We start from the raw sequence: 56197 nt of genomic DNA on the forward strand, positions 1-56197 counted from the left end.
CGACAAATAAAATGCCATGCAAATACCTGTCACATATTTACTTTATTCCAAATTTTAATCCAAAAACAAAAAAAATAGCATCTCAATACCATATATCCTTCGAATTAATTATGCATACAGGGCGAAGTGACTGGCACAAGCGCTACGTGGCGGAGCAACTCAGCAGATATTTTACGTTACGGTGACGGTAATTTTTAATTTCCGTCACCGTAACGCATAATGAGCTCAGACAAGCAGAGGAGGGCACACGATGAACACGGAGCCGTTGCAAGAAAAGTCTGACGTCACCACCAAGAAACGCGGCCGGCCAACCACAGGCCTAGCGATGTCCGGTGCTGAACGGCAGCGCAAGTATCGGGCAAATACCGTCACCGTAACGTTAAATGATAAAGAGTGGGCACACCTGACCAATATGCTGGAGCAGGCGCTAAAGGCCGATCCGGCGCGTTATGGCGAACCCGATTTCGAGCTGGCCAGGAAAATTTACAAAGCCGCCATCAAAGGCAACCCGCCGCCGGACTGCTTTCACAAGCCAGAGGCCAAGCGATAGAACAACGCGCAGTGCCGCACAATGGCGATATTTACCCGGGTAATATAGACAGAAATTTTACCCGGGTGTAAATTGGCCACATCTTAACTCTGGTGACTGATATATGGAATCAGCTACCACATTGCCGTCCTATACCGCGTTTGATGGGTATCGACATATCGCATCCGGCCTGCTCGCATCAGTCGCACTAGCTGTAAAGCGCGTGATGGAGAATGGCTCCACGGAGCCCATTTTGATCTTCGACAACGCGACGGGCCGCACAACCGATGTCGATCTCCGTGGCACAGACGATGAAATTATTTCACGCATCACACAGACAGCGACAGACTCCAACTGTATTCACGGATCTAGCAGAGAGTCAGAACATGGCGTGCTTCGCCGCAGGGGTCGTCCAAAACTGGGAGTCGTGGCGCGTGAGATCACGCTGTTGCCACGGCATTGGGATTGGCTCTCGGCGCAGCCAGAAGGAGCGTCAGTGGCATTGCGGAAGCTCGTCGAGGACGCCAGACGTGCGAATAATCCACGGGACAATCGCCGCGCTGCGCACGAACGAGCGTATCACTTCATCTCTGCGATCGCTGGGGATCTCCCCGGATTTGAAGAATCTACGCGTGCGCTATTTGCCGATGACCACATACGATTTAACGAAATTACCGCAAATTGGCCTGAAGATGTGCGCGTCCACGCAGTAGCACTTGGCTGGCGCAGCACACCATTGAGTTAGCTTCAGTTCCCAACTTGATCCGGGTCAGGACGATGAAAACCATACAAGCAAACGGCATTAAGCTGGCTTACGAAAGCTTTGGCGACGAAGCCAACCCCACGATCCTCCTCATTGCCGGATTGGGAACACAGATGATTCGATGGACGGGGCCATTCTGCGAAGAACTAGCCGCGCGAGGCTACCGCGTGATTCGTTTCGACAACCGTGACACCGGTTGTTCGACCCATTTCAGCCAATATCCTCCACTGGATTTCAGCGCGTTGGCAGCTACGCTAATGGCAGGACAGCGACCGGACGTTCCTTATACTCTCGACGATATGGCTGCAGATGCAATCAGTCTGCTTGATTCTCTCTCCATTGATCGGGCACATGTCGTTGGTCGGTCCATGGGTGGCATGATCGCGCAGATTATGGCAAGCGACTATTCTGACCGAGTGTTATCCATGACCTCGATCATGTCGAGCTCGGGTAATCCTGCGCTTCCGCAAGCCGAGCCTGACATTATAGCGATGTTGACACGTCCCGCACCCAATCCTTTCACCGACGAATCGGAATTTTTAGCGCACACCTTCACCTTTGCACAACGCATCGCCGGATCTAGATACCCGTTGGATAAAGAAGCTTACTGTCTTCTTGCTCTTGAAGAAGCCCGGCGCGCATACAACCCCAGTGGAACCGGGCGACAGATCGCGGCAATGGCCGTCACAGGGGATCGACGTTCACGACTGGCTACTATTAGGATGCCTGCGCTCATCGTGCACGGAACAGAAGATCCGCTCATTCTTCCAGCTTGCGGAGAGGACACCGCCACTTCGATCCCGAATGCAGACCTCATGCTGCTTGACGGGATGGGGCACGACTTGCCACCCGCGCTCTATCAGTTGATTGTTGGGGCGATAGACCAAAAGGCCCGGCAAGCCACAACAATTGAAGTGCCCTGAAGATTAAAAGAGTCAAGCGTACGGCAGAGAAGGCGTTGTTGCACAAATCTGGCAAAGGTCTAGCCAAACTAATCTATGAGCCAACTTAACTTAAGAGTACGGGGTAGGCTCAATGAACCAATGTTCGCATAATGTATATTATGTCAAATCTTAGAAACATGCGGCGCAGGGTCCACGGCCTGCTCCAGGCCCTCAAACACCTGTCCTTTTGTACAGGTTAATTAAAACAACACTCTGGCTTGTTGGATGTTCCGACAACAACATTCAGCACAAGAAATGAAACGCAGCAATCCGTGGTGTGAGTTTGAATGCAGCCCTGACGAGCTTGTCAGGGCTGTTTGTTTTGGTGACATCGAACAGATGGCCAACGAGCTGGGCATTCCCGCACAAGAGTTGGCCTACTATCGCAGCGGCAGAAAGCCCGTGCCCAAGGTCGTTTACCTGTACCTCACGTTGAGATCCTCTATCAGGCTTGGCGATCAATTCGGCCCGTTCCGAGGCTTCAGGCTAGACGACCGTGGAGACGCTCTTGTGTGCCCAGCCACAGGAGAACGCATCAACTATGAAGAAGTCGCCTTCATGAGCCAGTACCGCAATGCGCGACGCCTCGCAGCCCAGCAAGCAGACCTCATCGAACGCTTGATGACTCAGCGCGATTTCTACCGCGACAACTGCCACCGACAAGCCCGCTTCGGCATGCTGTTGAACAGGCTCCTGGGCGACGATTAAAGGCGGGTTCCCTTCGGTGATGAAGTCTCAAAATGAGACAAAAGACGGGTATTACTGAGTCACCCGTCTTGATGGGCGGCTTACGCCGCCCGCGCTACGCGCCCTGCTCCGCTGGAGCGCTCAGCGTCGCTCGACACTCGCGCCGCACCGCGCTCCGCTCGCAGGCTTGCCCCATGGCATTCAACGCCAAAAAAGACAAAAGCCCCTCGCCGGGAGGCAGTCCCCGGGGATGCTCGGGCAAGCCCTCAATCCCCGGGCACAGCCCGGAGGGTTTTAACGTGGTGATGGCGTCAAGGGCGCAGATCCTCGCCCGGTCCACGGCTCCGCCGCGGCTGCGGCCTCCGGTCTATCCCTTGACCCCAGGCAACGATCTAACGCGCACGTTGGCGCGAGATAGGGCTATTCGATTAGCATTGACCTTCTACAGAGAAAAGGGGGACGGCATGAAGCGGCTTAGTTTGGTATTACTAATGGTCTGGACAATCGCCGAGGCCGATGTGATTGAGTGCAAGTCTGCGGACGGTAAAAGCCATCTGACGAACGAAGCAGCCTGCCCACCAGGAACTACCCTCAAACGCACAATGGCAAAAGAACTGAAACCTGCGCAAGACGATCTCCTATCAACATTAGAAGCGCCTAGGTTGCGCGAAACCAGGCCAAAAAGAAGCTGCTCTGTATTGCTCAGCCTAAGAAGCTACTACCGAGGCGAGCTCAAGAAAAACAAAACAGAAACCGTGTCTAAGTTGATAGAGGTTGAAACAGAACTAGCCCTTAATGGATGTAAGACCGTGTTCTAAGTAGACCAATACGAAGTAAAGCCCGGGAAATACACCCGGGCTTTTTTGTGGAATGTTATTTTTCGTTACGGTAACGATTTATGGCGTTTAGGCATCGGATATCTTCGCACCAGGTAGCGCGCAAAACGCCAGAAAATTGGGCGTGTCAGTAGAGAGAGCCAAGTCACCAATGTGCGGAAGCCAGGCTCGAGCATTGCCCAAAATAGCAGGGCTAGGAATGCTGAGACAAAGCCAATGGTCATGACTATGAGTATGAAATCCTGAACGTAGACGTGCATAAGTTGTTGCATAGCGCTGACTCCTTACTTGACGGCCCTAGATCCATTGATGGGTTCAAAAAAGCGTTCGTTGCCTATCCCTACGACGGTAGGTTGCGGGCTGGTCTGTGATCGTTGCGGTGGCTGGGGTAGCTGTTGATTAACTAATTGGGTGTTCTCATGCAGCTGCCGTTCATCGACATACGGATCGAACTGGGAGCGAGCTACACGCTCTCTGCACATGAAGTCTGGCAGATCCACCTGTGTGCCCTGCTGGCTGTAGCAGGCGCACCGCTTCGCGCTGGATATACACGCAACAATCCTTGGAAATGTCTTAGGCGTCGCCAAGTCATCAAAGCGAGGCTCAGACTCCGGCGCCCCTGTCATGCGCGGCACCCTCGCTGCAGCATACTCAACGGGTGTCAGTGCACGTTTTGATTGAGCTGGGGCGCTCTGGGCTTGTGTGGTGGCAGGCTGGCTAGCTGACACTTTTGTACCAAGCGAGTCAGCATCTTTTTTGCCCAAAGTGCCGACCAACTTGATTGAGAAGTAAATGGATACGACGGCAAGCACCAAGAAAAACAAGAACGCCCATATTTTTTTTGGAATCTGGATTTTATGGGTATGAGCCTCAGCCGAAACATACCACTTAAAAACTTCTTTCGGATAAATGAACTTGGACTTGTCCAAGCAATCGGCTTTAACCGCCCTGCTGTTTGGACTTTGTTGGCAACCATCCCACTTGAGCACTTGGGCCGCATGGGCACCAAAAATGCGTAATAGGTGAATGTGCTTGCCAATCAGGTCCTTTAAGTGTGTGTCAAAAAGCTTGGTGCCCTGGGTGATCAAATACACATCAAGCCCCAGGTGGCGATGGGTTTCAAATTCGCTGATGTACTTTGGCACCTGGGCACCATTCGGGCGTTTAGGAAAAACCTTCTGAAACTCATCAATCACGACGATGGCCATACTTGGCAGCTCGTACCACTTGTGCGGATCTTCAAGCTCAACCCACCCTAAATGCTCCTTGCCATAGTCGGTAAGTTTAATTCCGTAATAATAAACCTGACGATCTTCACGCTTCGCAATTTCAGCCAGGGTTTTGAGAGTGTACAAGGTTTTGCCGGAGCCTGGGACAGCAGTAATTAGCGTGATCACGACTTAAACCCCTTCCATTTGCTGCGCACCACATTGCCCGCTTTATCCATTCCGTCCAATGTTGCACGAATGGTTAAAGCAGAAATCATAATGGATATAGCAGTACCAAAGCCGGACATTGACATTATTGAAGCAATGGCAACTGGCACGGATGCAGCGCTGCTAGTGATAGAATTCTTTAACAGTGCAAACAAGGAAGATACGCCGGAATAAGTAATCATGCCAAAGCCAACTGCTCCAATAATTCTGGATATAACAGACTCTAGCAGAGTGGCCACAATGGCCCACACTAAACCAAGGAGCATTTGCATTATTTAATCCTCCCCGAAAAAATAATAAAGCCAGAAATCACGAACGCAATAGCAATGACTATGGGGCGCACAAATTGAGCAATAGTGCACCACGGGGAATATGTGAGTTTTAAGCGACCTGCGGCACCACCAATAGAATAATCAACGAAATAATCCGGCGGGCAGGATGAAGTGCCAAACACAAAGTCACGCGTATCCAACATTGAGCCTAAATCACCACCAATATCACCAGACAAGCCGGATTTATCCGGGTTAAACGATGGAGGCGCAGAATCACACAAAAAGGAAAGCATGCCGGTGTAATTGCATTTGTCACCCGGTTTATCACCCTCCCCTGGTTTCCCTCCTGGGGAAGATGCATCGCCCTTGCCACCACCAGTATTGCCGCCGGTATTGCCTCCATTGTTACCGCCTCCTCCAGGCGTGCCGCCAGTTCCACCAGTGCCGCCCGTTCCGCCGGTAGAGCCACCAGGACCGGATGTAGGATCAACGCACACCGTTTTGCCTCCCACGCCAACGGCATTCCATCCAGAAGGACACGTTGCGCCATCAGTTGGGACATGAGACGGATTGCATTCGAGCTGGTTATTCTTAATTCGACCAACATAGCCAGCAGCACAATTTCCATTGGCATCTTTCCCTGTTGAAAGATCAACCGGTGGTTTTTCAGATGGTTGGATCGGTCCTCCAGCAAAACAACCAGTCACCCCATTTACAGTACCAAACGACTCGCCAGGAGCGCATTGATTAGGACTAGGCGCACCTTCTGTGTTATCAGGATCGCCATTAGGTAAACGAGCGCAGGCTTGGCCGTTATATGAAAACTTGCCAGTGAGCGGAAAATTACTTGTAATTCGGCAGCCAGTTCCTTCCACCATCAAGCAACCAGGTGCTTGAGTGTTTACGTTGTCACACATTCTGGAACGGCCAGCGATCTTATCCGCGAACCTGGAAACGTCTACTGATTTTCCAGACAAGGAGGCACAGTAATTTGAAAGCTGCACACCGGTACAAACAGGCTCTGCGGGAGGCCCTGAGTTTGAGCATGTTGTTTTGTCTTGCGATAAGACATAGCCAGATGGGCAATAAGGATTTCCAGGCATTGTGCACGTTGATTTATCGGCAGACAGCCTATAGCCAGCAGGGCAAGAATAATCTGTATCGTATGAAAGCGAAGTCGTCCAAGTACCGAAATCTGTCGCAGACTCACGCAATAAGCCACGACCAGCGGGAGAGCAAGAATAACCCTTTGTACCGGCTGCATTATTGCGAGCAGTGCGCGCAGCACACGCAGCCTTTTCATTCGGATAGCTTGAATTCATCCAAGAATCAAAAACCTCGCCAATCGAATCAATTGATTTTGTTGTCGCCGGATCATTTAATGCCGGAATGGTGTCGGCAAAACTAAGAGAAAAGAATCCAAAAGGCCCCAATAAGAGCGATAAAAACAATATAACCTTCCACATGTCACCCCCAGATAAAAAAAGGGGGCCGAAGCCCCCGGCAGGTTTAATGCGGCTTAAAAAGCCTTTTTGACCAGCTGGTAGCACTTCGCAAGAGCGAAGATAGACAGCACCGCTACGCCGATAGCAGAAATCGCCGTGGCACCGGCAGCAATGGTCGAAGTGATATCGCCAGTATCAATGCTGACCGGTGCAGCAAACGCCGGAGCCGCAGCACCAACCGCAACCAGAACACCCGCCAGTTTCACAAAAGTGAATTTTTTCATTTCAAAATCTCCTAAGAATCGCCCGTTTGATTGGACAGTGAGTTTTTCAAAGCACGGAAAAGAAATGCAAGAGCCCACAAACTGCCAACAGCAAGCGCAATTGCGGCCCCCTGCTCTAGCGTCAACGGAGGAAAAACCGAAGACGTAGCGGCGGCATATTCGGCTTGTGTCAACGCCAAATAACCAGCGCAGGTTTGCGGGGCGTCGGCGGTAATCGCGACAGACCCGGATGCATTAGGAATGAGGCACAGCGGCATGGCTTTGCCTTGTGATGGGAACGACGTTAGAAGGCGTCGAGTGCAGGAAGTCGGTGCGGGCCGGGACGGTATACGCCTCTAATGCGGCATGAAGATGGGCGTAAGGGCTGACTTGAGGCGTCAGATCCGAGGCGATATCACTTCCAGAGACGGCGGAAGTCATTCGCTCTTGGTGCTGCCAGTACCAGCTAGGAGCCTCGTTGACCGGCGCCAACTCAATCACCTTGATGACGGAGGTGAACTTACCGATGGTGGCCAGCGGCTCGGAAATGTCTACGCCGTAGTCGCGAAGGATCTTCGCATGGCGGAAGAAGGTCGCCCGGGCCAGCAGCGCACGCACATTTTCGCCGCGCAGGTAAGCGGCAGCAGTCATGCGTACAGACTTAGGCAGATGCTCAAGCTCAAGCCGGGTTACGTCGGTTTTGACGCGGGTCACCAGCGGCGTGACCTCTGCCTCGTACAGGTGAGAGAGTTTTTCCATGCTGATGTCCCCAAGGAAGCGCAACAGGTTGTCCCGGAGCAGGTTTCGTCCTGCTTTCAGTTCCAGCCGGACGATGCCTTGCTGCATTGCGTATTGGTAAACGGGGTCCAGCTCGACTTGATCGCGTTGACGGCCATGGCGATGCACGAGCATTTCGACGTGTTTGATGTAGGCTGTGATGCGCTTGCGGCCGCCGGCAGAGCCCCAATTAACGGTGCTCTCGCCTGCCCGGCCGCGCTTGATGTGATTGACTGATTGCGTGCCAAGCCAGTCGATGACGGCCTGGGCGTTCTGTGGAGAGCCAGAGGCGTAGTTACGGGTTAGGTCCAGGCGGCTGATGGAAGCGCCGGTCCAGTATTCGAAGATGCCCTGCTTGATGTCGTAGGCCGACGGCGTAGGGTTTACCAACTTCTCCCCAGGGGTGAACGGAGGTAAACCGTACTCCGCAAGCAGTTCATTGCAGCGTGCAATGGTCTGATCGAAAGTCAGGTTGAACAGGTTGTCGCAGCGGTTGAGCCGGCCAATGTTGCCGGATAGTGAGACGGTGAAGCCGTCGCAGTGAATCGTGACCAGGGAGTCAAAGGAACCGCGGTGTTTCTTGCGGGCCTGCATCGCCCACTCTGGATCCTCGTCGTACTCTCCGGTTTCATCGCTGCGCGGGAACTTGCCAATTACACCCTCGTCGACCATGGGCAGAGACGGCACCACCTCGCCCGAATCCGGGTCAAGGCGGCCCGGATGTCGTTGCGAGATAGTGATCCAGTCGACGAAGAGCGTCATGATCAGGCGCTGGCCGGGGCGGATTTTTCGCGCTGGGGGATCAGGCGTTCCCAGCCAGAAACGCCGGTTACAACAACGACCGGCACCGACTTACCGTTGATGCGCTGGATCTTGGTCTCGGTGACGAGATCCGCCAGGCACGGGTAAAACATCTCTTTCAGCTTATCAATCGCAGAATCTGCGACTTCTACCGGTACTTGCTCATAGCCGCGCACTTCGCGGGTGTAGCCCTCTTTCGAAAAGTCACTGGCCGGGAAGTGTGCGCTCAGGGAGCCCATGCTGTAGGGGCGTCCGGTTTTCTGAGAGACGCCGTGCGAGTGCTCGAACATGGTCAGAAGGGTTTTCATGGTGTGGTCTCAGTCAATGCAGCGGCTGGCTGCGGGGTTAAATTCGTTACGGTGACGGATAATCGTCAGAGAATTTCCGTTACGGTTACGGAAAATGCCATGGAAGAAGGCATGAACAGGGGCAAAAGTGACAACCTCGACGGGGCGGTATGGCTGCTGGGGATTGCGCTGGCCGATGTAGCGCACACTCCAAAACATGTGACGCGGCTTCGGAGCCAGCAGATGGGCGTGGGACGGCATGCACTGCAAGGACAAAGGGCGATCTTCTGTATCAACATCAGGGCTGACGCGAAGGCCTCGCGCATAGTCACGTTCCAGCACCGAGTGAAAGCCATGAAGCGCCTTTGCACGCGCTGAACGATGAACAGCCCAGAACGGGGAAATCTCGTCATGCAAGCGGTACGTGAGTTTTTGAGGCTGGCTGGCTTTCAAGGCGCTCTCCCCTGCTAAAATTGGTTAACAACCAACTGCTCTCAAGCGAGATCAGAAAGGGTATGCTAGATCAATCTCACCTGAGAGTGCAATGGAGAAGACATTGAAACTAAGCGTGGACTACCTGCAAGAAGCCATCGAAAAGATGGGGGACATCAGCCAGAACAAGAAGGCTGAAAAGCTAGGTATCGGCGGAAATACCCTCAGCCAATACATGACCGGTGCACGGACAATGGACGACTTCGCATGCATCATGGTCGCGAAAGTCTTGGGCATTGACGGCATGATCGTCATCGCTGCTGCGCAGATGGAACGCGAGAAAAATCAAGCACGTAAGGACGTTTGGGAGGACTTGCTAAAAAAGATGGGCGCCCTCGCCCTGGGCGGGCTGACGGCGGGGGTGATGTTGATGGGGGGCCTAAGCGCTGACAGAGCTAGCGCATCGCAGAGCATGACAAACACCACATGTAGCGTAATCGACACATGCCATATGTATATTATGTCAAATTAGCAAATATGCGACGCAGGGCCATCGGCCTGCTCCAGGCACTCAAATACCTGTCTTTTGGATGTTCCGACAACAACATTCAGTACAGGAAATGAAACGCGGCAATCCGTGGTGTGAGTTTGAATGCAGTCCTGACGAGCTTGTCAGAGCTGTTTGTTTATGAAGAAGTCGCCTTCCTGAGCGAGTACCGCAATGCGCGACGCCTAGCAGCCCAGAATGAAACAAAAGACGGATATTAGCTCGCAGGCTTGCCCTATGGCATTCAACGCCAAAAAAGACAAAGCCCCTCGCCGGGAGGCAGTCCCCGGGGATGCTCGGGCAAGCCCTCAATCCCCGGGCACAGCCCGGAGGGTTTTATGCGGTCATGGCGTCAAGGGCTCAGATGCTCGCCCGGTCCACGGCTCCGCAGAAGATTTTTGTTACGGTAACGATTAAATACAAATCCTGACGGTTGTTACCGGGGGGGGGTATTTTCATGCCCTGCCGCTAGCCCTTCAGTGAAAAATTCGTTTAGCATGAGCCCAGGTGATGGCTGGAGCAAAAGGCATGAAGCGAATGAGTCTTGTGTTGATCGTGACATGGGCCGCCACGGCACAGGCTGGCGTGATTGAGTGCAAAACAAAGGACGGGAAAAGCCACCTCACCAATGAGGCCACCTGCCCTCCTGGCACAACATTTAAACGACAGATGACTCAGGGCCAAGCTCAAGGGGACGACTTGCTTAGGCCCATAGCCCCCAGAGCTGCACAGCAGCCTACTCGACGCCCCAATCTGCAGGCGGGGGGGCTGGAGTGCTATGTTAGCGAATCACAAATCATGTATACGACCGCGCAGTTTTGCCCGGCCGGGACACGTTTCAAGGGCATTAACTTCAACACGAGAGATCCCAGTATCGCTGCGGCACAAGGGTCACAAAATTCAGCGCCAGTGATCCAGGTGAAAAGAAGCTGTGAAATGCTCAAGCAAATACGGAACTACTACGATCGAATGCTAGAGCCTGGGATGAATAAAGAACCAGATACGATGCAAAAGCTCAGGGACGTCCAGAAAGAAATGCATGAAAATGGATGTCGAATCTAGGATTAAACAGATGTTTTTGCATCTCGGGAAAGAGAGCAAGACGCCAATGTGCGCAAGCCAGGCTCAAAAACAGCTCGCAAGCGCAGGAGTAACCCCATGGCTAGACGTTTTACCGTTACCAGAATGCGGTCGCAGAAGGTGGCGTCGAGACGTGCTAACCGGCGCAATGCAGCACTTACCGTAAACGGCGGAGGCCAGCGCTTCATTCCGCGGCGGAGGCCTGTAGTTCGAACACCCCGTTCATTTGCCAGCGCTCACGTTCGCGGGCATGCGCCGTACCAATCGGCAAGGCCGGCAGGACCTCAAGTTCCAACTGCAAAGCCCGGCCCAAGCCGCCGCTGTCGGGATTGATATGCACCAGTTGACCAGGACGCAACTGGACGGAGCGCAAGCGCTCACCGCCGCTCCCCCCTTCATCAAGGAAGTAAGCGTCACGACCATCCAGCGTAGCCGAGCGCAGGATCAGGCGCACCACACCCTGAGGTCCGAAACGATAGGATGCCGCATCCGCCGCCGGACCATTGAAACGCAGGGCCAGCGCCTGGGGACGCTCGCAGACGGCTTGCAAACTCAAAATCCGCGCCTCTAGGCCCCCGCTCGGCGCACTCCGGTCGAAACCCTCGCGCAGTGCGGCCAACGGCACCGCGCCATAGTCCAGATTGGGCGTGCTCAACGTCAATACACACGGCTGCTCCTCGGCTGCGACGCCGGTGCTAAGCAGTGTCAGTACGATGAAAATCCACTTGTTCATTCTCATGTCTTTATTCCTTCGGCACATGGAGACTTACTCCTGTCGCTGGCGGTGAACAGCATCTCAGCCAGCGAGCCTGCGGTCCGATGCGTCCACTTCGAGCTGCGCGCCCGGCGCGCATCGCGCCCTGATGGTTTGGTAGATCACGGAAATGTCCTCATCCGGCAAAGCATAGTCCAAGCGGCAACGCCGTCTTGGCGGAGATTCCACATACAGCCCGTTTTGCGCCGTGGCTTGATCCAGAAACACCTCGCCCCCGCTCCCGGTGATCGTGATGAAGCGCCCTTCCCCATCCACCACGCTCAGGCCGGATGCCAAGGCCTCGCCGTCCTCTGTCGCGATCTGGATCAGCAAACGCTGGGTCTTGAGCACCGAGAAGTCCACCCGGCTGACCGAGCCATGCCCGGCACGCACGACTTTCAAGCCGTTCTTCACATCCGCATTGCGCGGCAGGCTAGGCGTCTGCAACTCCACTCGGGTGTCGGCGTAAGCGTTCAGATTGGCCAATACCGCATGGCCTTCGCTATCGCTCCACACCGGGCCGCTGGGCGTGCTGAACTTCACGCCGGGCAAGCCGCCCACCGACAATACCCCGACGCTGTCGCGCAGCGGATAGGGCGAGAAGGTCAGGCCGCGCTCATGCAGCAGCGCTCCGCCGCGCAGGCTGGCGTTGTACGACTGGGTGCCGCCGCGCTGGCTCATGCCGAGGCCCAGCTGTGCGTAACGCGGAATCCAGTGCAAATTGCCGCTGAAGCCGGTGCTGTTCTGGTCGGCGTCGCGATCCACCGCCACGCCGTAATTCAAGCTATCGCTGACGATTTCTCGGTAGCTGGTCCCCAAAGTCTGGCTTTGACCATAGCGTTGCAGATAAGCGCTTAAGCTGGCGCGTTCCAGCGGTAGATCGACGTTCAAGTAAAACTGATTACGATGCGCGCCAGAGCCCTGGCTCAGATCTCGGCCCACGTTCAAGGAAACATTGGCGTCCCACACTCGCCGTGACCAGCCTCCATTCAAGCGCGGGGAAGCATCGCCGCCGTTATGCGAGCGCGTGGCGCTCAGGCTGAACACGCCCAAGAACTCATGGCTGTAGGACAGGGATAGACCGTACTGTGTCAGCGCGGCCGGCACCTCTTGCCGACGAGCCGCATAATCCGACAGCGTGCGGAAATGGGCGCTTTGCCGGCTCAGGTTCAGCGCGCCGGAGAGGCGCTCGCTCCAGCTCGCGCTCAAGGACGCGCTGTATTGCGCGCCGCTCCTTCCCGCCTCGCCGTCGCGGGAGGTCACGGCACGCATGCCGGCCACCATTCCAGGGCTTAACAGATAAGACAAGGCCCCTCCGATGGAATGAAAGCGTTCGGACCACATCCCCCCCAAACTGAGATCCAGTTCCCGGCCCAGCCGCCAGCTGCGGCCGCCGGAGAACAACCAAGGCGTGTCGCCATCCTGGCCGCTGAACTGACGCAGTTTGCCCGCCGCCATATTGAAACCCTCGATATCGCCGCCCGGGCTGGCAAAAAACGCCGCCGCCGGCACTGTGAAGGCGTGCTGGCCGCCATCGCTTTCGGTAACGGTGACATTCAGGTCGAAGCCCGCCGAAAGGATGGGCACATCATTCAGTTCGAAAGCGCCGGGGGGCACCAGCGTGCTGTACACCAAAGCACCTGCCTGCCTCACCTCCACCCGGGCCTCGCTCTGAGCGATGCCCCTGACCTGCGGCAGATTGCCGCGCGGCAGCAAGGCCCCTTGCGGCAGCCACTGCGCGCCGGAGAAGTTCACGCCGGCAAACAAGGGGTTGTTCAGCGATAACTCGCCCACTTGCAGGATAGCCTTGCTGTTCACTAGGGTCTTCTGCGCATAGCTGTAGAGATACTGGAAGCGATTGCTCGTCCCGTTGCGCGCGAAGCTTTGCCGGCTGCGCACCATCCAGTCCTGCCAATTGAAGCCGATTTCGGTAAAACCTTGCAGATACTGCTGGCTCCGCCCGCCTCCGCTGCTGCGCATGGCCAACACCTCATAATTGAACACGCCGGCCGTGCCGCCGCTATCGTGAGCGCCCAGTTGCTCCTGCTTGCGCCGCAAGGCGCCGCTGGGCACAAGGATATCCACCCGTGCCAGCTCTGGCCGCAGCTTGACCGCCGCCTGCGGATAAAAGGCCGTCAACTCCCGGCAGCCGGCCTCTGCCGGCGGCGGGCCGGCCGTGGGCTGCAAACCGGCCGCCGTCCAGAATCCGTCGTCGACGCACAGGCGGCCGCCCTCGTCTATGCGCACCTCGGCGCTGCCGCGATCCGCGCCGTTGACGAATAAGGACGCCCGATTCCTGCCCGGCACAAAGCGCGCGCCCAGGCTGAAGTACTCCGCCACCCCGGGGTCGATGCCGCTCGCCTTCAACACGCCCAAGTCAAACTGCACGCCCTCGCCGCTTATGTCGCGGGCTTCGTTCGTCGCCAGTGCCGCCGTCGGGAACGTTCCGGCCAGCCACAGCAATAACGGGATGGGCCTGAGCAGCCATTCAATTGAATACTTCATCTAACAGGACCCAAGATTTGGATGGAGAGATCAGGGATAGAAGACCGTGACGGTGGCGTGACCGTCCAAGTTAACCGGTTCGCGCGCGCTGAGTGTCTGCCGCCCCCTGAGCGCCGCGCCGACGCGCAGCTTGAACGCGTGGGAGCGGGCCGGTTGTAAGGTCTGGCGCTGCGGCGAGCCCAGTGCATAGCCGTAACGCAAATCCAACGGTTCGGCGTTGGCTTGCAACCAGCCCTCCTGCCGGCCAGCGCTGCGCATCAGCGTCGCTGGATGCTCGTCCACATGGGCCTCGATCAGGCTCAGCCACCAATAGCCCAGCGCTTGCTTTCGGCTATCCAGGCCCAGCCCCAGGGTCTGTTCCGCCTCCGCCGGCAGCGACGGCAACGCCCCTCCTCCCGTCGGCTGAAGCCGGCCCATGACGGCGATGGTGGCGCGGCTGTCGCCGCGGTTGTCCCGTATGCTCAAACCCACCAACGCCGGCTGATCGCACTGCACATGCAAGCTGATCTCCCGCTCGCCCAGCAGCGTCGCACCTGGATTCAAGGCCGACCAGGGGATGAGGCCGTAATCGACCACGCCGTTATGGGAAAAACTGGGCGTGCAGCTGGGGGGCACCACCTCGGCCGTCATCGCGAATGGCGCGTTCGCCGCCAGGGCCGGTATGCACGGCAGCCCGGCCAGCATGGAAACGCGCATCGCCGCGGTAATCGCTTGGCTAATGTTCATGGCCAGGCCTCACCGTTCAGTTCAAGGACGCGGTGAATGAATCCATCGCATAGCCGTAACTAGTTGCCGGCCATAACTTGACGTGAGTAGCGTCCAGCAGCAGCGCCTGGCCTGCCGGCTCTAGTTGCAGCCGCTCGCCCGGCAGGATATAGGCCTTGGGCAGCTCCAGCGCTTGCTTGCCAGGCTGTAACTCCACCTTGTGCGTGGACAGCCGCACCACATAGGGGCTGTCGTTCTTGACTTCCAACTTGCCGTTCTCCGCCTGGCTCCATTGCAACTTGGTCCATGGCTCTCTTTCACGCGGCAGCCCCTTGGGGCGGATCAGCACGGGCAGGTTCTGATTGAAAGTCATCTGAATGCGATGTCCCTTGTCAGCGGACACCGCAGGAATCCCCTCGAAAGACGCCCGCATCAGCCGTTCGGTCCGCAGCGGCTGCGGCGATTTCAACAAGAAGCGGACCAGTTGTTTCTCCCCACCCTCCACCCTGGAAATTGGCGGCGTCGCCAGCAATAGCTGCTCCGGGTCTTCTGGCAGGTTTTCCAGCCGCACATACATCAGGCTGGCGTGGGCGTCGGTATTCTTGACGTTGATCACGCCCTCGCCATCGCCCTCTTCCACCACCACCAGCGAGGTTTCCGGCACCACGCCGGCGGACCAGGCCGCCGCGGGCAGCAGGGCCAGCGCCAAGGCGCCGGCCATTGCGCCGCCGCGGACCGCAACGGCGAATACATTCAGCGCATGCATCATATGAAACTCTTTTCCATCAAGGACGGCGTTTATTCACCGCGCCAAACCGTATCAACCGGGCCGGCAAGCATGCCGCCGGCCCGTATTCAAGCGCGCTGACTCAAGACTTATTCAGCGCTGATTCGCTCAAGCAAATCACTGGTAATAAATAGTGAAAGTACCTTTGCCATCCAGTTTGGTGTCGTCCTTCACATTCAAGCGTCCCTTGATGTTCAATGCCGCTGCCACCACCATGGGGAACTCATGCACGGTGGCTACCGCAGGGGTATTAGTCGCTTTTCCTTTGATGGCAAAAGTGGTGACATTGCCGCCGATGTAATGCGGATCAAGTGGGGTGGTAGTCGTCTCTCCCCAAGAAACGCCATTATTAATTGAGTACAATAGTTTTCCGGTTTCGCCCACTTCATCATTAGCTTTATTGGTTGCTTTCAGCTTGTCGAACTCCATGCTCAGCCACCATACGCCCAGCTTTCCCATTGCCACATCGTTCCCCAAACCCATGGTTTGATTGTTGGAAAAGGCTACCGCATGGCTGCCGGCAGGATTAGTTGGCAGAGGAATTTCGGTTATCAACAAGGGCTTGCTCTCCGAGCGTGCATCGGTGATGCGAATGCCCAGCGCGGTATCCTCCAGGCAGGTTACTGTCAGGCTGACTTTTCGATCCTCCAGAGTGGTCGCCGCGTTAGTGCCCAGTTCGGATACCTGAATATCGCCATAATCGATGACCGCACCGCCGCTCAAAGTCGGCGTGCACGAAGGCGGCACCAATTTACCGGTAATCAGCAAATCCGCGCTATTTGCCGAAGCCAATTGCGACACCCCAGAAAACGCAACCCCCAACACCAAAAGCAAACTTTTATATTTCACAAAAACCTCCACATGAAAAATTGGCAATAATTCAGCGTCACCTCAGATGATGCTTTGTTATTGCAAAAAGCTTGCTGTCACCAGCAGCAAATCCCGCTTCACTACCGCAGCAAGTGGCGCCGAGAATACGTATTTAAAACAAATGCATCTATAAGGATTTCCTTAAAGCGATAGTTTTTTATGCCTAAAGCAATATTTCCCACTCGCAATTACTGATCCTTCGTCACATTAATCCATTGAAAAATCATTCCAAAAATAAAAATAAATACAAATGACTTGCCATATGCATCATGAAAACGAATGACATTAATATCTGGAGGTCATGTGCGGTTAACATGTTAGGCAAACGGCAACCGCCTCTTGCCTTCCATTGCCACGAGCAATCAGCAGTCAAGCCAAAAAAGTCGTAGAAGGCGAGATAAGGCGAAAACAGCTGAGGAAGTGGAATGTTCGCGCGGCACGCGGGCATTTTGAATGCCTGCACTTATCGCACAAGGTCTCTAACGGCGCGGAGCAGATCGTGAACAGGTTTTATAAGGCTAGGGATTGCAGTTGTCGCAGTATTGCGGTGAAACCGCTACATGTAATCGCTGTTCACGCCGGTATTGACAGCATGGGCATTGCCAGCGGCGAACACTGGCTTGGCTGGTGAGCACGCCGCAGTCTTTGCATGGGGCGCCGGCTAGTGGGGAGATTTCGCCAAAACCCAGCGCCTTGCACGCTGGACATGTGCAGATCAGTCTTTCCGCCAATACAGCGGCGCAGCGTGCGATCATCGCCATGCGCGTTGGATTGCGATGGGCGCGCATATCGCTTTCCAGATGCAGAGGCCCGTCGACGAGATACAGGGCAAGATGCTCTTGCAACGCCGCTTCGTCTACTAATCCCTTATGGAAGGCTGCCTCGCCGGGTCGGCCGACAATCAAACCGTGTGTCGGAAAGCCTGATAGGCGAAGAATGTCGGGCAAAGCCGCCAGATGGCTCAGCGTCCAGCGGCAGAAATTGGTTTCTGGACCGCTCACCCAGGCTTCCACCGCGTATTGGCGCTGCGCGTCCCAGCACAGCAATAATTCGGCGCCCCAGCCGCAAACACCCAGCCACGGGTCGCCGCCGAAGCTGCCTTCGCTGCCAATGCCATAGCGCAAGCCGCTGAACTCACAAGCCAACTTGGCCTTGGCCAGCGCTGCGTCTCGCTGGCTGCCTGCGCGCGGAACTTCGCCGGTAAAAGTGCCCAGGCTGTCGGTGTCGAAACTATCCACCAGCGTCAGGCCCCAGCCAATACCGTCAAGTTTGGGGGCGATGGCGGCATGCTTGCCGTGCCGGGTCAGCAAGGCGGCGTGACATTCAGTCATGTTTCCATTCGCCGTCGGCATGCCAGCGCAGCGGCGTGTCGCCGTGCACGCAATACAGGTGCAGCCAGCCGTTTTCCGCCAGTTGGCGCGGGATGGGCTGCGCCGCCAGCGCTTCCGCCAGCTTGTCCGGCGGCGCGTCTATGCAAGCGGCCAGCCGCAGCGGAGCGTGGCGCAGGCGCTGGCCGTCATGGACGGACTGCCAGGCTAAGCCAATGCGCAAATCGCCGCTATTGCCTTCGAACACGCCGATGCGGCCGCCCACCACATTGTGAAGCAGCTTGTTGCCGCTGCCAAAGCGGCGCGGGTCTACCGTGGAGGCGAAGTATTGCATATTGATCCAGTGAGCCACCACCATGGGCGCGGCAAGGATAGCTTGCAGTCCTTTGCCGTCCGGATCGGCGCGCCAGTCGTATTCATGCAGGAAGGCTCGGCCGTCCAGGTCCAGCTTCCGCGTCTTGGCCCGCAATGCGGCGATGAACAGCGCATTGCCCGCCAGCGCCCATTCGGTCCGTGTTTCCGCCCAGTCGTCGCCCTTCTGTCGCATTTTTTTCAGCAAAATGGAGTCGCTCGCTGCCGGCTCCAGACCCAATAGCGGCGCGCGACGCCGCCGCGCCAAGGCAGAGGCCGCCCGCAACTTCGCCTGCAGCTCGGGCAGGCGCGCGTGCGCCTCCGCGCGCAGGGCGTCGGTATCCAGCAACAGGATTTCGTCGCTGTGGGTAAGGTGTAGCGCGGGCAGGAATGCCGTGTCGGCGGGAATGGACTGGCCCTGCTCCGCCAGCCGCGTGCGCAAGGCGGGATCGTTGAGCCAGTTGGCCAGGAGCCGCACATGCTGGTGACCGCCATGACCGCCGCAAGCGCCGCATTGTAACGCCGCCGCTTGCGGATTATTGCTGGCGTGGCTGGCATGGCCGGTCAGCAGCACCCAAGGCGCCAGCACGCCGGACAGCCCCATGGCAGGCAGCAGGCCAGAGACAATTTCCACGCGTTTTTCCAGGCCCAGTTGGTCTTGCGGCACTGGTTTGGCCGCCTCTGTCGTAAGCCAGGGGTCGAGCTGAGGCAGCGTGGCTTGATAGCTGCGCGTTTTGCTGCGCCGGATCAGCGCGGCCAGCTTGCCAAGACCGGCGCTTTCCACCAGGGCGAAGCCGGAGAGAGGCAAGCGTTGGAAGGTCTGCCAGCCGTGTCGCGTTATAAGGGGCTTAGGCTCAAGCGGCGTGCTCGCCTCCCAACCCGGCGCTAGCAGCACCGGCAGGCGCGGCAGGGCCGTCTCGCTGCCTGGTACACGGTAAGCCAGCGGCAGACCGAAAAATCCGGCGAAACCATGAGTGCGGCTTTCAGGAATGGTTTCCTCCAGTGCGCGGCGCAGCGGTTCGGAACGCACATCGATGCAAAACACCGCTTGCATTGCCGGACGCATGGCCTCTTCCGTAGACGATTCACGGCACAACGCCTGGGTTAACGGACCATGCAGCGCCAGCTCATGGGCTCGCTGCCAGATCAGCAAGCGCGCGTCGGCGCGGCCATGCCGGCGCCGATCCCAATCGCGGCGCCAGGCCGCCCAGGGGCTGTCCGGCGCGCGCATGCCGTCGTCGAGCAAACATTCCCAGGCTATCTGGATGGCTAATAGCTGGCGCAGGTGGCCGTCGCTTTCGCCGTTCAGCCCTGCCTGCCAGTTTAGATAGGCGCACCAAGCCGCCCAGCCATTATTGCGCATCAATAAAGCCTGCAGCCAAGTCGTCAGCCATGATGACTCCGGTTGCAGCTGCGTGAGACCAACCGTCAGCATGGCTTCCGCGTCGCCGGGCAGCTGCTCGGCACGCAGGCGAATCTGTTCCCGCCGTTCCGGCAAGACGCTCAGACCGTAAGGTTGGCGTATCTGTTCCAGCCACGCCGCATAAAAGCCATGCTCATGGTCAAGGTGCCAGTTGGCCTGATCGCGATCAAACCAAGCCGCACAATACTGGCTGATTTGCTGGATAACGACATCTGTCCAGCTTTGCACATTAAGCGGCCCGGCCGCTTCGCGGTGATAAGTGGCCAGCGCACCCGGCGACAAGAGCGAATCGCTGTCGCTTTGGGGGGGCGCGGCGTCCAGCCAGGCTTGCACGCCGTCGGTCCACCCCGTTTCCGATAGCGCAACCTCCAATGCGTCTGGGCTGATTTCACCACGTCGCCAAGCATCCATATATTCATTTTGAGGCAGGTGCAGCGGACTATTGGCTGCCTGGCGCAAGGTATCGGCAGCTTGGTGAAAGGGCTGGTCTCGCAGCCCCCAGTAGGGCGAACTGGCCACCAGGCTATCCAGCGGCCAGGCCGGCGCGATAGCGGCCAGGGCTCGGGCTATGGCTTGTTCATGCTCAGTCACGGCGGCTCTCCTGCAATTGGGGCCATTTCAGGAGCAAGGGAATGGCTGGGCCTTGAAGGCGGCGGCCCAGCATGCACCACCATTCATCCAAGTAAAAACCGGCGAAAGCCCGCGGGTAGATCCGACGCGCCAGCGCGCCTTGCGGATGGCGCAGCAGCCAGCCTTGCAACAGAAAAACGAAAAGGAACATCCCGGCCAGCAAGCTCTGGGCCCACTCCGGCGGAGTCGGGCCATGTAACGGCAGGATTTGGGCTGCCAGGATGTGTAGAAACAGATAAAACTGGGTCAAGATTATGGCTGTTATCCAGCCAGCCCAGCCGCGCAGCAGCGCGCCCATGCCCAGCCCTATCACCAACCAAAACAACGGAGGCAACGCCGCGACGGATATCCAGCGCTGCCACAGCCATTGCGAGACGCCCAGCAACAGCACCGCCAGCAGTCCCCTTGCCAAGTAGGCGCAAAGACTTGCGGCGGCTTTCTCTCCTCGCATATGTTGCGTTGTGGTGTTGCGCACGGCCTCACCCGTGCATAGAAACGCGTGAGCCTTATAGAACGAGTGAGCAAGCAGATGCAGCAAGGCCAGCGAATACCAACCCATGCCAATTTCCAGCAGCATGAGGCCCATCTGCGCGCAGGTGGACCAGGCCAAATGCAGCTTGATGCTGATGCGCGTAAGCATGACCACACAGCACAGCAGCGCACTGGCGCCTCCCCACAGCATCAGCAGGATATTGGCTTGCGGCGCGGCCTGCAGTATCGGCGCCGCTTTAATCAACACCACGCCTCCCAAATTGACTACTCCGGCGTGTAGCAGCGCCGAAACCGGTGTCGGGGCTTCCATCACCTGAGTGAGCCAACCATGAAAAGGCAGCTGGGCGGCCTTGATGGCCACCGCGGCGGCCAGCAGCAATCCAGCCGCCGCCGCGTAGCCCTGAGCGTCGCTTGCCAGCGGCGTCTGCGCGTCCGGCGACAAACTCAAGCTGCCCCCGGCGTAGGACCATGACAACAGCGCGCCAAACAACAGCAGTTCGGCCAGCCGGCTTGCGCGCCATTCACGGCGCGCGGCCAGTTGTGCGGCTGGACGGTCAGGATAAAAAGTGAGCAGCGCCTGCAAAGACAGGCTGCAAGCTATCCAGGCCGCCGCCATCAGCATGAGATGGTTGGCTAGCACCACCACCGTCACTGCCGCCAATAGGCTGCCGATGGCGCGCAAAAAGCGCGCCTGACCCGGCTCGCCTTGCATATAGCGGCGCGAATAGCGCAGTACCATCCAACCCAGCAACTGGATCAGCGCCTGCATGAGCCAAGCGGCGGAAAACCAGGGCGCAGGCTGTGACATGAATATCGGAGCAAGCAGCAGCAGACCGCCGCCGATGGCGGCAAATTCGGCTGCTCGCCAGTGGCGAGGCAATGCGCGGCCAGGCCACAGGGTGGGCAACAACCAGGCCAGCGCGATAGCGAACGGCAGCGCGGCCAGCAGGGTTTGGGGCATGATGAGCTCCGTTGTTTAAGCTGATTGCACTTTGCATGGCGAATTGTGTTCAGTAAAATAGATTAAATATCACTTTTTATTCTTTTTTTTAGAACGATGATCCGGCTCAACTACCACCATCTTCATTATTTCTGGGCTGTTGCCAGCGAAGGGCATCTGACGCGTGCGGCGGAGAGACTGCATGTTTCGCAATCGGCGCTATCGGCGCAAATCCGTCAGTTGGAAGAGCAACTAGGCCAGCCGCTGTTTCTGCGCGAAGGCCGCAAGCTGCAGTTGACGGAGCTAGGTGCGGTGGTGCTGCGCTACGCCGAGGAGATTTTCGCGCTGGGCAACGAACTATTGGCCGTCGCGGCTTCAGGCCAAGGGCGTGGCACCTTGCGCATAGGCAGCGTGGCGACGCTGTCACGTAATTTCCAAGAATGGTTTTTACAGCCGGTGCTGAAAGAAGCCGATGTGCGGCTAGTACTTGAGTCTGGCAGCCTGAATGAATTGCTTCAGCGGCTCAAGAGCCACGAACTGGACGTGGTGCTGTCCAACCGGCCGGTGCTTGGCGACGACAAACAATCTTGGCGCTGCCGCACGCTGGCGCGCCAGCCGGTAGTATTGGTGGGGCCGCCTCGGCCGGAGGGGCTGCCCTTCCACTTCGAGCGCGACCTGCCGACGCTGCCTCTGCTGGTGCCTAGCCGCAAGAGCGAGATTCGCTTGCGCTTTGACCTACTGTGCGAAGAGCTGACCCTACAGCCCGCTATCCGCGCCGAAGTAGATGACATGGCCATGTTGCGACTACTCGCGCGTGACGCGGGCTGCGTAGCTTTGCTGCCTGCCATCGTGGTCAAAGACGAACTGGAAAAAGGGCTGCTACAGCAATATTGTGAAGTACCGCAAGTTGAAGAAACCTTTTATGCCATTACCGTGCAGCGGCGCTCATTGTCGCCATTGCTAAAAAAATTATTAGAAACTGTCGCAAAAACGGGTTAAGTGCATTTAAAAACACCGCCCCCAAAAATTGTCGCCTGCAAAAGCGGCCCTAAATTTTGAACAAGTTATTGGGTTTACAAGGCAAAAATTATATTTTTCAAGAACATAAATCCCATTTGTCATTATAAAAAATTGAAATTATGCCGCCGGGTACTATACTGATATTGATTGCCAATTAACCGCTACAGTCGCCAGTATTTCTAGAGAGTCCTGCATGGGTTTGCGTGCAAAACATTTAACCACTCTGAGGCAGGGCAAATATCATATTAAGCTTAATGAAAAAATCCATGGAAAGTACCAAAATGCTCGATGATTTTAGTTGTTCGAATTGTAAAAACCTTACCGCTCTTTCTTTTGATTTCACCATGGCTTTTCAGCCAATTTTAGATGCCAAGACTATGAGGCCGATTGCTTTTGAAGCCCTTGTGAGAGGCGTAAATGGTGAATCTGCATCAAGTGTTTTGGAAAAAATTGATGATACGAATCGATATCGATTCGATCAAGCTTGCCGGGTAAAAGCCATTGAACTGGCCTCTCGCCTAGGCCTGGCGAAAGATTCAAGCTGCAAGCTAAGTATTAATTTTTTGCCAAACGCAATTTACAATCCATCCGCTTGCATTCGCGCCACAATGGAGGCCACGAAAAAATTTGGCCTCCCCCACTCCAGGTTGATATTTGAAGTCACTGAAGGGGAAAAGGTTTCAAACAGCGCTCACCTAAAAAGAATATTCGACGAATATCGTCGCATAGGGATGATGACGGCCATTGATGATTTTGGAGCGGGATATTCAGGCTTGAATCTTCTTGTGCAATTTCAACCCCACATAATAAAACTCGACATGGAGCTCACCAGAGACATCCACTTGGACAACACCAGGCAGGTGGTTGTGGAAGCCATTGCGCTTGCATGCAAAAAGTTAAATATAAATATTATGGCCGAAGGAATAGAAACCCAAGGAGAAGCTGAGTTTCTTTCGACGATTGGAATAAACTGGCACCAAGGATTTTACTACGCCAAGCCAGAGATAGAAGCTTTGCCCCTGTTTAAATGAGCAAGGCAATTTGCAAGAGCTTTATTTTAACAATAAAAATCGACATTGTTTTGTTTTTCAGCATTCCCAACGAGTACGGCTTCCGTTGTGAACGCCAATCAAGCTCGTCTCTTGCCGCGCTCCCACATTTCCCGCCACGGCAACACTTTAGCCGCAGGCATGGGTTTGGCAATGCTGTAGCCCTGACCCAAATAGCAGCCTAGCCGCATCAAGACTGGCCAATATTTCTTGCGCTCAACGCCTTCGACAATAAAATCAATGGCGCGGCTCTGGCAGAATACCGCCATGCACTGAATCAACGAGGCGTTGAAGGAGCCCGGTTCCAATCCCTGCGCAAACGCTTTGTCCAGCTTGATCTCGGTGATTGGACAGTTTTTCAGGTAGGTAAAAGAAGTGAAGCCCGCCCCAAAATCGTCTATCGACAAGGACACGCCATGGGCGTGAAGTTGTTCTATCATCGCCTTAGCCTTGACCGGATTGATGACCAGCGCGGTTTCCGTCAATTCCAACACCAGCAGACTGGGTGGGATCTTGTAGCTGGCCAGCCGCGCCATCACCTCTTCCACAAATCGACTATCTTCCAGCATCCGCGCGGAAATGTTCACCGCCACCTTGAAGGGGTCCCGCAGCTGGTTGATCCATATCTGTTGCTGGGACAGCACCAGTTCCAGCGTCAAATAAGTGAAACGGCTCAGTAGATTGCAAGATTCCAGCGTGGGCATGAAGTCATCGGGGTTTACCTGTCCCTGTATCGGGCTATTCCATCTGACCAAGGCTTCGAAGCCGACCACTTCCTCGGTGTCCAGCCGGACCTTGGGCTGGTAATGCATTTCCAGTTCCTTGTGCTGGAGCGCCCGGGTTAGCTGGGTAATCAAGGCCTGAGTGGTTTGCCCCGACTTGGGCCAGGGTTTGTCGTTTTCGCCCGCGTACAAGGCAACAGAGCCGAGATTGCTTTTTGCCTGATACATCGCGATATCGGCGCAAGACAACAGCTGGACAGGGTCGCAGCCATGTTGCGGGCACATCGCCACGCCGAAGGAGGCGCCTATCGACAAGGCGTGTTCGCCCACCAGAATCGGCGCGTCAAGGGTATGCCCCACTTTCTCCGCCAAGGCCAACGCGCATTCCGCTCCATCCACCTCCAGCAGCAAGGCGGCGAACTCATCGCCGCCCAGGCGAGCGATGGTGTCCGAGCCTCTGAGCAGGCTGGCGAAGCGCGTGCCCACTTCCCGCAGCACCAAATCGCCGGTCTGATGGCCGAGTTTATCGTTGACCTCCTTGAAGCGGTCCAGATCTATCATCAACACGGCAAACGGCAACTGATTGCGAGCGTGCAATGCGCACAACTGCTCCAGGCGATCAAGAAACAGATTGCGGTTGGGCAAATCAGTTAGCGAATCGTAGAGGCTGCGGTGTTGCAATAGCAGCTCGGTTTCACGCAGCTTGGCTTGCATCGCCGCCACCCGCACGCCGTCGCTGATGGTTTGGCGCAGCCGGTCCTCGGTCAGCTCGAACTTGGGCAGGTATTCGTATACCCCCAGTTTGATGGCCTCGGCGGCAATGCGCTCATTGCCGGTGCCGGTGACCGCCACGATCAGGCAGGATTGATTGCGTTGCTGGATTGAGGGCACTAGTTCGCGCCCGTCGCCGTCGTCCAGTTTGAAATCCAGAAAAACAAAGTCAAACAGCTCCCGGCCCAGCAGACTCAAGGCGCTGGCCTTGGAGTCCGCTTCCAGGATTTGAGAGCATAAGGCGTTTCTGTGCAGCAGGCGGATGATGCGCTCGCGGTCGACGTCGTCGTCGTCCACTACCAGCACGCTGACTTGCTGCGGCGCCTCTTGCAGGCACTCGACATCGTCGATCATTGCGATTACCGGGCCGGCAAAACCACGGACTGGGCGTAAGAATGCAGTAGATCCATCAGTTTCACGAACTGCGGACCCACGGCGGATTTCATCATATAGCCCGCCACGTTTTCCTCGTAAGCGCGCATGCGGTCCGTGTCCCGCGACGAGGTGGTCAGCACGAAGATCACCGAATTGCGCAACTGGTTGTCGGCGCGGACGGTTTCGAGAAATTGAAAACCGTCCATCCGCGGCATATTGAGATCCAGCAAAATCAGAAAGGGGCTGGTGATCCGCTTGCTGTCGTGCGTTCCCCGCAGGATTTGCAAGGCCTCAAGGCCATCGCAGGCGGTCACCATATTGCACTCAAGCCCTTGGCGGCGCACGCCGCGCAATACGCCTTCAATGGCCACGTCATCGTCATCCACCAGTAGAACCGTAATGTCGCTTGATATCACCGCGCTTGCCATCATTCCATCTCCTTGAGCGGAAACCGCGGCCAGCGGATACGGAAACAAGCGCCGCCCAGCGTGCCGTTTCGATCCAGAACCACGGAGCCGCCATTGCTGTTGACCATGCGGCGGGTTACCGCCAGTCCAACGCCATGCCCCGCCGCCTGGCTGCTGGCGCGGTGAAACAACTTGAAAATACGCTCTTCAGAGCCCTCCGGTACGCCAACGCCGTCGTCTTCCACCGTGAACAGATTAAAGCGCCCTTCTTCCTCCACCGTGATGCGAATCACGCCTTTGCCTCCGCCGTGATGCTTGCAGGCATTGGACAGCAAATTGCGGATCGCCAAGGACAGCGGCGTGCGGGCGGCGGGAAACGGCCTGGCGTTGATTTCAACCTCCAGCCGGAAATCGGGGGAAATATCGAGAAGCTCCAGGGTTTCGCGCACCAGTTGGCCGGGGTCGATCTCTTCGATTCGTTCATCCTGACGGCCTGCCCTCGCGTATTCCAACAAGTCTTCTATCATGCGTTCAGCGCGGGCGATGCGCTCTTCGGCCCGGGCAAAGTTTTTCTCTATGTCCGCGCTGAGCTGGGACGGATCCAAATCTTCGCGAATCCACGAAATCAGATCCGCGATGCCGCGCAAAGGCGAGCGCAAATCATGGGAGGCCACATAAGTGAACTCCTCCAGCTGAGCATTGGCCTGCTGCAGCGTTTCCTCAAATTTCTTGCGCAAAGAGATGTCGGTGATTGCGGCCAACACCTGCCGCTCCCCTTCGGTTTCCAGCGGGGTCAGCCCCACTTCCACCGGAAATTCGCTGCCGTCCCGGTGCTGGGCCAGCAGGTCGCGCCCGGAGCCCATCGCCCGCACTTCCGGCGCCTTGGCGAAGGCGGAGCGCAAAGCCGGGTGGCCGTTTCTCACGCGCTGCGGCAGCAGCACCTCCACGGGCTTGCCGACCAGCTCGCCTGGCGGATAACCAAACATGGCGTCCAGTGCTTGATTGGTCATTGAAATCCTGCCATCCGCGCCCGCCATCAGCAGGCCGATAGGCAGTGAAGACACCACTTTGGAAAAGCGATGCTCAAGCCGGCGCCGCGGCGTGATGTCGCTGACAAAGGCCACCGCGCAGACTTCGTCGTCGTGCGGCATCGAACCCAGGCCGATTTCGATCGGGAACTGGCGTCCATCTGCGTGTTGGGCAAACAGCTCGCGGCCGCTGCCCATGGTTCTGGGCGTGGGATTGGCAAAAAACAGCTGACGAAAATCTAGATGGCGTTCGCGAATATCCGCCGGCAACAGCATTTCCACCGGCTGTCCAAGGAGCTGGGCCTTACTGTAGCCAAACATGTTTTCCAGCGCGCTATTGACGTAGAGCATGCGTCCATCGGCCGCCACCACCAACACCCCCACCGGGGCGGCCTCTACGACGGAAGCCAGGCCGGCATTACCGGCGGCGCCCGCGGCAGGAACCTTTTCCGGAAATTTGAACGACATCTCGCCCTGCTTTCTCCTATGTTTTATTGCTGTAGGTTTAGCATAGGGTTTTCTCAAGCGCTGTTAATTCTGATGTCCTATCCGCTTCATCGACAACGCTTTGCTCAAGCAAGCAGCAAGGCCAGTTCCGCCGCCGCCTCGCGCAGCACCGGCAAGATGCGCAGCAACAAATCCTCGCGGCTGACGCGCGCGGCCTGCACGCCGACATTGATCGCCGCCGCGGCGCGGCCATCGCCCCCGATGATGGGCACGGCAATGGAACGCAGACCGATTTCCAGTTCCTGATCTATCAAGGCGTAGCCCTGCTCCGCCACCCTCGCCAGCTCCGCCTCCAACTCCGGCCGCTCTACGATGGTGTGCGGCGTGTGCTGGACCAGCCTCGCCCGGTCCAATAGTTGAGCGAGCTCGGCGGCGGGCAGCCGGCTCAGCATCGCTCGGCCCATTGATGTGCACGTCGCGGGCAAACGGCTGCCTATATCCAGATCCACCGTCATGATTCGGCTGGTGAAGGCACGCGCGATATAGAGGATGTCGTCGCCGTCCAGGATGGCGATAGAGCTGGATTCGTTGACGCTGCTGCTGACGTGGCGCAGCACAGGCTGGCCGGCGCGCGCCAACGGCGTTGAGCCCAGATAGGCGTGGCCCAGCGCCAGAATGCGCGGCCGCAGGGCGAAATGGCGGCCGTCCTCGCTGTCCACGAAACCCAGCTTGTTCAAGGTGTACAAGCAGCGTCGCACCGCTGCGCGAGGAATGCCGGTGCGCTGGCTGATCTGCGAAGTGGACAGCAGGCGCCGCTGTGCGGAGAACGCCTGAATCACCGCCAAGCCCCGCGCCAGCGAGGCCATGTAGTTGGGGTCGCCGCTAAAGGTCTCTTCCACGCCTTCTTCGGAAATGGGGTCTTGCCGCTGTTGCATCTTGCCTCCTTTTTTTCATCTTGAGCGATTACCGCACACTATTGTGATCATCGTATTGACCCCGCGGCTGGCCGGCAAGCATGCTGAATGCGCGATTAAAGTTATTTGGTTCGATAATCGCACAACCTCTTTTATGGCTGCACGCAGCCCGCAAAGGACAGTCGATGATAGATAAAACGGTAAGCTCGCCCGCCGCCGCCATTGCCGACATCCACGACGACGCCACGGTAATGATTGGCGGCTTCGGCGTCGCCGGCCAGCCGGCGGAATTGATCGACGCGCTGATAGACCATGGCGCGCGCAATCTCACCATCGTCAACAACAACGCCGGCAACGGCGAAACCGGGCTGGCCGCCTTGCTGCGGGCACGCCGGGTTCGCAAGATCGTCTGCTCGTTTCCGCGCCAGGCGGACTCCCAGGTGTTCGACGCGCTCTACCGCGCCGGCGACATCGAACTGGAATTGGTGCCGCAGGGCAATCTGGCGGCGCGCATCCAGGCCGCCGGCGCCGGGCTGGGCGCCATCTTCACACCCACCGGCTACGGCACTCTGCTGGCGGAAGGCAAGGAAACCCGCCGGATCAATGGCCGCGACTATGTGCTGGAGCTCCCCATCCACGCCGACTTCGCGCTGATCAAGGCCTGCCGAGGGGACCGCTGGGGCAATCTGCAATACCGCAAGGCGGCGCGCAACTTCGGCCCCATCATGGCCGCCGCCGCGCGCCAGACCATCGTCCAGGTGGGGCAGCTGCTGCCGCTAGGCGAAATGGACCCGGAAACCGTGGTGACGCCGGGCATCTTCGTTCACAAGCTGGTTTGCGTCGGCGGCCAGTTAACGCAAGGAGGCCGGCATGAATAAACGACTGAATCGCGAGCAGATGGCGGCGCGGGTGGCGCGCGACATCCCGGAGGGCGCGTACGTCAACCTGGGCATTGGCCTGCCCACCCGGGTGGCCGACTATCTGCCGCCGGAGCTGGACATCTTCCTGCACAGTGAAAACGGCCTGCTGGGCATGGGGCCGGCGCCGGCTCCAGGTCAGGCGGACCCAGACCTGATCAACGCCGGCAAGGAGCCGGTCACGCTATTGCCGGGCGGCTGCTTTTTCCATCATGGCGATTCTTTCGCCATGATGCGCGGCGGTCATCTCGACATCTGCGTGTTGGGCGCCTTTCAGGTATCCAGACGCGGGGACCTGGCCAACTGGCACACCGGCGCGCCGGACGCCATCCCGGCGGTGGGCGGCGCGATGGACCTGGCCATCGGCGCCAAGCAGGTGTTTGTGATGATGGAGCATCTGAACAAACAGGGCGAATGCAAACTGGTGGAAACCTGCAGCTACCCTCTGACCGGCGTGGCTTGCGTACACCGTGTGTACACCGACCTGGCGGTGATAGACCTCCGCGACGGAGAGTTGCTGGTGCGCGAATGCGTACCCGGTCTGGATTTCGATGAATTGCAGCGGCTGACTCCGGTTCGGCTGACCGACGCCCGCCAAGGAGATGTCCAATGAGACAGGCTTATATCTGTGACGCCATCCGCACGCCCTTCGGCCGCTACGGCGGCGCGCTGTCAGCCTTGCGCGCCGACGACCTGGCCGCCCTGCCCTTGGCCGCCTTGCAGCAACGCAATCCGGGCGCGGACTGGGCCTTGTTGGACGATGTGCTCTATGGTTGCGCCAACCAGGCCGGCGAAGACAACCGCAACGTGGCGCGCATGGCCGCGCTGCTGGCCGGCCTGCCGGCGTCCACCCCTGCCAGCACGGTCAACCGCCTCTGCGGTTCCAGCCTGGACGCCATCGGCCAGGCCGCGCGCGCCATCAAGAGCGGCGAAGCCGAATTGCTGATCGCCGGCGGCGTGGAGAGCATGAGTCGCGCGCCCTATGTGATGGGCAAGGCGGACAGCGCTTTCGCCCGTAATCTGCGCATAGAGGACAGCACCATGGGCTGGCGTTTCGTCAACCCCTTGCTGCGCGAGCGCTATGGCGTGGACTCAATGCCGGAAACCGCGGAAAACGTGGCCGAGCAGTTCCGCATCTCGCGCGCGGATCAGGACGCCTTCGCGCTGCGCAGCCAGCTGCGAGCCGCCGCCGCGCAGGAAGCCGGCCGGCTGGACGATGAATTGATGGAAGTGCTGATTCCGCGCGCCAAGGGCGAGCCGCTGAGTTTCACGCGCGACGAACACCCGCGCGCCACCTCTCTGGAAGCGCTGGCTCGGCTCAAGGGCGTGGTGCGGACCGACGGCAGCGTCACCGCCGGCAACGCCTCCGGCATCAACGACGGCGCGGCGGCGCTGCTGCTGGCCGGAGAAAACGCGCTGAAACGCCATGGGCTGACGCCGCGCGCGCGCGTGCTGGCCATGGCCAGCGCCGGCGTGGAGCCTCGCATCATGGGCTTCGGCCCGGCCCCGGCCATCCGCAAAGTCCTGGCTCTGGCCGGGCTGCGCCTCGACCAAATGGACGTAATCGAACTTAACGAGGCCTTCGCCGCCCAGGCGCTGGCTGTATTGCGAGACCTGGGCTTGCCGGACAACGCCGAACACGTCAATCCCAACGGCGGCGCCATCGCCCTTGGCCATCCTCTGGGCGCCAGCGGCGCGCGCCTGGCCGCCACCGCGCTGTACCAATTGCAACGCAACGGCGGCCGTTATGCGCTGTGCAGCATGTGCATAGGCGTCGGTCAAGGCATCGCGCTGATCATCGAGCGCGTCTGAAAACCTGTTCGCCGTTCACCGCGCGTCGGCTAGCGCTACACGGCGAGAGCCGACCGCGCGCCCACTCTCATAGGAGCCTCCCATGCAGAACAAGCCTATGGATATCAGCGAGTTCATCGACGATAGCCCGCTGTCCCGCTATCAAGTCATGGTGCTGACGCTGTGTTTTCTCATCGTGCTGCTGGACGGTTTCGACACCGCCGCCATCGGTTACATCGCGCCGGAGCTGATTGGCCAATGGGGTATTACCCGCAGTCAATTGGCTCCGGCTTTCGGAGCCGGCTTGTTTGGCATGCTGGTAGGCAATTTCGCCTTCGGTCCGGTGGCGGACCGGCTGGGCCGCAAACGGGTCTTGCTGCTGTGCACCTTGATCTTCGGCCTGGGCACCTTGACCTCGGCGCAATCCGAATCGATAGAAACGCTGGCGCTGTTGCGCTTTATCACCGGTATCGGCCTGGGCGGCGTGCTGCCCAATTGCATTACGCTGAGCTCGGAATACTCCCCTGCCCGCCACCGCATGTTGCTGGTGACGCTCAGCTACGCGGGGTTCACCGCCGGATTGGCGCTGGGCGGCGGCGTCGCCAGCCAGATCATCCCGTTATGGGGTTGGCAAGGCGTACTGGTGGCTGGCGGTCTGGCGCCTCTGCTCTTGCTGCCCTTCATGGCATGGCTGTTGCCGGAGTCCGTGTGCTATCTCGCCGGCAGGCCGGAACAGGAAGCCGCGCTGCGCCGCATCGTTGCCCGCATCAATCCGGACCCACATTGGCAAAGCCAGTCCTTTCGCCATGAAAACGCGGCGGCGTCCGGCCGCGCCTCGGCCAGTCTGCTGTTCGTCGCCGGCGCTCGCGCCCGCACTTTGCTGTTGTGGCTGACTTTTTTCTGCTGCTTGTTCGTGTTTTATCTGCTGACCAACTGGATGCCCACCATTCTGCGGGACCATGGTTACAGCACGGCGCAAGCGGCGCGCATCAGCGCCATGGTGCCGTTGGGAGGCGCGGTGGGCGGCGTGGTCATGGCCATGCTGATCGACCGGATGGGCGCGCGCCGGGTGCTGCCCTGCTTGTGCTTGCTGGCTGCGCTGGCCCTATCCGCGGTGGGCGCGGCGTTGAGCGACGGCGGCTGGCTGTTCGCCACGGTGTTCCTAGTGGGCTTCAGCCTGACCGGAGCCTTGAACAATTTGAGCATACTCGCCGCCACGCTCTACCCCACCCAAGCGCGCGCCACCGGGGTAAGCTGGGCGCTGGCGGCCGGCCGCGCCGGCTCCATCATCGGCTCGATGACCGGCGCTCTGCTGCTTTCCGCAGCGGGTTCGGCGCACGGTTTCTTCGCTTGGGCCGCCGCGCCGGTGCTGGCCGGCGCGCTAGCCTTGTTCGCGATGGCGCGGCTGGATGCGGCGCCTGCGGTTTTGAAATCCCAGACATAGGTAAAGGAGCCCGTCATGCCCATGCTGAAACTCGCCAGCCATTCGCTGCACTACCAACTGGACGGCCCTCCGTCCGCGCCGGCATTGCTGCTGTCCAACTCCCTCGGCACCACGTTGGACATGTGGCGGCCGCAACTGGCGGCCTTGAGCCGGCGTTACCGCGTGCTGCGCTACGATACCCGGGGCCACGGCGCCAGCACAGCCAGCGCCGAGTGCGGGCTGGCAGACCTCGCCGGCGACGCCCTGTCGCTGCTGGATGCGCTGGACATCGAACGCGCGCACTTTTGCGGCATTTCCATGGGAGGCCTCACCGGCCTGTGGCTGGGCGCTTACGCGCCGGAACGCCTGCAATGCCTGGTGGTCAGCAATAGCGCGGCCAAGATAGGTAAAAGCGAAGCCTGGCGGCAGCGCGCCACCCAAGTGCGTGCCGACGGCATGGCGGAATTGGCCTCCAGCGCGCATCTGCGTTGGTTCAGCCCCGATTTTTGCGCCAAGGCGCCGGACACCGTCGAGCAGGCGCGCGCCTGGCTTGCGGCCACCTCGCCGAGCGGCTACGCCGCCTGCTGCGAGGCGCTGGCCGACGCCGACCTGCGCGCGGACTTGCCGCGCATCGCCACGCCGACTTTGCTGATCGCCGGCCAGCATGATCCGGTCACCACCGCGGCGGAAGCCGCAGCCATGGCCGAGTGCATGCCGAACGCCCGGCTGGCGCTGCTGCCCGCCTCCCACCTGTCCAATCTGGAAGCCCCGCTCGCCTTCGAACAGGCGGTGCTGGCTTTTCTAGACGCGCGCTGAAACGAAGCTGTCTATGAACCTGCCAAGACTGCTCTTCAGGGTGCCCTACGCCTTTAGCCGCAAGCCCTCCAGCAAGGTCTCCAGCGCGTCCAGCGTCTGAGCTAGCGCCTCCGGCTGCTCGGCGCCGGACACCCAGCAGGCGCCTTCCAGCAGCGCGCCGTTGATCAAGCGCGCCAGCGCTTGGGGATTGGCGTGGCGAATCAGGCCGGCGTCCATCAGCGCGCGCAAGCGCTCGGCGGTGGCGCTGACGCACTGCCGCTGACCGGCCTGAACATATGCGGCGCCCAGCGCAGCCGGCGCATCGCGCAGCAAAATGCGTTGCGCCTCCGGCTGTGTGACCGCTTGCAGGTAAGCGCGACAACGTCGCTTGAAACCCTGCCACGGGTCTGCCGCCTCGCGCTCCGCACGCGCGAGGCCGGCCTCGATCTCGGCGTCCAACACCTGGGCCACCGCCAACAGCAAGCCTTTTTTGTCTCCAAAGTGGTGGTAGAGCGCGCCACGGGTCACGCCGGCGGCGGCGGTCAACTCGTCCATCACCGTCGCGGCGTAGCCATCGGCGCCAAAACTGCGGCGCGCAGACTGCAGCAGCCGGTTCCGGGTTTCCTCCATGGTTTCGCTGCGCGTTTTGCCTGCCATCGTGTTCTCCTATTTCCGCCTGGGTCGTCACACCGCATTTGACATACGGAATGTATGTCGATTAGTTTAACATACGTCGCGTATATTAAAACAGCGAACGAGCTGTATTCACATCGCCCGTCACAAGGAAACCCGATGGCCAACCCCTACCTTAGCCTGTTCTCCCATCCCGGCAGCCTGGCTTTCTCAGCCGCCGCCTGGGTGGCGCGGATGCCGATTTCCATGACGGGTATCGGCATCATCACCATGTTGTCGCAAACCTCCGGTTCCTATTGGCTGGCCGGCGCCGTCGCCGCTACCTTCACTTTTTCAATGGCGCTGCTGGCACCTCAGGTCTCTAGATTGGTGGACCGCTACGGCCAGCGACGGGTGCTGCCGGCGGCCACCGCGCTCAGCGTGACGGCCATGCTGGGCTTGTTGTTCTGCAGTTGGGCGCAATGGCCGGTGTGGACCTTGTTTGTTTCCGCCGCCCTCGCCGGCTGCATGCCCAGCATGTCGGCGATGGCTCGCGCGCGCTGGACCGAGATCTATCGCGGCTCGCCGCAACTGCACACCGCGTTTTCGCTGGAATCGGTATTGGATGAGGTTTGTTTCATCGTCGGCCCGCCCATCGCCGTCGGTCTGAGTGTGGCCGCGTTTCCACAGGCCGGGCCCTTGCTGGCCGCTGTGCTGCTGGCAGGCGGCGTCGCCGCCTTCTGCGCGCAAGCCGGCACCGAACCGCCGGTGCATCCAGAGGCGGGGGAGCGCCACGGCTCGGTCGCTTCCTTGGCCGGCATGCAGGTGCTGATCCTGGCCCTTGTGGCGCTGGGCGCCATCGCCGGGGCCGTGGACGTGATCAGCGTCGCTTTTGCCCAGCAGCAAGGGCAACCGGCGGCGGCCAGCATCGTCTTATCGGTGTACGCGATCGGCTCCTGCCTGGCCGGCCTGTTGTTTGGCGCGCGCAAGCTCAACATGCCGCTGCCGCGGCTCTTCGTTCGGGCCGCCGCCGCTACCGCCTTGGCCACCCTGCCTTTGCTGCTGGTCTCCAATCTTTGGTTGCTGACCGCCGGCGTTTTGCTGGCAGGCGTGTTTTTCGCTCCCACCATGATCGTGGCGATGGGTTTGGTGGAAGAGATGGTCTCGCCGACGCAACTGACCGAGGGCCTGACCTGGCTGATCACTGGTCTCGCCAGCGGCGTGGCGCTGGGCGCGGCGGTGACGGGTTGGGTAGTGGATCATGCAGGCGTGCGCGCCGGCTTCGGCGTGACTCTGGCCGCCGGCGTGCTGATGGCGTTGATTGCGCTGGTCGGACAGAAGCGGATAGCCTCTCACTATTTGCAAGAGCAAGCAGCCTAGCCGGCTAGCATCCAACGGCAAGGACGCGTCAGTCCGCCGCTGCGGCGATGGCGGCCTGCGCCGATGGAGTTTGGCGACCGACGATGGCCGGCGCCCGCCGGATCAGAGCCTCATCTTCCAGCGCCGTAACCATGAAGAGGGCGAAGTCTGTTCGGCGCGTGAGATTGCTGTTCAACACGGCATCGCCAACATGTTCGCTCCACAAAGGCAGGCCCTGGCTGACACCCTCTTCCAGATTGCTGCCGCGCACCACGGTCCACTGGGTGTCACTGGCGAAGATCAAGTTGCAAGCCCGAACCTGATCCTCGATTTCGCCGACGCGAAACAAGCGTAGCAGCCAGCCGCCTATCGACACCGCCAACCTAAGGGACAATGGGTAGACATCCTGGCCGTCGCGGCTGATGTGCCAGCCGCAGGAAAATACCAGCCGCGCGCCGACCGGGGCGAAATCCAGCACAGCCCGAGCGGTGCCCGACGAGTAATGCTTCATACCCCAAGGCACCAGCACGGTTAATACACCATCGCAGCCGGCCACGGCCCGTTGTATGAGCTGACGATCGTCGCTGGCGCCGGGCATGATCGTGATGCGGTCCTTGAAGCGCTCCAGCTTGGGTGCGCTGACCGCGCGGCAAACCGCGACCACCTCGTAACCCCGGTCCAGCGCATGCTGAACCATGTATTGGCCCAGTTTGCCGGACGCGCCTATGATGCATATTTTCTTCATGGCTCCCCCTGTCATTGAATTGAAAAACCTCGCCGCGCGAACGCTTATTGCGGACTGCTCACCGTCACGGAACGAAAAACACACTCTCCCTCTCGCCCTGCAAATGAATGTCGAAACAGTAGCCCACCCTCTATTTCTCCAGAGCCTCCTCGCGCGGCAACAGCTCGCTCAGCAAGCGCCGGATCAGGGCCAGTTCTTCTGAACTGTCTCCGCGCCGCGCGCTCATGATTAGCGGCGACGCCAGGCCCTCGTCCTTTAGCGGCCGGTAAACCACATCGTCTCGGCGTAGCCGCAACACGCTCGCCGGCACCACGCACACGCCCATGCCGGCGGCCACCAGGCCCAGTGCGGTTTGAAGTTCGCGCACCTCCAGCGTGTAAGCCGGCTCCAGCGCGCGCTCGCGGAAGGCGGCCAATACTTGATCGGCGTAACTGGGGCGAGGCTGGCGCGGGTAGATCAGCACCGTTTCCTCCGCCGCGTCGCGCAGGTGCAACGGGGCCTCCAGCCTTGCCAGCGGATGCTCCAGCGGCAGCGCCAGCCACAGGGCTTCCTCGGCCAGCACCTCACGCTCCACCGCCGGGTCGTCAAACAATAGCCGGCCGAAGCCGACGTCGATGCGCCCGGCTTTCAAGGCCTCCACCTGCTCCAACGAAGTCATTTCCAGCAAGGACAGCTCAATGTCGGCATGGATGGCGCGAAAACGGCGTATCACCTCCGGCAGCGGCCGGTACAGAGTGGAGCCGACATAACCTATCACCAGCTGGCGGCGCGCCAGCGCGATCTTGCGCGTCATCGCGCGCATGCCCTGGGCCTGGGCCAGCAGATTGCGCGCCTGGGCGTAGAAGAAGCGGCCGGCCTCGGTCAGCTGCAGCGGCCGCGCGCCGCGGTCCAGCAGCAACAGGCCCAGTTCCTCCTCCAGTTGCTGGATCTGTCGGCTTAGCGGCGGCTGGGCGATGTGCAGTCTTTCCGCCGCGCGGGTGAAGTTGAGTTCCTCGGCGACGGCGACGAAGTAGCGCAAATGGCGCAATTCCATTCAATACCTCACAGGTATGAAAGCAGACGAAAACGGTGTTGGACCCGCGGCTCTACAGGCTTGCATGATATCCGAAACCACGGGAGCGCAATCTTGATACCTGATACCGCGATAGACACGGTGGAGACCATCTTGGTCGATCTGCCCACCATCCGCCCGCACCAGCTGTCGGTGGCCACCATGCGCAGCCAGACGCTGGCTCTGGTGCGCATCCGCTGCCGCGATGGGCGGGAAGGCTGGGGCGAAGCCACCACCATAGGCGGGCTGCAATACGGAGAGGAAAGCCCGGAAAGCGTCAAAACCAATATCGACCGCCACCTTGCGCCGCTGCTGCTGGGCGAAGACGCTCGCGGCGTGGGCCGACTGCTGGTCAAGCTGCGTCGCGGCGCCCGCGGCAACCGTTTCGCAAAATGCGCGCTGGAAACCGCCTTGCTGGATATCCAGGCGCAAAGATTGGGTGTGCCGATGAGCGACTTGCTGGGCGGCCGGGTGCGAGACAGCCTGCCAGTGGCCTGGACCCTGGCCAGCGGCGACACCGGCCGCGACATCGCAGAGGCCGAGGACATGCTGGAACGGCGCCGCCATCGCGTGTTCAAGCTGAAGATAGGCCTGCGCGCGCCGGAAGACGACGTGGCCCATGTGCTGGCCATCTGCCGCGCGCTGGACGGCCGCGCCAGCGTGCGCGTCGACGTCAATCAGGCCTGGAGCGAGATGCAGGCCGAGCGCGCCATCGCCCGGCTGCAGGACGGCGGCGTGGAACTGATCGAACAGCCTGTGCCGCGCGAACACCCCGCCGCGCTGGCGCGGCTGGCGCGGCGTTTCGAGGTGCCCATCATGGCGGACGAATCCCTGCACGGCCCGGCGGACGCCAACCAGTTGGCGCGCCTGGACGCCGCCGACGTGTTCGCGGTGAAAATCGCTCAGTCCGGCGGCTTGTTCGCCGCGCGGCAGGTGGCCGAGATCGCCGCCGTCAATGGTCTGGGCCTTTACGGCGGTACCATGCTGGAGGGCGGCATCGGCACCATCGCCTCGGCCCAGTTGTTCGCCACTTTCGAAAAGCTGGACTGGGGCAGCGAACTGTTCGGCCCGCTGTTGCTGACCGAGGAGCTGCTGACCGAGCCTCTTTGCTACCGGGATTTCGAACTGCACCTGCCTTCCGGCTCCGGACTGGGCGTACGACCGGACCCGGACAAGCTGGCGATCTTGCGCCGCGACCGGACCGCGCCGCGGCTGCATGCGGTCTGAACCCGACAAGCCTCTGAAAAGCCAAGGAGACCTTCATGCTGTTTCATGTGGAAATGCAAGTTAACCTGCCCCACGACCTGGACCCGGAACGGGCCGCGGCCTTGAAACTGGACGAGCGCGAACGCGCCCAGGCTCTGCAGCGCAGCGGCCAGTGGCGCCATCTGTGGAGGCTTAGCGGCCAGTACGCCAACATCAGCGTATTCGATGTCGCAGACGCAGAGGAGCTGCATCAATTGCTGTCCAGCTTGCCGCTGTTCCCCTTCATGCGCATTGAGGTTCGGCCCATGAACCGGCATCCGTCGAGCATCCACGCCGACGACCGCTAGGCACCCGCCCAGTTGGTCCACCACGGCGGAATCAAAACACAACATCCCCGCCCGTCAACAAAGGAGAAACACCATGGAACGCGCCGAAATCGACGCCTTGCTGCAACGCTTCGACCAACCCGCCACCGAGCAGGCCAACCCGCGCACCCGCGCCATCGTCAATCGCTTAATGCGCGACCTGTGCTACGCGATCGAGGACTTCGACATCCAGCCGTCGGAGTTCTGGAGCGCGGTGGGTCTGCTGGCCGACGCCGGCCGCAGCGGAGAACTGGGTTTGATCGTGCCCGGGCTCGGGCTGGAACATTTCCTGGACCTGCGCGCCGACGAGGCGGAGCGCAAGGCCGGCCTGCTCGGCGGCACGCCGCGCACCATAGAAGGCCCGCTCTACGTGGCCGGCGCGCCCTTGTGCGAATGCGAAGCGCGGCTGGACGATGGCACGGACGACGGCGAGCCCTTGTTCATGCGCGGCCAGGTGCTGGACAGCGCCGGCCAACCAGTGCCGCATGCTCTGGTGGAAGTGTGGCACGCCAACAGCCTGGGCAATTACTCCTATTTCGACCAGACCCAGAGCGCTTTCAACCTGCGCCGCAGCATCCGCACCGACGACCAGGGGCGCTACCGCTTCCGCAGCATCATGCCCTGTGGCTACAGCGTGCCGCCGGACGGCCCCACCGACCGCCTGCTGCGGCAGCTGGGCCGCCACGGCCACCGCCCGGCTCACGTGCATTTCTTCGTTTCCGCACCGGGCTTTCGCAAACTGACCACCCAGATCAACATCCAGGACGATCCGTATCTGTGGGATGACTTCGCCTTTGGCTCGCGGGAAGGGCTTGTGCCTGACATTCAACGCGTCAGCGCGCCGGAGGAACTGCGTCAGAGCGGCGTCGGCAAGCCTTTCGCCCGCATCGAGTTCAACTTCACCCTGCACCGCGAAGCGGCGCCGGTCCCCTCCTCCGAGGTAAGCCGCGCCCGCGCCCAAGTCTAACGCCGATTGAAACCGCGGCTCGCCGCTCCGCGCGGCGGGCCAGCCGGAACGCAGAACCTGTTCAAAGTCTCGCGAGCCAAGGCGAAACAAGCGAAAACGGCTGAGAAAGTGGAATGCGCGGGTGGTTAATGCCACACCGCCGACGCGGAGCAGACGTTGAACGGGTTCTCAGATAAGGACATTACGATGAGCACAACCTTCCGCACCACGGAGCAATGGCGCAGCTTCGTCAGCGGCTGCCTGGACTTTCGCCCGGACGACGGCGTCTACCGCATCGCCCGCGACATGTTCACCGACGCGCAGCTGTTCGATCTGGAGATGGAGCTGATCTTCGAGAAAGTCTGGATTTACGCCTGTCATGAAAGCGAAATCGCCGCACCCAACGATTTCATCACCGTGCAGGCCGGCCGTCAGCCGCTGATCGTCAGCCGAGACGGCAACGGCGGGCTGCACGCGCTGATCAACGCCTGCCAGCACCGTGGCGCCACCCTGGTGCGTCAGTGCAAGGGCAATCAATCCACCTTCACCTGCCCGTTCCACGCCTGGTGCTACAAGAACGACGGCCGTCTGCTCAAGGTCAAGGCCCCGGGCGAATATCCGGCGGACTTCGACAAGGCCGCCCGGTCGCTCAAACAGGCGCGGGTTGCCAGCTACAAGGGCTTCGTCTTCGTCAGCCTGGACCCGGACGGCGCGGACTCGCTGGAAGATTATCTGGGCGACGCCAAGGTCTTTTTCGACATGATGGTGGCGCAGTCTCCCAACGGCGAGCTGGAAGTGCTGCCCGGCAAATCCAGTTATACCTACGATGGCAACTGGAAGCTGCAAAACGAAAACGGCCTGGACGGTTATCACGTCAGCACTGTGCACTACAACTACGTGGCCACTGTGCAGCACCGCCAGGAGGTCTGCCGCCAGCAAGGCGAGGCGCAGGCCGCCACGCTGGACTACAGCAAGCTGGGCGCCGGCGACGCCGCCACCGACGACGGCTGGTTCTCCTTCCCCAACGGCCACAGCGTGCTATTCAGCGACATGCCCAACCCGGCGGTGCGGCCCGGCTACGCCGGCATCATGCCGCGCCTGGTGGCCGAGCACGGTCAGGCCAAGGCGGAATGGATGATGCACCGGCTGCGCAACCTCAATATCTATCCCAGCTTGTTCTTCATGGACCAGATCAGCTCCCAGCTGCGCATCATCCGCCCGCTGGCTTGGAACAAGACTCTGGTGCAAAGCCAGTGTCTGGGCGTCAAGGGCGAATCCGCCGCCGACCGCGAGAACCGCATCCGTCAGTTCGAGGACTTTTTCAATGTGTCCGGCATGGGCACGCCGGATGATCTGACCGAGTTCCGCGAAGCGCAACGCGGCTTCCAGGCGCGGCTGGAACGCTGGAGCGACATCTCGCGCGGCCACCCGCGCTGGCAAACCGGCGCCACGCCCAATAGCGAAACCCTGGGCATCGCCCCCTGCCTGACCGGGACGGAAATCACCCATGAAGGCCTGTACGTCAACCAGCACAGCGCCTGGCGGCAGTTCCTGCTGCAAGGGCTGGCGCGGCGCGCCGCCGCCGAGGGAGCCTAGCGATGAACATCGAACTTCATTACCAAGTGGAACAGTTTCTCTACCGTCACGCCGAGCGGTGCGACAGCCAGGACTGGGACGCCTACCTGGCAGATTACGCGCCGGACTGCGAATACCACGTGCCGCAATGGGACTCCGAACACGTTTACACCACCGACCCCAAGCGCGAGATGTCGCTGATCTACTACGCCAGCCGCGCCGGCCTGGAGGACAGGGTGTTCCGCATACGCACCGGCAAATCCGCCGCCTGCAACCCGATGCCCCGCACTTTGCACCAACTGACCAATATACGCGTTGAACGCGGCGCAGACGGTTTGGTGGAAGCCCGCGTCAACTGGGCCACGTTCTACACCCGCTTTGGCGAGACCGGCTATTTCTACGGCCGCGCCGCGTACACGCTGGAGCGGCACGGCGACGGGTGGCGGATCCGGCGTCAGCATGTGCTGCTGTTGAACGATACCGTGAACGCGGTGCTGGATTTCTACCATCTCTGAGAACCTGTTTACGATCTGCCGCGCGCCGAGAGCGGGTTGCGCTTCGGAATGCTTATGTGCCGTCAGCACATTCCGCTTTCTCTGCCGCAATGTCTCTAGCTCGCAAGATCGTGAACCTGTTCGAAATCTCCAAGCGGAAGCACCGAAATGCATCAAGTGGCTTTGAATTTTATCGACGGCCATACCCTGTTTCTAGAGGCCAAGCCAGGCGAACTGCTGCTGGACGCCGCGCTGCGCCAAGGCATCAAGATCCCGATGGATTGCCGCGAAGGCGTGTGCGCCACCTGCCGCGGCCGCTGCGACCGCGGCGATTACAGCCAGGACTACGTCGATCCCGAGGCGCTATCCGCGGAGGAACTGGCGGAGCGCCGCATCCTGTCCTGCCAGACCAGGGTGTTGTCCAACGCCGCTTTTTCCTTCGACTTCGACTCCAGCCTGTGCCGGAGCGCGCCGGCAGCCCGCCTCTCCGCCGTGGTGAGCCGGGTGGAGCCGGTATCGGACAGTTGCGCCGTGCTGTGTCTGGACGCCTCGGCCGCCGAGGGCGCGCTATCCTTCCTGCCCGGCCAATACGCGCGGCTGCGCGTGCCCGGCGGCGAGCAATGGCGTGCCTACTCCTTCGCCCACGCCCCTGCCGCGGACAAGCAGCTGCGCTTCCTGGTGCGGCTGCTGCCGGACGGCGCGATGAGCAATTATCTGCGCAGTGGCTGGCGGGCCGGCGATCGCATCGAACTGGAAGCGCCGCTGGGCAGCTTCTACCTGCGGCACATCGACAAACCGGTGTTGATGTTGGCCGGCGGCACCGGCTTGTCCGCCTTTCTGGGCATGCTGGAGCAATTGGCCGAACAAGGCGGCTGCGGCCAGCCGGTGACGCTGTACTACGGCGTCAACCGCGAAGGCGATCTATGCGAGCAGCCGCGGCTGCGCGGCCTGGCCGAACGGCTGCCCGGCTTTGCCTGGCATCCGGTGGTGATGGCGGCGGAAGACGGCTGGAGCGGCAAACGCGGGCTGATCCCCGAGCACCTGGACGCGGACGCGCTGCGCGCCCAGGCCGCCGACATCTATCTATGCGGCCCGCCGCCGATGGTGGACGCGGTGCGCGACTGGCTGCGCCGTCATGGTTGCGAGCATCTCAATCTCTATCTGGAAAAATTCGCCGATAGCGGCGGCTGAACGAGCGTCGGCGCAAACGCCCAGGATGCGCGCGTCCCGGGCGTTTGCCTGTCCGTCTCGCCTATTTCTTCATGAAAGGCGCGAAGAAGGCTTCCGGCATTTCGGTGGGGAAGCCTTTGGCGTCGCTGGGGCGCAGGTCGGACATGTCCGGCTGGAAATCATAAGTCTTCTGCCGGCGCTGCTGGTCCTGATGCACCGCCACCTGTTTGTCCACCGAGGACTTGATCGCGGTCATGTGGTCCAGCATCTGGCGGCCCACGTCCTGCACATTGCCTATCAAATTGCTGGCGTTGCTGCCGGAGGCGATATTCATGCCCGGCACCGCGTTCATGAACGGCTCGGCCATGGAGCCGCCGGCGCTTTGGCCGTACTGGTGGGCGGCGCTGCACGCCTTGAGGATTTCCGCCGGGTTGATCATGTTTTCTGCAGCCTTGGTCATGGTGTTTCCTTTCAGTGGGTAATGGAACGAAACAAACAGCGGAAAAACCCGCCTGGGCCCGTTCAAAATCCGCCGTGCTGAACGGGCTCCCTCTTGTCGGGGCCGGCAATGCCGGCCCCTGAACCGTCGTCAGCCGCCTTGCGGGCAACGGAAAGACTGGATCAGCCCGGACCACAGCGGCGACGGCGAGGACAGCGACTGCCACTCTATGCGCACCGAACCCAGGCTGCCCTGATACAGGCGCTCGCGGCGGTCCGCGGTCCCGCCCACGCCGCGGCCGGCGTCGAAGAAGCGGAACAGCGCCCATGGTCCGTCGTATTGCAAGGTGTTGACGCGGCCGTCCACCGACTTCATTTGCAGCCGTATCGCCAGCTTCTGGCTCTGACCGTTCCAGTCGATGCGCTGCGGCGTGGTGGCGCCGTGGGCGAATCGCAGAGTCTGGCCGGCCAGGTCCAACTGCACCTCGGCCAGTTGCGGGTCCATGTCCAGGAAGCGCAACACCGTGGGCACCCGCAAGCGGCCGCCGTCGTCCAGCATCGCATCGCGGATGCGGCTGGCGCTTTCGTAAGCGCCAATCACCTCTTGGCTCAGCAGCGCCTGCTTGCCGCCGTCCACGCTGCGCGCCTTCCACGGCGTCACCGAGGTATCGACATAGGCGGCCAGATGCTCGCGGAAATACACCGCCATCGCGCCCTGGGGGGCGAACAGCCGCTCAAAGCCCTCAACGCTGGCGTCCGCGCCGGCGCCTCGGCGGAACGGGTAGCGGCCGGTCAAGCCCTGATCGCAGGCGCTGCGCGTGGCGCCGGCCGCGCCCTTGTTCAGCACCGCCTGGGTCTGGCTGGAGGTGGCGGCGCTGCCGTTGTTGATCAGGTCCAGCATGATGCCGCGCACCGGCTCCGGCTGCAGGCCGGCGTCGCCGCGCAGCTTGGTGAACACATCGTATTGCGCCGGCAGCACTTGGCCGGTTTGCAGGGCACCGTTGACCAGGCCCAGCTGGCGGTACAAAGAATCGAACAGCCGCGCCAGCGGATTGCTGCCGCTGTTGTCGTTCTTCTCCAGTTGCTTGGCGATCTGGCGCAAGGCCTGGAAGTGCTCCTCCACCGCGTGCTCCGGCAGCAAGGTGGTGCGGTAGCGCTCGCCGTTGATCTCGCCCACCAGAGAGCGGCGGCTTTTTTCCAGCCGCGCCTTCTGGCGGTCTATCCAACTATCCATGCCGCCGTCGTAGCTGCCGGTCAACATGGTTTCGCGTCCGGCGAAACGCAGCAGATTGGCCAGCGGCGATTGCGAGTTCATCATCGATGCCGCCAACTGCGCGGCGTCGTCCAGGCCGGTGACGGAGCGCACGCTGACATTGGCCAAAAAGCTTTGCCAGGCGGTGATGTAGTCCTGCAGATATTGATTGCGGGCGCTGTCGGCCAGCTTCTGCACCAGGCTGTCGATCTCAAAGCCATTGCCGCGCAGCGGCTCGTTGCGCAGCACCCAGCTCTGCTCCTCCAGCATGGCGCGGGCGCTGGGCTCCAGCCGAGGCAGGAAGGCGTCCACATAACCTGCGCGGGTGTACCAGCCGGAAACGGCGCTGTCGGTGTCCGGCACGTTGTTGCGCATGCGCAAGCTCATCGCAGAGCCAAAGCCCGCCGCGCGCGCCAGCGAGATGTCCTGTATCTGGGACGGCAGGCCCTGCTCCCGCACATGGTTGAGCACCCGAGTCACTACCGGAATCTGCGAAGCGCGGGCGCGGGCAGTCTGCACCAGGTTGGCGTCCTCCGGCGCCGCCGGCAGGCCGGGCAGCGTGATCAGCGCGCGCGCGTCGGCGATCAGCATGCGCCGGTCCTCGTCGTTGTACTGCCCTTCGGACAGCGCTTCCCAGCGGCCGGAGATCCAACGCTCCACCGCGCTGGCGGAGCGGTACTGCGGCCGGCACAACATCAGATAGACCTTGAGCGTCAGGAAGATGTCGCCGGGGCTGCCTTCGGTCTGCGCCTGCAAGGTGCGCTTCACCTCGTTGTACAGTTCCGGCATCAGCGTTTTCTGCAAGTGGCGGTGATAGGTGGCGGTGGCGGTTTCAGCCACGCGGCGGTGCTCGAAGTACGGCGTCCTCATCCCGCGCTCGGCGCTTTCAGCCTGGGCCTGCGCGTAGCGCATTTGCGCCGCCACCGCCAGTAACGGCGATCCGGCGCTGGGCGCGCTGCCGGCCTGTTCCCGCGCCAGTGTCTTGCCCTCGCTGAACTGAGCCCAGACGTATTCCAGATAGTTGCGCTCGGCGAAATAGCCCCAGGCCACCCAGACCAGCAAGGCCAGCGCCAGCGCCGGCAAAGCCGCCCAGCGCAGCGCGTTCAGCAACCGGCGCTTGCGCGATGGCGGCGCGGGCGGAGCCGGCCGTTCCCGCGCCTGGCGTTCGGCCGCGGTCAGGTTCTGCTCCATCAATTGCCGTTCCACGGCCACCTGCCGCAGCAAGGGCGTCCACAGCTCGCCCAAGGGCCGCGTCGTCGGCTCCGGGCCGTCGATTTCAATGTCGGCCACTTCCGCCACCGAACCCAGCCACAGCCCGCGCAAATGGGCGGCGTCTTCGTCGCCGTCGCGGGCGAACAGCGGCGGCAGCAAGCCTTGCAGCGCTTGGCGCAGCCGGCCCAGCGCCTCCACGAAGCGCAGCTGGGCGTGGTTGACCTCCACCTCGCCGGCCAAGGGCGCGGCAAACAATACTTGGCGTTGCACCCGTTGTTCCAGGCTATGCAAGGCCGGCGCCCAAGCGCCGGAAGCGTCCGCGCCGGCGTCCAGCGGCAAGGGGAAGCCGATGCCGCGCGCCCAGCGCTCCGGCCGCATCTGGTTCAGCATCGCCAACGCGCCGTCCAGCCGGTCCGTCCCGGTCAGCGCCAGGTAGACGTTGGGGGTGCGGCCCAGGCCGTCGCGCAGCTTGAGCAGGCGTTGGCGCAAAGTGGCGGCCATTTGCTGACGGCGTTTGGACGCCATCGAGATCAAATCGTCGCCGCCCACGCACAGCACCACTCCGCTGACGCGGATCTTGTCGCGCAAAGCGACCAGACCGGCCAGCAGCTTGTCCCAGGCCGCCGCGGCCTCCTGGTCGTAACCTTCGCCGATATTCCACTGCCCCTGGGTATCCAGCCACACCGCGTCCGAGGACAGGCGGAAGTCCAGTCCCAGGCCCTGCCCTATCGCCGCCGCCGGCTCCGCTCCATCGCGCAGCGTCCAGGACAACAAGCTGCTTTTGCCGCTGCCGGCGGCGCCCAACAGCAGATAGCACGGCAGCGGCGCGCCGCCGCGGCGGCTCAGCTGGCGTTCCAGTTGCTGCAAAGTGTCGCTGATGTAATCCGGCGGGCCGGGGTCCGGCTCAGGCTCGGGCGCCGGTTTGGGCGCGCGGCGGAAGGAACGCGGCGCGGCGGTCAGCCGGCCCCACAGCCAGCTCAGCAGCGGCCAGAAGCCCCAGATCAACGCTGCCGCGACTAAGATTTGCCGCAGCAGCGCCCAGCCCAGCGGCCGGTAGACGCCGATGGAAATCAGCGGTCCTATCCACCAGATCGCCAGAGCGATCAACAGCGCGATCAACACGCGCATACTTTGCCGGATCATGGTTGTTGCTCCTTATAGCCGGGCTCAAGCGGGCTGGGTCCGTTGCCTATGCCGACGCCGGGCGCCAGCGTCTGCGGGGCGGGCGTCTGCGGGGATTGGGCTTGGGGGACGGATGGCTGGGCCTGTGCGCCCTTGGCGGCGTCGGCCACTTTCCACAACACGTCGACGCGGCGGTTGCGTTCATAGGCGGCTGGGGTCTGCGCCGCGTCCAACGGCGCGCTGTCACCGCGTCCCGAGGAGTCGATGCGGCGCGCCACCGCGTTGTCGGGCGCTTGCGCGCCGCCGGGAATCGCGGTCTGGCGCAGAGAGTCCGCCACCGAGCGCGCGCGCGCCTCGGACAAGCGCTGATTGCTGGGGAAGGCGCTGGTCTGGATGGGTTGGCGGTCGGTGTGGCCTATCACCTCCAGATCGCCCGGCCACGGCGCGAAAGCCTGGCCCAGCCGTTCGATGTTTTTCTGGAAGGAGGCCCGCACCTCGGCCTTGCCCACGTCGAAGGCGCCGTCGCTGCGGAAAACCAGCAGCCAGCCCTGCGGGTGCTTATAGGCCACCAGCCAGCCTTCGGACAGCAGCTGCGGCAGCGGAGGCGGCAAGGTGGTGGCCAGATTGATGGCCCGCAGCGGCGGGGTCCAGGCCGCCAGGGCTTCGCGTATCGGCCGGCCCAGCAGATCCAGGCTGATGTTGGCCGCGCCGTAGGCCAGCGCCACCACGCCCAGCGCGATGGCGCCGCCGCGCAAGGGCGTCAGCCAGCGCTGGCGAGGGGGCGCTTCGGGCTCCGGCGGCGGCGGGGGCGGCGGGGGCTCGATCAATTCCGCCCCCAGCGGCTCCGGCTCCCGCTGGCGCCAAATGGCGGCATGCAGCTGCGAGCGTAAATCCTGCAGCAACGCCTCGCCGCGCTCCAGCACCCGGTAGCGGCCCTGCCAGCCCAAGGCCAGCACCAGCTCGTAAAGCTCCAGCAAAGGGGTGGGTGCCGGCTCGTGGCGCAGCCAGCGCTGCAGGTCGGCGAAGGCGTCCTCCCCGCCCCAGGCATCGTCGTGGAACTCCACCAAAAGGCTGCGCTCGCCGTCGTAGGGCTGTTGGCCGGCGCCGCGCGCCGCGTCGTTGCAGACTTCGTCCAGATAGGTGCACAGCAGATAGGAGGCGTCCTGAGCCTGCTGCCACTCGCAGCCGGACGCGGCCAGCCGTTCTCGGTAAAGCTTGAGTTCCAGGCCCAATTGGGCGCGGATCTGCGCCTGGCTCTCCGCCGCGCCGCCTTGAAGCCGCTGTAATTGCAGCACCGCCGGCAAGGCGTGGGAGATGAAGGGGTTGTCCCATTGCGCTTGTTGCAAGCCGGCCTTGAGCAGGCCGCCGCGCGCTCCGGAGCGCTGATAGATCACCGGCGCGTCGTCGGTCTCCGCCTGCGCCCTGCCCGCGCCCGCCGTCGGCGGCGCGGCGGGCGGGAGGGCCAGCGGCAAGGCGTTCAAGGCTTCCGGTTCGGCTTCGGCCTCCAAGGTGGACACTTGCTGGCCGGGCATCAGCAAAGGCAGGTTTTCCAGCCGGCTGCGCATCGCGCCCTCCAGCATGCCGCTGTTCAGGTGCGCGGCGGAGGCCCGGCGGAAGATGGAGGAAAAATTGTGCAGCAGATTCATTTTCGTTCACTCTTTCGGCTATTTGGTTTTGAGCCTGTTTTACGACCCCGCTAAGCTGCGCGGCAGGTCGCAAACAGGTTCTAAGCGACCTTGCCTTCGCGCAGCCCCCAGGCCTCGAACCGCATATCCTGGAAGTCCCCGACGATGCGGAGCGCCAGCGCCGAGCCCGCGAAGGCCTGCGCCCAAAACGGGTCGCTGGACTCCACTTCGAAGTACACGCTCTGCGCGTAGTACGGCACCTGGCGCGGCGGGTTGGGCGTCGGGATCAGCCGCGCGCCCGGCAATTGCAAGTCCACCAGCTTCTGGATCTGTTCCACCGCGCCCAGTTTGGCCTGCTGCGGCAAGAGCTGGCGCAGCTTGTCCGCCGGCATCGCCGCGGAGAAGGCGAAGACCATCTTCTGCAGCTTCCACTGGCGGTCCACCACGCAGACATGCACTTGGTCGCCGCGGTCCTCAAACTTCAGCGGCAGCACCGGGGTTTCGATCACCCTGGCCAGCGCGTAGCGCAAGGTGGCGGCCAACGGCTCGAAGCTGGCTTGCAGCTCATCGTGGCGGTAGGCGAACTGCCGCTCGGCCAATGCCTCGTCCACGCCGGGCAGCACGCTGAGCCGGCCCAGCAGGCCGATCAACTCCTGGAACAGCAAGGCCGGCGGCAGCGGGTTGAAGGCGTCCAGGTGAGCCAAGCGCATCCGGTATTCGGCGATGCCCTGGCGCAGCATCAACTCCACCAGGTCCGCCAGGCCGCCGCCGGCGGACAGCACTCGCAAGCCGGCGCTGCCGGCCAGCCGCACTTGCAGCGTGCTTTGCAACTCCTCGATCAGCGCTCGCAGCGTCTGGTGGGCGCGGCTGTCCAGCAGCGGCGGGATGAAACGCGGGTCCAGCAACAGCGTCAGCGCGCTGCTGCGCCCCGCCACCCGGGCGAAGGGCAAGGCGGTTTCCTCGGCGCGCAATTGCGATTGCCAGCACAGCCGCGTCATCATGCGGCCGGTTTCCAGCGTCAGGCGGCGCGGCGAGCCCGGCGCGTCCAGGCCCACGCTGAGATCGGGCACCTCGGTGGCGGCGGCGCGGTAGCGCGCGGCCGCAGACGCGTCGCCAAAGGCCATTTCCGGGCCGCCGCAACCGGCGGCCGGCAGCGCCAGGCAGGCAATGTCGCCGGCCTGGGCGTCCGAGGTGTCCAGCGGGGCCGGCAAAGGGTCGTGAGCCGGCAGCGCGAACGGGGTGCCGTCCGGCAAAATGCCTTCGGCCGCGCGCAGGCCCAAGCGGCCGAGCCCCAAACCGTCGCTGTCCACATCCAGCAGGGAAAAGCCCCAGCCATGGTTGGAGGTCTGACGCAGGCGCAGGCCGAACTGATGAGCCAAGTGGCGTTCCTGCTGCTGAAAATGCTGGGTTTCTATCAACATGCCGTCGCTCCAGGCGACGGGTCCTACTGGCAAAGCGCTCATGGGCTTTCCTCCAAATGGGCGATGGGCGCCTTGCGCGTCTTGCGCCAAGGCTTGCGGGAGGGCTTGGCCGGCGGCGGCGACGCGGCCGGGGCCGATGCGGAGACGTCCGCCAATGGGGCGGCGGCGGGCCGCAGAGCGTCGACAATGCGGTTGCGCTCCAGCAGCACCGCCAAATGGATCAGCTGGCGGCCGTCCACCCGGATGCGCAGCGGCGCGTAGCCGGGCGGCTTGCTGGCGAAATCGGCGTCCGCCAACAGCCAGACCGGGTCCGAGCCGGACGCCGGCAGCAGCACTTGCTGCACCTGGTTGGGCGCCACCACGTGGCGGGATTCGGCCGCCACTTCCCGGCCGCGCTGGGCGCAGCTGGAATCCTCCAGCCCGGCAGGCGGCAGCCAGTTGGCTTCTCGCACCACGTACAGGCAGACCTGCACCGGCCGCGGTCCGCCGCCGCTGTTGTTGAGCTGGCCGCCGCCCACCAGGGTGACGTGCAACTGGCGCGGCCCGTCGTCTCCGCGCGAGGAAAACAGCGAAGAGCAGCCTGGCAGACCAGCCAGCGCGCACAGCAGCAGCGCGCGCCGGACAAAGGGAAAAGAGATCATTAGCTCAAGGTCATGGTGATGGTCTGGGAAGGCGCCACCGTCTGCCCGGCGGTGTTCTGGTTATTGGGCAGATTGGTGTCGGTCAGCCGCGTCTGCGGCGCGCCCTGAATCAGCACCTTGCCGGAGCCGGTCACGTGGCGGGACAGCGCCGCCACCGTGCCGGAGGCCACCCCGCCCATGGAGCCGCCCTCGTCGCCGTGAGTCATCGGAATGATGGTGTTGAGGTTGTGCACCGGGCCGCCGGCGTAAATGATGGTCGGCACATTGGGCACCGCCTCCGGCTTGTTGGCGATATTGGCGTAGGTGGACGGAATCCCCAGCGGCGGGGTCTTGCAGACGTCGGAAGCCGCGAGGGCCATGCCGCCGGCGGAACAATTGGCGAACATCGCATTTCTCCTTTAGGCAACGTGAATCTGGCCGGCGTCGAGCTTCAACAGCGAAGCCGAACTCAGCGCCGTGCTCTTGGCGTGCAGCCCCATGTGGCGGTCCGCGTGCAGCAACAGGCTGCCGCAGTGCTCGGCGTCGGTGCCGCCGATATGGGTCTGCCGCTCCTGCGCCGAGGTGGCGATGGCCTGGGCGCGGCTATTGAGCTGCCGGCCGCTCAGGCTCAGCTCGCCGTCGGCGCACAGATGCAGTTCGGCGGCGTGCAGTTGCACGCTGGCCGCGCCCAGTTCCAAGCGGCAAACCCCGCCCGGCTGCGGGCGCTCCAGGATGGCCAACACCCAGCAAGCCTCATCCGCCGCAGCCAGTTGCACCAGATCGCCGCGTTGCGGCCGCACCAGGCAACTGAAGGCGGCGCGCGCCTGGCGCAGCGCGCCGGACGGCAGCCGGACCAGCCATTCGCCGTCCTTCTCGCCTTGCGCGCATACCCGCGCCGGCAGCCATTCCTGGCTGGGTCGCGGCGTAGGCGTGCCCACGCGCAGCGCGCGCAGCACTGGATCGGACTCGGCCGGAGTTTCGGCCCAGGCCAGGGCGCTTTCTTGCATCCATGTCATCATGCGGCTCCTCTAGGTCCGGGCTGCGCCTGTTGCCGCCAAGCCCGGTCTTGCTCAAGTTTGCTATCGTCGAACAGCGCGCCGGCGGTGTCGGCCACGCTCCATGCGCCGCGCGGCTGGCCTACCAGCCGGCCCCCGCGGCAGTCGCAGCCGGACAACTTCACCGACTGCAGCGCGGCGCCGCTGGCGTCCAGTCCGCGCAGATTGGCGCCTGACAGGTTGACCTGCTCCAGCCGCGCCTGCCGCAGCGATAGCCGCGGCGCGTTCAATTGCTCAAAAGCGCAATCCTCCAAGCGCGCGCCGTCGAACATGGCCTGCTCCAGATCCGCCTCGCGCGTCTGCACTCGGCGCAGCCGGGCCTGGTCGAAACTGGCGCCGACCAGGCGGCTGGAGCGGATGGCGCCGCCGTTCCAGACACTGTGCGACCAGGCCGCCTGTTTCAGTTCGCAGTGGTCCAGCGCCATATGCTCCAGTTCGCAATCTATCCAGCGCGCGTTCAAGCCGCGGCAGGCGCTCAGCGCCACGCGCCGCGCCTGGCTTTGGCCGTGAATGAAGTTGTGCAGCTCGGCCTCCTCCACGCTGAAGCCGTCCAGCTGATTGCGTATCCAGGCGCTGTCCGACCAGCAGCCGCCTTGCAGCCGCCATTCCCGCAGCCGGCAGTCGACGAAAGAGCCGTGCTCGCTGCGAACATCGCTGACGTGCCAGCCAGCGGCGTCCAATTCCACGCAGGAAAAATCCCGTTGCCGCCCGCCCCGCCACTGGGCCCCGGACGCAATCACCCGCTGCCACCCCACCCGCTCCAGCTCGCACTCCTCCCAGACGCAGTCGATGAACTGGCTGTCGGCGCAACCCATCTCATGCCAGACGCAACGCTCGAAACGATTGGTTTCGAAGCGGCAATTGACGAAGCGCGCTTCCTTAAAGCGGCACTGTCGCCAGTGCACGCGCTCGAAACTGCAATCGATGTAGACCACGCGGCTCAGCGTCTCCGCCGGCGGCGCGTCGAATCGCCGCCCCTCCACCACGGCGGGCAACGCTCCGGCCAGCTCCCGCAACGAGGCCTCCCGCGCCGCGCTCATTGCGCCCTCCTCGGCCAATCCTGGCGCCCGGTTTCCAAATTGCCGCGCCAGCCCCCGCTGGACGGCGGCTGCATCCAGGCGGTTTTGGCGTCGATCAGATTGCAGCCCTCCATCCGGCTCTCGCTCAGGCTTGCGCCGTAGAACAGGGCGTCCTTCAACGCGCAAGCTTCGAAGCGGGCTCGTTCCAGCTTGGCGTGGGTGGCGTTAAGGCCGTCCAGCGCGCAACTCCGCCACAACGAATCCGGCGCTCGCAAGCGTTGCGCGTGCAGTTGCGGGCAGGCGCAGTGCTCAATCCGCAGTTGCGCAGCGTCCAGATCCTGCCAACTGCAAGACAGCAGCTCGCAGTCTTCCAGCCGCGCCTGGCGCAGCGAGCTGCCGTGGGACAATACGCCGAAACGCTGCTGGCAGCGCTGCCAGACGCTGGCGGACAGATCCGTGTCCAGCGCGCTGAACTTCAACAGCCGGCATTGCCGCCAGCCGCTACGCGGCAGTTGGCACTCCACTAGCCCAAGTCCGTCGGCTTGTACCCCGGTGAAATGCCAATCCTCCGCACGAACCCGGCACCAATTGACCTGGTCCCAACGCAGCTGGCCAACCCGGCCGCCGGCGCCGCCCTCGCCCTGCACCGTGACCGCGCGCCAGGCGCCGCCGTTAATCGCGATGTCGTCCAGCCGGCAATCCTCTATGCCCAACTGCGCCAGTTCGACGCCGTTCCAAACGCTGGCGCCCAGATTGGAGCGGTTCAGACCGCCGCCGGTCCAGCGCACCGCGTCCAGCACGGTGCCGGCCAGCGAGCAATCGACGAACTGCACCTGTTCCAGCCGGCATTGCCGCCAACGGCCGTGGTCCAATTTGCAGCGTTCGAAGCGCACCTGGCTTAGCTCGTGGCCGTCGAAAATCAGGCCGCTCAGGTCGGCGTCGCATATGGTCAACTCGCTCCAGGGGCCGCGTTCGCCTTGCAGCCGCTCGCGCCAGTTCTCCCCGTCGGCCGCCGCTTGCGGCAGGCCGGCCAAGGCGTTTTCATTGGCGCGAACAAAGGACTGCAGCCGGGTTTGCGCCGCCTGCGCCTCGCGCAAGGCCTTATGATTTTGTTCCAGCCGCGCGCGAATCTCGGCGCGGTCGCGCGGGGGCGGCGCGAAGCGCGGGTGGTCAGCGGAGTCGAGTATCTGCTCCCAGACCCAGCCGCGCGCTGGATCCGGCATCAGCGCGTGATCGGCCAACAGCAAGGGGTCTTGATCGTCCAAGCGGGAGCGGCGCTCGGCGAAGGCGGCCAGCTCCGCCGGCCGTTCAGGTTCGGCGGCGTCCTTGAAGCCCAGCGCCAGCCGGCCGACGCCGTCGTCCAATACATAATCCAGCGGTAGAAAGCCGTTCCACCACATCACGCCCAGGTCCGCGTCCGGCAGCAGCCACACGGTTTGCAATGCCAGTTCCGGCCGTTCGTCCAGCGGGCCGTCCCCCCGCCCCGCCAGCAACAGCGGCCGCACAGCCGGCAACCGTCCCTGGACTTCTCCGCCGCGAAAGCCGCTAAGCGCGAACGGCGCTTGAGCCGGCCAGCAGGCCTGGTCCGACCACTGGTCCGGCGCCGCCTGCTGGAAAAAGCGCAGATCGGTGGCCGCCGGCCATCCCATATGGCTACCGTCGTCCGCCATTGCTTGCGGCGAGCCGGCGAAGCGCGGCTGCCATTGGCGGCGCTCCGGCCAATCGCTGCCCAACGGCCCCATCGCCGCCAGCGGCGCCGGGCTCACGTTCAAGCCGCGGACCCGTTGCAAAGGCGGCGACGCGTGGCGTTGGCCGAAAGGATTTTCGCCTTGCAGGCCGGCCGCCGCCTGGCGCGGGTCCAGCGCCAGGCTGGCCTCGACGCGTCCGCCGTCCATACGTGGCTGCGCCCGGCAGCTCGCGATCTTGCGCACGCCGCCCAACTCGGCCTCGGCCAGCCAGTCCAATACGCCGACGCCGGCCGCCGGGCCGCGATAATGCGCGCTGCCCAGCAGCAGCCATTCAGCGCGCAGCTTGGGCATTGCCGGTTCGAACAGCGGCAGCGCCGGCTTGGCCGCCTTGATCGCCTCCCAGCACGCGGCCTCGTGCGCCAGGATGAAGGGATCGCTCAGGCGGAAACCGATGCCGACGCCGATGCGCAACATGGCTTGGGAACCGATCTGGGTGCGCGACGAGGAAACAAGCGCCGCCTGGGGTTTGATATGACGCAAGGGCATCAGCTTTTGACCTCCATGCCGACTTTTTTCAGATCCACGCCGGTGTCCGAGTAGGACGCGCCGGTGTAGGAGTATTTGAAACCGGTGGTGGAGCTGCTAAAGCCGGTGCTGCTGACTTCCGAGCCCACGGAACTGATGCTGGAACCGGTGCTGGACATCTTGCTGCCCACCGCTTTGATTTCAGCGCCGGTCAGCGAAGTGTCGCTGCCCACCAGCTTGACCGAGGCGCCGGTGGTGGACGCCGAACAGCCGGTGACGCTGGCGTCGGACCCGGTGGTGGACATCTTGCTGCCGACCACCTTGGTGGCGCTGCCGGTGGTCGACATCTCCGTGCCCGTCACGCTGATTGAGGTACCGGTGTCCGACATCGAAGTGCCGATCACGCTCTTGGAGCTGCCGGTCACCGACATCTTGTTGCCGGTCACGCTGGTGGAGGTGCCGGTATAGGACGAAGACACGCCGATCATGCTTTGCGACATGCCGGTCGCCGATACGCTGGTGCCCGTCATCGAGGCGGACACGCCGGTCATGCCCTGCGAGGTGCCGGTCACCGAGGTGCGTGTGCCGGTCAGGCTGGTGGACACCCCGGTAAAGCTGGTGGACACCCCGATGAAGCTCGTCGATATCCCGACGAAGCTGGTGGAAACCCCCTTAAAACTGGTGTCCACCCCGGTAAAGCCGGTGGAAACGCCGGTAAAACTGGTCGACACCCCGATGAAGCTGGTGGACAGGCCGGTAAAGCTGGTCGATACCCCGGTGAAGCTGGCCGACAAGCCGGTGAAGGACACCGACACCCCCGTGAAACTGATCGAAGCCCCAGTGACCGAAGTGGACGTGCCCTTGACCGAGATGTTCTTGTCCTGGCCCACCGCCTCCGAGCTGTTGCGCTCGGTGGTCTGCTGCATGTCGCGCTCGGCGTGCACCATCACCCGCTCGGCGCCGCGCTGGTCGTCGAAAGTGATCTGGCTGGCGTTGCTGTAGCGGCCCTGCTTCAAGGAGCGGGTCACCAGGCCGGTGTAACGGATGTCTTTCGGCAAGTCGTACGGCGTGGGGTTGTCGCCGTTGTAGACGATGCCGGTCACCATGGGCCGGTCCAGATCGCCGTCCACATAAGTGACCAGCACTTCCTGACC

At 61.6% G+C, this 56197-nt stretch carries 53 protein-coding genes; 21 read left to right on the forward strand and 32 right to left on the reverse strand.

Annotated elements, in window-relative coordinates; all coding sequences use genetic code 11:
• Window positions 1-250: 250 nt before the first annotated feature.
• The 5 genes from BR71_RS24095 (at window position 251) to BR71_RS24100 (ending at window position 3741) form a co-directional block, all read left to right on the forward strand.
• On the forward strand, window positions 251-550 hold the full coding sequence (locus BR71_RS24095) for a hypothetical protein (protein ID WP_156038879.1): 300 nt from the start codon (window positions 251-253) through the stop codon (window positions 548-550).
• A 103-nt stretch (window positions 551-653) separates the two neighbouring features.
• A complete protein-coding gene (locus BR71_RS23465; RefSeq protein WP_081862581.1) occupies window positions 654-1274 on the forward strand; it encodes a DUF2239 family protein in 621 nt (206 codons plus the stop codon).
• Between the two features lie 32 nt (window positions 1275-1306).
• The gene (locus tag BR71_RS06950) at window positions 1307-2215 is read left to right on the forward strand and encodes an alpha/beta fold hydrolase (protein WP_043634872.1); all 909 of its coding nucleotides are present in this window, start codon (window positions 1307-1309) and stop codon (window positions 2213-2215) included.
• 276 nt (window positions 2216-2491) lie between these two features.
• Entirely contained in the window at window positions 2492-2944 is a 453-nt protein-coding gene (locus BR71_RS06955) for a hypothetical protein (protein ID WP_043634701.1), read from the forward strand.
• Between the two features lie 173 nt (window positions 2945-3117).
• A complete protein-coding gene (locus tag BR71_RS24100) occupies window positions 3118-3741 on the forward strand; it encodes a hypothetical protein (RefSeq protein ID WP_156038884.1) in 624 nt (207 codons plus the stop codon).
• Window positions 3742-4043: 302 nt separating this feature from the next.
• On the opposite strand, the gene BR71_RS06965 is transcribed toward BR71_RS24100, so the two are convergent.
• The 7 genes from BR71_RS06965 to BR71_RS24110 all read right to left on the reverse strand — a co-directional run bounded on the left by BR71_RS06965 (window position 4044) and on the right by BR71_RS24110 (window position 9493).
• The gene (locus tag BR71_RS06965; protein WP_043634707.1) at window positions 4044-5156 is read right to left on the reverse strand and encodes a zonular occludens toxin domain-containing protein; all 1113 of its coding nucleotides are present in this window, start codon (window positions 5154-5156) and stop codon (window positions 4044-4046) included.
• A complete protein-coding gene (locus BR71_RS06970) occupies window positions 5153-5467 on the reverse strand; it encodes a DUF2523 domain-containing protein (protein ID WP_043634710.1) in 315 nt (104 codons plus the stop codon). The genes BR71_RS06965 and BR71_RS06970 overlap by 4 nt, the downstream gene beginning before the upstream one ends.
• Window positions 5467-6933, reverse strand: coding sequence for a virulence factor TspB C-terminal domain-related protein (locus BR71_RS24105; protein ID WP_156038886.1), 1467 nt, complete (start codon window positions 6931-6933; stop codon window positions 5467-5469). Before BR71_RS24105 ends, BR71_RS06970 begins: the two co-directional genes overlap by 1 nt.
• A 53-nt stretch (window positions 6934-6986) precedes the next feature.
• The gene (locus tag BR71_RS06985) at window positions 6987-7196 is read right to left on the reverse strand and encodes a major capsid protein (protein ID WP_052370395.1); all 210 of its coding nucleotides are present in this window, start codon (window positions 7194-7196) and stop codon (window positions 6987-6989) included.
• A 234-nt stretch (window positions 7197-7430) separates the two neighbouring features.
• Window positions 7431-8714 carry a phage/plasmid replication domain-containing protein gene (locus BR71_RS06990; RefSeq protein WP_043634719.1) on the reverse strand — a complete coding sequence of 428 codons (1284 nt, stop codon included), beginning with the start codon at window positions 8712-8714 and terminating at the stop codon, window positions 7431-7433.
• Between the two features lie 2 nt (window positions 8715-8716).
• Window positions 8717-9061, reverse strand: coding sequence for a hypothetical protein (locus tag BR71_RS06995; RefSeq protein WP_043634722.1), 345 nt, complete (start codon window positions 9059-9061; stop codon window positions 8717-8719).
• 9 nt (window positions 9062-9070) lie between these two features.
• Window positions 9071-9493 (reverse strand): hypothetical protein, encoded by a 423-nt coding sequence (locus BR71_RS24110; protein ID WP_156038888.1) that lies wholly within the window; start codon window positions 9491-9493, stop codon window positions 9071-9073.
• Window positions 9494-9584: 91 nt separating this feature from the next.
• Between BR71_RS24110 and BR71_RS07005 the strand changes: the two genes are divergently transcribed.
• Window positions 9585-10004, forward strand: a complete 420-nt coding sequence (locus BR71_RS07005) for a DUF3693 domain-containing protein (protein ID WP_043634728.1) — start codon at window positions 9585-9587, stop codon at window positions 10002-10004.
• A 543-nt stretch (window positions 10005-10547) separates the two neighbouring features.
• Window positions 10548-11081: a hypothetical protein gene (locus BR71_RS07010; RefSeq protein WP_043634731.1), complete on the forward strand. Its 534-nt coding sequence runs from the start codon at window positions 10548-10550 to the stop codon at window positions 11079-11081.
• Window positions 11082-11283: 202 nt separating this feature from the next.
• Here the strand turns inward: BR71_RS07010 and BR71_RS22815 are convergent, their stop codons facing one another.
• The 8 genes from BR71_RS22815 to BR71_RS07050 form a co-directional block, all read right to left on the reverse strand.
• Complete coding sequence (locus BR71_RS22815) at window positions 11284-11832, reverse strand: DUF1120 domain-containing protein (RefSeq protein ID WP_162179195.1); 549 nt, start codon at window positions 11830-11832, stop codon at window positions 11284-11286.
• A gap of 63 nt (window positions 11833-11895) precedes the next feature.
• Window positions 11896-14358, reverse strand: coding sequence for a fimbria/pilus outer membrane usher protein (locus tag BR71_RS07020; RefSeq protein WP_081862583.1), 2463 nt, complete (start codon window positions 14356-14358; stop codon window positions 11896-11898).
• A gap of 30 nt (window positions 14359-14388) precedes the next feature.
• Window positions 14389-15084: a DUF1120 domain-containing protein gene (locus BR71_RS22820; protein ID WP_052370397.1), complete on the reverse strand. Its 696-nt coding sequence runs from the start codon at window positions 15082-15084 to the stop codon at window positions 14389-14391.
• A gap of 16 nt (window positions 15085-15100) precedes the next feature.
• The gene (locus tag BR71_RS07030) at window positions 15101-15832 is read right to left on the reverse strand and encodes a fimbria/pilus chaperone family protein (RefSeq protein ID WP_208854848.1); all 732 of its coding nucleotides are present in this window, start codon (window positions 15830-15832) and stop codon (window positions 15101-15103) included.
• A gap of 135 nt (window positions 15833-15967) precedes the next feature.
• Window positions 15968-16699 carry a DUF1120 domain-containing protein gene (locus tag BR71_RS07035; protein WP_162179196.1) on the reverse strand — a complete coding sequence of 244 codons (732 nt, stop codon included), beginning with the start codon at window positions 16697-16699 and terminating at the stop codon, window positions 15968-15970.
• Window positions 16700-17238: 539 nt separating this feature from the next.
• Window positions 17239-18051 (reverse strand): DUF6671 family protein, encoded by an 813-nt coding sequence (locus tag BR71_RS07040; protein WP_052370398.1) that lies wholly within the window; start codon window positions 18049-18051, stop codon window positions 17239-17241.
• The gene (locus BR71_RS07045) at window positions 18044-20413 is read right to left on the reverse strand and encodes a YbcC family protein (protein ID WP_052370399.1); all 2370 of its coding nucleotides are present in this window, start codon (window positions 20411-20413) and stop codon (window positions 18044-18046) included. The genes BR71_RS07040 and BR71_RS07045 overlap by 8 nt, the downstream gene beginning before the upstream one ends.
• A complete protein-coding gene (locus tag BR71_RS07050) occupies window positions 20406-21905 on the reverse strand; it encodes an NADH-quinone oxidoreductase subunit L (protein WP_052370400.1) in 1500 nt (499 codons plus the stop codon). Before BR71_RS07050 ends, BR71_RS07045 begins: the two co-directional genes overlap by 8 nt.
• Before the next feature lie 96 nt (window positions 21906-22001).
• Here BR71_RS07050 and BR71_RS07055 point away from each other — a divergent pair, with 96 nt between their 5' ends.
• Together BR71_RS07055 and BR71_RS07060 are read left to right on the forward strand one after the other, a co-directional pair.
• Window positions 22002-22883: a LysR family transcriptional regulator gene (locus BR71_RS07055; RefSeq protein ID WP_043634741.1), complete on the forward strand. Its 882-nt coding sequence runs from the start codon at window positions 22002-22004 to the stop codon at window positions 22881-22883.
• Between the two features lie 287 nt (window positions 22884-23170).
• Window positions 23171-23935 (forward strand): EAL domain-containing protein, encoded by a 765-nt coding sequence (locus tag BR71_RS07060; protein WP_043634745.1) that lies wholly within the window; start codon window positions 23171-23173, stop codon window positions 23933-23935.
• A gap of 98 nt (window positions 23936-24033) precedes the next feature.
• On the opposite strand, the gene BR71_RS07065 is transcribed toward BR71_RS07060, so the two are convergent.
• The 4 genes from BR71_RS07065 to BR71_RS07080 all read right to left on the reverse strand — a co-directional run bounded on the left by BR71_RS07065 (window position 24034) and on the right by BR71_RS07080 (window position 28638).
• Window positions 24034-25800: a putative bifunctional diguanylate cyclase/phosphodiesterase gene (locus BR71_RS07065; protein WP_052370402.1), complete on the reverse strand. Its 1767-nt coding sequence runs from the start codon at window positions 25798-25800 to the stop codon at window positions 24034-24036.
• 5 nt (window positions 25801-25805) lie between these two features.
• Entirely contained in the window at window positions 25806-26252 is a 447-nt protein-coding gene (locus BR71_RS07070; RefSeq protein ID WP_114152904.1) for a response regulator, read from the reverse strand.
• On the reverse strand, window positions 26249-27724 hold the full coding sequence (locus tag BR71_RS07075; RefSeq protein ID WP_043634749.1) for a sensor histidine kinase: 1476 nt from the start codon (window positions 27722-27724) through the stop codon (window positions 26249-26251). The genes BR71_RS07070 and BR71_RS07075 overlap by 4 nt, the downstream gene beginning before the upstream one ends.
• 104 nt (window positions 27725-27828) lie before the next feature.
• Window positions 27829-28638, reverse strand: a complete 810-nt coding sequence (locus BR71_RS07080) for an IclR family transcriptional regulator domain-containing protein (RefSeq protein ID WP_043634753.1) — start codon at window positions 28636-28638, stop codon at window positions 27829-27831.
• A 164-nt stretch (window positions 28639-28802) separates the two neighbouring features.
• Here BR71_RS07080 and BR71_RS07085 point away from each other — a divergent pair, with 164 nt between their 5' ends.
• From BR71_RS07085 to pcaD, 5 genes are all read left to right on the forward strand, one after another.
• A complete protein-coding gene (locus BR71_RS07085) occupies window positions 28803-29495 on the forward strand; it encodes a 3-oxoacid CoA-transferase subunit A (protein WP_043634756.1) in 693 nt (230 codons plus the stop codon).
• Window positions 29488-30147 carry a 3-oxoacid CoA-transferase subunit B gene (locus BR71_RS07090; RefSeq protein ID WP_043634759.1) on the forward strand — a complete coding sequence of 220 codons (660 nt, stop codon included), beginning with the start codon at window positions 29488-29490 and terminating at the stop codon, window positions 30145-30147. The genes BR71_RS07085 and BR71_RS07090 overlap by 8 nt, the downstream gene beginning before the upstream one ends.
• Entirely contained in the window at window positions 30144-31346 is a 1203-nt protein-coding gene (pcaF, locus tag BR71_RS07095; RefSeq protein WP_043634762.1) for a 3-oxoadipyl-CoA thiolase, read from the forward strand. The genes BR71_RS07090 and pcaF overlap by 4 nt, the downstream gene beginning before the upstream one ends.
• A gap of 82 nt (window positions 31347-31428) precedes the next feature.
• Window positions 31429-32769, forward strand: coding sequence for an MFS transporter (locus BR71_RS07100; RefSeq protein WP_043634765.1), 1341 nt, complete (start codon window positions 31429-31431; stop codon window positions 32767-32769).
• Window positions 32770-32784: 15 nt separating this feature from the next.
• The gene (pcaD, locus tag BR71_RS07105) at window positions 32785-33564 is read left to right on the forward strand and encodes a 3-oxoadipate enol-lactonase (protein ID WP_052370403.1); all 780 of its coding nucleotides are present in this window, start codon (window positions 32785-32787) and stop codon (window positions 33562-33564) included.
• 45 nt (window positions 33565-33609) lie between these two features.
• Here pcaD and BR71_RS07110 read toward each other — a convergent pair whose 3' ends face one another.
• Window positions 33610-34200 carry a TetR/AcrR family transcriptional regulator gene (locus BR71_RS07110; protein ID WP_043634768.1) on the reverse strand — a complete coding sequence of 197 codons (591 nt, stop codon included), beginning with the start codon at window positions 34198-34200 and terminating at the stop codon, window positions 33610-33612.
• 135 nt (window positions 34201-34335) lie between these two features.
• Between BR71_RS07110 and BR71_RS07115 the strand changes: the two genes are divergently transcribed.
• Window positions 34336-35535, forward strand: a complete 1200-nt coding sequence (locus BR71_RS07115) for an MFS transporter (protein WP_043634771.1) — start codon at window positions 34336-34338, stop codon at window positions 35533-35535.
• A gap of 28 nt (window positions 35536-35563) precedes the next feature.
• Here BR71_RS07115 and BR71_RS07120 read toward each other — a convergent pair whose 3' ends face one another.
• Together BR71_RS07120 and BR71_RS07125 are read right to left on the reverse strand one after the other, a co-directional pair.
• The gene (locus BR71_RS07120; protein ID WP_196783770.1) at window positions 35564-36259 is read right to left on the reverse strand and encodes an NAD(P)-dependent oxidoreductase; all 696 of its coding nucleotides are present in this window, start codon (window positions 36257-36259) and stop codon (window positions 35564-35566) included.
• A 130-nt stretch (window positions 36260-36389) separates the two neighbouring features.
• Window positions 36390-37292 carry a LysR family transcriptional regulator gene (locus BR71_RS07125; protein ID WP_043634779.1) on the reverse strand — a complete coding sequence of 301 codons (903 nt, stop codon included), beginning with the start codon at window positions 37290-37292 and terminating at the stop codon, window positions 36390-36392.
• A gap of 93 nt (window positions 37293-37385) precedes the next feature.
• On the opposite strand from BR71_RS07125, the gene BR71_RS07130 reads away from it, so the two are divergent.
• From BR71_RS07130 to antC, 6 genes are all read left to right on the forward strand, one after another.
• A complete protein-coding gene (locus BR71_RS07130; protein WP_279625730.1) occupies window positions 37386-38537 on the forward strand; it encodes a muconate/chloromuconate family cycloisomerase in 1152 nt (383 codons plus the stop codon).
• A gap of 35 nt (window positions 38538-38572) precedes the next feature.
• A complete protein-coding gene (gene catC, locus BR71_RS07135; RefSeq protein ID WP_043634782.1) occupies window positions 38573-38863 on the forward strand; it encodes a muconolactone Delta-isomerase in 291 nt (96 codons plus the stop codon).
• Between the two features lie 73 nt (window positions 38864-38936).
• Window positions 38937-39848, forward strand: coding sequence for a catechol 1,2-dioxygenase (gene catA / locus BR71_RS07140; protein WP_043634785.1), 912 nt, complete (start codon window positions 38937-38939; stop codon window positions 39846-39848).
• A gap of 186 nt (window positions 39849-40034) precedes the next feature.
• Window positions 40035-41423 (forward strand): anthranilate 1,2-dioxygenase large subunit, encoded by a 1389-nt coding sequence (gene antA, locus BR71_RS07145; protein ID WP_043634788.1) that lies wholly within the window; start codon window positions 40035-40037, stop codon window positions 41421-41423.
• Between the two features lie 2 nt (window positions 41424-41425).
• Window positions 41426-41917: an anthranilate 1,2-dioxygenase small subunit gene (antB, locus tag BR71_RS07150; protein ID WP_043634791.1), complete on the forward strand. Its 492-nt coding sequence runs from the start codon at window positions 41426-41428 to the stop codon at window positions 41915-41917.
• Window positions 41918-42064: 147 nt separating this feature from the next.
• Window positions 42065-43087 (forward strand): anthranilate 1,2-dioxygenase electron transfer component AntC, encoded by a 1023-nt coding sequence (gene antC, locus BR71_RS07155; protein WP_043634794.1) that lies wholly within the window; start codon window positions 42065-42067, stop codon window positions 43085-43087.
• Window positions 43088-43148: 61 nt separating this feature from the next.
• On the opposite strand, the gene BR71_RS07160 is transcribed toward antC, so the two are convergent.
• The 10 genes from BR71_RS07160 to BR71_RS07205 all read right to left on the reverse strand — a co-directional run.
• On the reverse strand, window positions 43149-43526 hold the full coding sequence (locus tag BR71_RS07160; RefSeq protein ID WP_196783769.1) for a DUF6277 family protein: 378 nt from the start codon (window positions 43524-43526) through the stop codon (window positions 43149-43151).
• Between the two features lie 129 nt (window positions 43527-43655).
• Window positions 43656-47111: a type VI secretion system membrane subunit TssM gene (gene tssM, locus BR71_RS07165; protein WP_043634797.1), complete on the reverse strand. Its 3456-nt coding sequence runs from the start codon at window positions 47109-47111 to the stop codon at window positions 43656-43658.
• Entirely contained in the window at window positions 47108-48736 is a 1629-nt protein-coding gene (gene icmH / locus BR71_RS07170) for a type IVB secretion system protein IcmH/DotU (protein WP_081862586.1), read from the reverse strand. Before icmH ends, tssM begins: the two co-directional genes overlap by 4 nt.
• An 80-nt stretch (window positions 48737-48816) precedes the next feature.
• On the reverse strand, window positions 48817-50178 hold the full coding sequence (gene tssK, locus BR71_RS07175) for a type VI secretion system baseplate subunit TssK (RefSeq protein WP_043634800.1): 1362 nt from the start codon (window positions 50176-50178) through the stop codon (window positions 48817-48819).
• The gene (locus BR71_RS07180) at window positions 50175-50777 is read right to left on the reverse strand and encodes a type VI secretion lipoprotein TssJ (RefSeq protein ID WP_052370404.1); all 603 of its coding nucleotides are present in this window, start codon (window positions 50775-50777) and stop codon (window positions 50175-50177) included. The genes tssK and BR71_RS07180 overlap by 4 nt, the downstream gene beginning before the upstream one ends.
• A complete protein-coding gene (locus tag BR71_RS07185) occupies window positions 50777-51163 on the reverse strand; it encodes a DUF4150 domain-containing protein (protein WP_043593253.1) in 387 nt (128 codons plus the stop codon). The genes BR71_RS07180 and BR71_RS07185 overlap by 1 nt, the downstream gene beginning before the upstream one ends.
• Before the next feature lie 12 nt (window positions 51164-51175).
• Complete coding sequence (locus BR71_RS07190) at window positions 51176-51772, reverse strand: DUF3540 domain-containing protein (RefSeq protein ID WP_052370405.1); 597 nt, start codon at window positions 51770-51772, stop codon at window positions 51176-51178.
• Window positions 51772-52851 (reverse strand): pentapeptide repeat-containing protein, encoded by a 1080-nt coding sequence (locus BR71_RS07195; RefSeq protein WP_052370406.1) that lies wholly within the window; start codon window positions 52849-52851, stop codon window positions 51772-51774. The genes BR71_RS07190 and BR71_RS07195 overlap by 1 nt, the downstream gene beginning before the upstream one ends.
• Window positions 52848-55064 (reverse strand): DUF2169 family type VI secretion system accessory protein, encoded by a 2217-nt coding sequence (locus tag BR71_RS07200; protein WP_208854849.1) that lies wholly within the window; start codon window positions 55062-55064, stop codon window positions 52848-52850. The genes BR71_RS07195 and BR71_RS07200 overlap by 4 nt, the downstream gene beginning before the upstream one ends.
• Window positions 55064-56197, reverse strand: a 1134-nt coding sequence (locus BR71_RS07205) for a bacteriophage T4 gp5 trimerisation domain-containing protein (RefSeq protein ID WP_043634803.1), incomplete at its 5' end; no start/stop codon positions are given. The genes BR71_RS07205 and BR71_RS07200, both read right to left, overlap by 1 nt.

It is taken from the genome of Chromobacterium haemolyticum DSM 19808, from assembly GCF_000711885.1.
Lineage (GTDB): Bacteria > Pseudomonadota > Gammaproteobacteria > Burkholderiales > Chromobacteriaceae > Chromobacterium > Chromobacterium haemolyticum.

What these genes read in the sequence shown, in the direction of transcription:
- BR71_RS24095 (WP_156038879.1), top strand. Translation starts at nt 251, where the DNA reads ATGAACACGGAGCCGTTGCAAGAAAAGTCTGACGTCACCACCAAGAAA.
- BR71_RS23465 (WP_081862581.1), top strand. Translation starts at nt 654, where the DNA reads ATGGAATCAGCTACCACATTGCCGTCCTATACCGCGTTTGATGGGTAT.
- BR71_RS06950 (WP_043634872.1), top strand. Translation starts at nt 1,307, where the DNA reads ATGAAAACCATACAAGCAAACGGCATTAAGCTGGCTTACGAAAGCTTT.
- BR71_RS06955 (WP_043634701.1), top strand. Translation starts at nt 2,492, where the DNA reads ATGAAACGCAGCAATCCGTGGTGTGAGTTTGAATGCAGCCCTGACGAG.
- BR71_RS24100 (WP_156038884.1), top strand. Translation starts at nt 3,118, where the DNA reads ATGGCATTCAACGCCAAAAAAGACAAAAGCCCCTCGCCGGGAGGCAGT.
- BR71_RS06970 (WP_043634710.1), bottom strand. Translation starts at nt 5,467, where the DNA reads ATGCAAATGCTCCTTGGTTTAGTGTGGGCCATTGTGGCCACTCTGCTA.
- BR71_RS24105 (WP_156038886.1), bottom strand. Translation starts at nt 6,933, where the DNA reads ATGTGGAAGGTTATATTGTTTTTATCGCTCTTATTGGGGCCTTTTGGA.
- BR71_RS06985 (WP_052370395.1), bottom strand. Translation starts at nt 7,196, where the DNA reads ATGAAAAAATTCACTTTTGTGAAACTGGCGGGTGTTCTGGTTGCGGTT.
- BR71_RS06990 (WP_043634719.1), bottom strand. Translation starts at nt 8,714, where the DNA reads ATGACGCTCTTCGTCGACTGGATCACTATCTCGCAACGACATCCGGGC.
- BR71_RS06995 (WP_043634722.1), bottom strand. Translation starts at nt 9,061, where the DNA reads ATGAAAACCCTTCTGACCATGTTCGAGCACTCGCACGGCGTCTCTCAG.
- BR71_RS07005 (WP_043634728.1), top strand. Translation starts at nt 9,585, where the DNA reads ATGGAGAAGACATTGAAACTAAGCGTGGACTACCTGCAAGAAGCCATC.
- BR71_RS07010 (WP_043634731.1), top strand. Translation starts at nt 10,548, where the DNA reads ATGAAGCGAATGAGTCTTGTGTTGATCGTGACATGGGCCGCCACGGCA.
- BR71_RS22815 (WP_162179195.1), bottom strand. Translation starts at nt 11,832, where the DNA reads ATGAACAAGTGGATTTTCATCGTACTGACACTGCTTAGCACCGGCGTC.
- BR71_RS07020 (WP_081862583.1), bottom strand. Translation starts at nt 14,358, where the DNA reads ATGAAGTATTCAATTGAATGGCTGCTCAGGCCCATCCCGTTATTGCTG.
- BR71_RS22820 (WP_052370397.1), bottom strand. Translation starts at nt 15,084, where the DNA reads ATGAACATTAGCCAAGCGATTACCGCGGCGATGCGCGTTTCCATGCTG.
- BR71_RS07030 (WP_208854848.1), bottom strand. Translation starts at nt 15,832, where the DNA reads ATGATGCATGCGCTGAATGTATTCGCCGTTGCGGTCCGCGGCGGCGCA.
- BR71_RS07040 (WP_052370398.1), bottom strand. Translation starts at nt 18,051, where the DNA reads ATGACTGAATGTCACGCCGCCTTGCTGACCCGGCACGGCAAGCATGCC.
- BR71_RS07050 (WP_052370400.1), bottom strand. Translation starts at nt 21,905, where the DNA reads ATGCCCCAAACCCTGCTGGCCGCGCTGCCGTTCGCTATCGCGCTGGCC.
- BR71_RS07055 (WP_043634741.1), top strand. Translation starts at nt 22,002, where the DNA reads ATGATCCGGCTCAACTACCACCATCTTCATTATTTCTGGGCTGTTGCC.
- BR71_RS07060 (WP_043634745.1), top strand. Translation starts at nt 23,171, where the DNA reads ATGGAAAGTACCAAAATGCTCGATGATTTTAGTTGTTCGAATTGTAAA.
- BR71_RS07065 (WP_052370402.1), bottom strand. Translation starts at nt 25,800, where the DNA reads ATGATCGACGATGTCGAGTGCCTGCAAGAGGCGCCGCAGCAAGTCAGC.
- BR71_RS07070 (WP_114152904.1), bottom strand. Translation starts at nt 26,252, where the DNA reads ATGATGGCAAGCGCGGTGATATCAAGCGACATTACGGTTCTACTGGTG.
- BR71_RS07075 (WP_043634749.1), bottom strand. Translation starts at nt 27,724, where the DNA reads ATGTCGTTCAAATTTCCGGAAAAGGTTCCTGCCGCGGGCGCCGCCGGT.
- BR71_RS07080 (WP_043634753.1), bottom strand. Translation starts at nt 28,638, where the DNA reads ATGCAACAGCGGCAAGACCCCATTTCCGAAGAAGGCGTGGAAGAGACC.
- BR71_RS07085 (WP_043634756.1), top strand. Translation starts at nt 28,803, where the DNA reads ATGATAGATAAAACGGTAAGCTCGCCCGCCGCCGCCATTGCCGACATC.
- BR71_RS07090 (WP_043634759.1), top strand. Translation starts at nt 29,488, where the DNA reads ATGAATAAACGACTGAATCGCGAGCAGATGGCGGCGCGGGTGGCGCGC.
- pcaF (WP_043634762.1), top strand. Translation starts at nt 30,144, where the DNA reads ATGAGACAGGCTTATATCTGTGACGCCATCCGCACGCCCTTCGGCCGC.
- BR71_RS07100 (WP_043634765.1), top strand. Translation starts at nt 31,429, where the DNA reads ATGCAGAACAAGCCTATGGATATCAGCGAGTTCATCGACGATAGCCCG.
- pcaD (WP_052370403.1), top strand. Translation starts at nt 32,785, where the DNA reads ATGCCCATGCTGAAACTCGCCAGCCATTCGCTGCACTACCAACTGGAC.
- BR71_RS07110 (WP_043634768.1), bottom strand. Translation starts at nt 34,200, where the DNA reads ATGGCAGGCAAAACGCGCAGCGAAACCATGGAGGAAACCCGGAACCGG.
- BR71_RS07115 (WP_043634771.1), top strand. Translation starts at nt 34,336, where the DNA reads ATGGCCAACCCCTACCTTAGCCTGTTCTCCCATCCCGGCAGCCTGGCT.
- BR71_RS07120 (WP_196783770.1), bottom strand. Translation starts at nt 36,259, where the DNA reads ATGAAGAAAATATGCATCATAGGCGCGTCCGGCAAACTGGGCCAATAC.
- BR71_RS07125 (WP_043634779.1), bottom strand. Translation starts at nt 37,292, where the DNA reads ATGGAATTGCGCCATTTGCGCTACTTCGTCGCCGTCGCCGAGGAACTC.
- catC (WP_043634782.1), top strand. Translation starts at nt 38,573, where the DNA reads ATGCTGTTTCATGTGGAAATGCAAGTTAACCTGCCCCACGACCTGGAC.
- catA (WP_043634785.1), top strand. Translation starts at nt 38,937, where the DNA reads ATGGAACGCGCCGAAATCGACGCCTTGCTGCAACGCTTCGACCAACCC.
- antA (WP_043634788.1), top strand. Translation starts at nt 40,035, where the DNA reads ATGAGCACAACCTTCCGCACCACGGAGCAATGGCGCAGCTTCGTCAGC.
- antB (WP_043634791.1), top strand. Translation starts at nt 41,426, where the DNA reads ATGAACATCGAACTTCATTACCAAGTGGAACAGTTTCTCTACCGTCAC.
- antC (WP_043634794.1), top strand. Translation starts at nt 42,065, where the DNA reads ATGCATCAAGTGGCTTTGAATTTTATCGACGGCCATACCCTGTTTCTA.
- BR71_RS07160 (WP_196783769.1), bottom strand. Translation starts at nt 43,526, where the DNA reads ATGACCAAGGCTGCAGAAAACATGATCAACCCGGCGGAAATCCTCAAG.
- tssM (WP_043634797.1), bottom strand. Translation starts at nt 47,111, where the DNA reads ATGATCCGGCAAAGTATGCGCGTGTTGATCGCGCTGTTGATCGCTCTG.
- icmH (WP_081862586.1), bottom strand. Translation starts at nt 48,736, where the DNA reads ATGAATCTGCTGCACAATTTTTCCTCCATCTTCCGCCGGGCCTCCGCC.
- tssK (WP_043634800.1), bottom strand. Translation starts at nt 50,178, where the DNA reads ATGAGCGCTTTGCCAGTAGGACCCGTCGCCTGGAGCGACGGCATGTTG.
- BR71_RS07180 (WP_052370404.1), bottom strand. Translation starts at nt 50,777, where the DNA reads ATGATCTCTTTTCCCTTTGTCCGGCGCGCGCTGCTGCTGTGCGCGCTG.
- BR71_RS07185 (WP_043593253.1), bottom strand. Translation starts at nt 51,163, where the DNA reads ATGTTCGCCAATTGTTCCGCCGGCGGCATGGCCCTCGCGGCTTCCGAC.
- BR71_RS07190 (WP_052370405.1), bottom strand. Translation starts at nt 51,772, where the DNA reads ATGACATGGATGCAAGAAAGCGCCCTGGCCTGGGCCGAAACTCCGGCC.
- BR71_RS07195 (WP_052370406.1), bottom strand. Translation starts at nt 52,851, where the DNA reads ATGAGCGCGGCGCGGGAGGCCTCGTTGCGGGAGCTGGCCGGAGCGTTG.
- BR71_RS07200 (WP_208854849.1), bottom strand. Translation starts at nt 55,064, where the DNA reads ATGCCCTTGCGTCATATCAAACCCCAGGCGGCGCTTGTTTCCTCGTCG.